This window comes from Parapedobacter pyrenivorans (genome assembly GCF_014636865.1).
GTDB classification, from domain to species: domain Bacteria; phylum Bacteroidota; class Bacteroidia; order Sphingobacteriales; family Sphingobacteriaceae; genus Parapedobacter; species Parapedobacter pyrenivorans.
The window spans coordinates 173,014-230,684 of record NZ_BMER01000001.1 but is presented as its reverse complement, the minus strand read 5'-3'; the positions used below and the strand labels follow the sequence as shown (position 1 = coordinate 230,684).

Here is a 57,671-nt window from a genome sequence, read left to right as displayed (position 1 = left end):
TGGGGCCGTCGATTATGCCGGGTGGTTCGAAAGCCGCGTGGCCTGCTGTGAAACCGATTTTCCAGTCGATAGCCGCTAAAGTGGCCGACGGGACACCGTGTTGCGACTGGGTGGGAGATGGCGGAGCCGGTCATTTCGTGAAGATGGTGCACAACGGAATAGAATACGGCGACATGCAGCTGATCAATGAAACCTACCACATCATGAAGGAAGTGCTGGGTATGACCCCCGATGAAATGCACGAGGTGTTCAAAGAATGGAACGAAGGGGAGTTGGATAGCTATCTGATTGAGATCACGCGAGATATTCTGGCGTTTAAAGATGAAGATGGACTGCCCCTGGTAGATAAAATATTGGATACCGCAGGTCAGAAGGGAACGGGTAAGTGGACCGGGACGGTAGCGCTCGATTTGGGCGTGCCGCTAACATTGATTGCGGAGTCCGTGTTCGCTCGCTGCCTTTCGGCTTTGAAAGAGGAGCGCGTAGCTGCATCGAAAGTATTGCACGGACCTACCCCTGCGTTTGAGGGTGATCGGCAGGCCTTTATCAACGACCTACGCGATGCACTGTATGCCGCAAAAGTCATTTCTTATGCCCAAGGCTACCAAATGATGGCGGTTGCGGCGAAGGAATATGGGTGGAAGCTGAATTATGGCAGTATCGCGCTGATGTGGCGCGAGGGTTGTATTATCCGATCGGCATTCCTCGGAAAGATCAAGGAAGCATTTGACAAAAACGCTGATCTGCAAAACTTGATTTTGGATGACTTCTTCAGGGAGAAAATCCAAGTTGCGCAAAACGGTTGGCGGAAGGTCGTGGCATCGGCTATTAGCAATGGTATACCCATACCTTGCCTGAGTGCCGGATTGATTTATTACGATGGCTATCGCTGCGAACGGTTGCCGGCAAATCTATTGCAGGCGCAGCGCGACTATTTCGGTGCCCATACCTACGAAAGGCTAGATAAGCCGCGTGGGGAATTTTTCCATACGAATTGGACGGGTAGAGGTGGAGAAACGTCTTCCACGACCTACGATGTATAAAAAAAGCGGCTTTAGCCGCTTTTTTTAATCTTCAACTATTTCGCTATTGTAGCTCTCGGGTTCTACAATTTCTTCCTTGAAATAGCGTTTTTGATAAATCAGGATAAGTGCTACGCCAACTGTAATGGCGGAGTCTGCAATGTTAAATACCGGTCTGAAAAACAAGAAGTCCTCACCACCCCAAATCGGAAACCAGGCAGGGAAGTTACCTTTGATAATGGGGAAATACAACATATCCACCACCTTGCCGTGGAGCAGGCTGGAGTAACCCCCTTCCACCGGAAAAAGTCTGGCTTTTTCAAACCAGGTACTTTCACTGAAAATTAGCCCGTAAAAAGTGGAGTCGATGATATTGCCCATTGCCCCCGCAAAGATCAGCGCCACGTTGAGGATAAAGCCCCGATGGTATTTGTGCTTGATCATGTAATGCAATCCATATGCTATACCGATTACGGCCGCGATACGGAATAAAGAGAGCGCCAGCTTACCAGCTTCGCCGCCGAATTCCAAGCCAAAGGCCATGCCGTTATTTTCGGTAAAATGGATGATGAACCAATCACCGAGGATGTTGTACTCTTGCCCCAGTGTCATATTAAGCTTGATCCATAGCTTAACGAGTTGGTCTATCAGGAGGACCGATGCAATCAGAATAAGAGGTTTGGTATAACCTTTCATGGTTTGAGCTATCGCCTATCGGCTATCAGCCATCGGCACCCAACTGCACTAACAGCTGATTCCCGATACTTAATAGCTGACAGCTGGTCTAATATTGTTTCAATTTGGCTTCCATGCTCAACGTCGTATGCGGTACGGCACGGAGACGCTCCTTTTGGATGAGTTTGCCAGTTTCGCGGCAAATGCCGTAAGTCTTGTTCTCGATACGCACCAAGGCCGCTTCCAAATTGTCAATAAATTTCTTTTGGCGTGCGGCTAATTGATTGGTCTGTTCTTTTTCCAACGTAGCGGATCCATCCTCCAGCGTCTTGAAAGTGCCTGCCGTATCGTCAGTGCCATTGCCGTTGCTACTGTTCAACGTCTTGGTCAAGGCCGATAATTCTTCTTTAGCTACGCGTAGCTTTTCCAGGATGATTTCCTTGAACTCTTGCAGTTCCGCGTCGCTATAACGTGTTTTTTCGCTGTTATTTGCCATAATTTTACACTTTTTCAATTAAAACATTCAATTCCCTTTCCGCTATCTCTATGGTGTCACCCATCGTAAGGTTGCCTTCAAATATCAAAGAGTCTGCCAATATCTCTGTGCGAATATAAGATAAATTACCCTTGGCCGCTTCGGTAATATCCGGGATATCACTCAAACTAACCTTTATGCGGTCTGTCACCTCAAATCCACGCTCTTTGCGGATATTCTGGATGCGATTTACCAACTCTCGGGAGATTCCTTCCTTTTTCAAAGCCGGGGTGATATTAATATCAAGTGCCACGGTAAGTTTACCCAGATTGGCCACCTGCCAACCGGCTACATCCTCGGCGACGATTTCCACATCAGTTAGTGACACTATGTATTGCATATTCGGTATGGTAATCGTTCCCTCGCCTTCGAGGGTCGCGATGTCTTGCGGAGTAAATGCTTGGATGGCCGTGGCCACAGCTTTCATATCCTTACCTACCTTAGGCCCCAAGGTTTTGAAGTTGGGCTTTATTTTCTTGGTCACGAAGCCGGCGGTATCGGTGATGAACTCGATTTCTTTGATATTCGTTTCTGAAAGGATAAGCTCCCTTACCTTTTCCACCTTATGACGGAAATCGGCGTTTAATACGGGCAAAAGAATTTTGTTGAGCGGCTGCCGCACGTTAATGCCTGTTTTCTTACGAAGCGACAATGTGAGGGAGGAGATGTCTTGTGCTAAGGCCATCCGTTCTTCCAGTTCCTTGTCCATCAAATCTTCATGATAAACGGGGAAATCCGCCAAGTGCACCGATTCAGCCTGCTCCTTATGCGTGACGCCATTCAGATCCAAATATAGCCGGTCGCTGAAAAACGGAGCAATCGGCGACATGAGTTTGCTGATGGTATTGAGGCAGGTGTAAAGTGTTTGATACGCCGATATCTTGTCTTCCGTGTACTCGCCTTTCCAGAAGCGTCTGCGGCAGAGCCGCACATACCAATTACTCAGGTGCTCGTCTACAAACAGTTGGATGGCACGGGCAGCCTTGGTGGGTTCAAAGTCAGCATAATAGCTGTCTACTTCCTGAGTAAGGCTGTTGAGCAGTGAGATAATCCAGCGGTCTATTTCGGGGCGACCTCCGATGGGTAAATCGGGCTCTTGATAAGCGAATTTATCGATATTGGCATACAATGCGAAAAACGCATAGGTGTTGTACAAGGTGCCGAAAAATTTCCGCCGTACCTCATCCAATCCTTCCTCGTTGAATTTCAGGTTGTCCCAAGGCGCGGCATTGCTGATTAGGTACCAGCGGGTGGCGTCCGCACTGTAGGTTTCGATGGTAGCAAACGGATCCACGGCATTGCCGAGCCTTTTTGACATCTTATTGCCGTTTTTATCCAACACCAGCCCGTTGGATATTACGTTTTTGAAGGCGACCGATCCCCTGAGCATGGTAGAAATCGCATGCAGGGTGAAAAACCATCCCCTTGTCTGGTCTACGCCCTCGGCGATAAAATCTGCAGGATAGGCCCCTTCGAAGCCTGCCTTGAAGGGCGATTCATCACCTGCGGTCAATTTTTCATAGTCCAATCCCCATTGCGCAAAAGGCATGGCTCCGCTGTCGAACCACACATCGATGAGGTCGGGCTCACGATAAAGCCGTTGCCCGGCGTCAGACACCAGTACGACATCGTCGACGTAGGGGCGGTGCAGATCCAACTGGTCCGTCCCGAATTTGCTCAGGTATTCCTGAAGCCTGGCTTTTTCGGTGTCGTCAAGTACATCAGAGGCCAGGCTGCTTTCGATTCTATTCTTCAGCTCATCGATGGATCCGATGCAGATTTCTTCGTTTTCGTCCTCACTGCGCCAAATGGGCAGGGGGGTGCCCCAGTAGCGCGAACGGGAGAGGTTCCAGTCCACGAGATTTTCCAGCCAGTTCCCAAAACGGCCGGTACCGGTGGATTCAGGCTTCCAATTGATGGTTTTATTGAGGGCTACCAATTCATCCTTTACCGCAGTCGTGCGGATAAACCAACTGTCCAGTGGGTAGTAAAGTACGGGTTTATCCGTGCGCCAGCAATGCGGGTAGCTATGCTCATACTTCTTCACCTCAAAAGCCTTGTTATCTTCTTTCAACCTGATGGCAATCAAGACGTCGGTGGGCTTGAATCCTTCGGCGGTACGTTCTTCGTCGCTGTAATATTCTTCCTTAACGAAGCGACCACCAAATTCGCCGATTTCTTTTACAAACCGCCCTCGCTTATCGACGATTGGAACATCCTTGCCGTTTTCGTCTTTCACGAAAACACCTGGTACATCGTTTTCCTTACTCACACGGAAGTCGTCCGCCCCGAACGTAGCTGATGAATGGACGATGCCCGTGCCATCTTCTGTGGTCACGAAATCTCCGGCAATTACCCGGAAAGCCCGCTGTTCCAATAGCTCGTTGCTGACATAGGGGAGCAGTTGATGATACTTCAGATTCAGCAGTTCGGCCCCGGTAAACTCAGCACTGATTTCCCAAGGAATGATTTTGTCGCCTTGACGATAGTTTTTCAAGGGTATTTGCTGACCCTCAGGTTTAAAAAAGCGATTCAACAACTCTTTTGCCAGCACGACACTTACGGGCTCGAATGTATATTGGTTGAACGTACGGATCTTTATATAGCGGATATCTTTGCCGACGACCAATGCACTATTGGCGGGCAATGTCCAAGGGGTGGTTGTCCAGGCAAGGAAGGCGGTGTCCTCGTTTTCGTCTTCAAACAATGCGGGGAGGGCAGGGTGGACTTGATCCTTTTTAATGCGGAACTCGGCGACGATCGTTGTATCCTTGATGGGTTTGTACGTGCCAGGTTGGTTGAGCTCGTGCGAGCTGAGCCCCGTTCCAGCAGCCGGGGAGTACGGTTGGATCGTATATCCCTTGTACAGCAGGCCTTTCTTGTATAATTCCTTCAAAATCCACCACAACGTCTCGATATATTCATTCTCGTAGGTGATGTACGGGTTTTCCAGATCCACCCAATACCCCATTTTCTCGGTGAGGTCGTTCCACACATCGGTATACTTCATGACCTCCCTGCGGCATGCCGCGTTGTAGTCGGCCACTGAAATGGTCTTTCCGATATCCTCCTTTGTGATGCCGAGCGTTTTTTCTACAGCGAGTTCAATCGGTAGGCCATGTGTGTCCCATCCGCCCTTACGTTTTACCTGATAGCCCTTTAGGGTTTTATAACGGCAGAAAATATCTTTGATGGCGCGGGCCATCACGTGATGGATGCCGGGCATACCATTCGCCGAAGGCGGACCTTCGTAAAAGGTATAGGGCTTATTTGCCGGGCGATGAGTGATACTTTTGTCAAAGATGTTTTTCGCCTGCCAATGAGCCAATACTTCCTTGCCGATCTGGGATAAATTGAGCTGCTTGTATTCCTTGTACATCAATTATTTGTGTTCAAAAATGAGGATGCAAAGATAGGGAATTAGAACGAAATGAGAAAGGAGGGGATTTGATTCAGGTGGCTTGCTCCTCCACTGGTCTTCAACCACCTGAATCATTGGGGTGTAGGGTATGGTGACTTAGGTGAGCTGTGTTCCATCCTTACTCTTTGTATAGGACATCCTTACCGGTTGTTTACCTCGTTGGTAAGCGATAGGTAAGCAAATGGTAAACAATAGGTAAGGAAATGGTAAACAATAGGTAAGGAAATGGTAAACAATAGGTAAGCAAATGGTAAGTAATAGGTAAGGGAAAGGTAATCTAAGGGTAAGTCAGGTCTATGGAAATGGTAGACAACTGGTATCCGTAGGGTAACCAGCTCGACCGGAGACAGCCGAGGGATAGTTCGTTAGGCTGAGGGTTATGCTGAAAATGACGTCCCGCATCCGCAGGTACTGCTGGCGTTGGGGTTATTGAAAACAAATCCACGCGCATCCAATCCGTCCTTGAAATCGATCTCCATACCGGCGAGGTATAACCCATGGGCTTTATTCATGAATATCCGGATCCCTTCGATGTCATATTCGGTGTCACCTTCTTTTTTCTGGTCGAACCCCAGAATGTAGTTCATCCCAGCACATCCACCGCCTTCGACACCTACACGCAATCCGAAATCAGCCGTTATTTCCTGTTGGGCCCGCAATTTTTTGAGCTCCTGAATCGCCCCGGGTGTTAATGTTAATGGCGCCGCGGCTGAAAGTGTTGCTGTACTCATCTTATTCTGATTAAATCGTTCAAACCGTACAAAAATACATAAATATTCCCCATTTTTGCTGGGAATTCGGATTTTTACGTTCCATAAACAAATGATATAGATGGACATTGCCTCGTTCTTAGTAGATATTCTTAAATACATTTTGGCGGGATGTGTGATTGTGGGTGCAGCGAATTGGATGTTCTGGACGAGATACAACAGCCACGTTTTTCGGCTAAAAACGCTTGAAGCGAGGCAGGCTGCAAAAAAGGAAGTGTTGCCGCTGCGTCTGCAGGCTTACGAACGTGTGATACTGTTGATTGAACGTGTCAACCCAGCCAACATGTTGTTGCGTCTGCTTGAACCCGGTTTAAGTGCCAAGGATTTCCAGCAAGTGCTTATCGATGAGATTCGCGCCGAATACCAGCATAATATTACGCAACAATTGTATGTGAGCGATGTCGCTTGGTCTATTACCGAGCGGATAAAGGACAACACGGTCGCACTCATCCGTAATGCAGGAGAAGGTCTGCCTGCTACCGCGAGTGCAAAAGAGCTTAGCGCGGTTATCTTTGCGCATATTGCCGAGTTGGATGAAAATCCCTACAGTCTTGCGCTAAAATCCGTCAAAAATGAGTTAGGTGGTTGAATATTGAAAGCAAGTTTATATCTTTGCGCAACTTTTTAACATTCAATTCTTTGTATCATAATGAGAAGAGACGAAACCATATTTAATTTAATCAATCAAGAGCTCCAGCGCCAGGAAGAGGGCATCGAACTCATCGCATCGGAAAACTTTGTAAGTAAGCAAGTAATGGAGGCCGCAGGGTCAGTGCTTACCAATAAATATGCCGAAGGCTTGCCCGGCAAGCGCTATTATGGTGGTTGCGAAGTAGTTGATGAGGTCGAAACGATCGCTATCGAGCGAGCTAAACAGCTCTTTAATGCCGAATGGGTGAATGTGCAACCGCATTCCGGCGCACAGGCCAATGCGGCTGTGTTTTTAGCACTGCTGCAACCGGGCGACAAGATTTTGGGTTTCGATCTCTCCCACGGTGGGCACCTTACCCACGGTTCTCCTGTCAATTTTTCGGGAAAGCTTTATCAACCGCTGTTTTACGGCGTGGATAAGGAGACAGGTCTGATTAACTACAAGCAGCTGGAGGAGGTTGCGCTGCAAGAAAAGCCAAAGGTGATTATTTGTGGTGCGTCTGCTTATTCCCGCGACTGGGATTATGCCTTTATCCGTAAAGTGGCTGATGAAATCGGTGCACTGGTAGTTGCGGATATTTCGCATCCTGCAGGACTTATTGCACGTGGATTACTTAGCGACCCACTGCCGCATTGCCATGTAGTGACGACCACTACGCACAAAACACTGCGTGGCCCTCGGGGCGGGCTCATTATGGTGGGTAAGGACTTTGAAAACCCATGGGGCATCAAAACTCCAAAAGGAGAGGTGCGCAGTATCACGTCGTTATTGGACTTAGCTGTTTTCCCTGGCACGCAGGGTGGACCTTTGGAGCACATCATCGCCGCCAAAGCCATCGCATTTGGAGAGGCGCTGAGTGGTGACTATATGGAGTACATCATCCAGGTCAAGAAAAATGCAGCAACGATGGCCCAAGCGTTTGTAAATAAAGATTATAATATCATATCCGGGGGGACTGACAATCACTTGATGCTGATCGATCTCCGTAACAAGGGCATTAGCGGTAAGGCGGCCGAAGCGGCCTTAGGCAAAGCAGGCATTACCATCAACAAGAATATGGTTCCATTCGACGATAAATCACCCTTCGTGACATCGGGCATTCGCTTGGGTACGGCTGCCATCACTACGCGCGGACTTAAGGAGGATAATATGCTGGAGATCGCAGAAATGATTGATGTAGCGCTGCTGAAGCATGACGACGATATCGCGTTGGATAAAATACACAATAAAGTGAAAGCGTTGATGGCGGAATATCCATTGTATAGATAGATCCGGAATTAAAATGAAGTGTAGGCCTTATTCCGTAACCCGGGATAAGGCCTGTTTTGTTACAATATATGCCTGCCTTTAGTGCGAAAAGACGAAATTCAAACAAAAGCTTTGAAATGCTGAAAATTTTGTCTTTTTTTGACCTTAGTTAACAGAACCATTGATAGGAGAGCTGCTATAGGAGATACGACTACAAGAGAAAAATTACTTATTTGTTGAAAATAGTAAAAGGCGAAAGTAGCGTATTATGAAGCTTGAACAACGAACGGACCAGGAGCTTATCCGTCTTTATGTGTCTGGTGATGAGGCGGGTTTGGAAATTTTGATAGATCGGTATAAGTCTAAACTATATACATCCATCTATTTATTGGTGAAAAACGAGTGCCTCGCGGAAGATATATTCCAAGACACTTTTATTAAGGTAATCAACACGCTTAGAAGCGGACGCTATAACGAGGAAGGTAAATTTTTGCCTTGGGTGATGCGGATTGCGCATAATCTGGTGATTGACTATTACCGCAAGGAACGCCGCACACCGGTGGTTGTAAACAGTGAGGGCTTCGATATTTTTGATGTCTTGCATTTTGCCGACGAAAGCGCGGAGACCCGGATGATCCGCGAGCAAACCCATAAAGACCTTCGGAAAATGATACAACGGCTTCCTGATGACCAAAAGGAGGTACTCATCATGCGTCATTATGGCGAAATGAGCTTTAAGGAAATCGCTGATGTCACCGAGGTAAGTATCAACACCGCGCTCGGCAGGATGCGTTATGCACTCAATAACCTCCGCAAGATGATGTACGGCAATGAAGAGGCCCTGAAAATGGGATAGGGAATCAGGCAAAAAGTTTCCCTTGGGAGAACCGGGGTGACATGTCCAGGAAATTGAATTTAGCGACCACGGCGTAGGTATGTGTGCCCATCATTCGCTTTAGCAACGTCATATTTTTGGCGCGGAATACACCGTTGTATTTGGTGCGTCTCCAAATCGGCCATATCGCCTCGTTTTGGGGCGGCGTGAGCTTTCTTGCAATGGTGATATGTGGTTTGGTTACAAAATACGGTGGATGTCCCTTTATTCCGTTCACCAAAGGCCGGAGTTCTCGCCGGCGCTTTGAAACCAAGCCAAGGATGGGGGCAGTTGATTTTACATCGACGAAGAGCGTATGGCCGAAACTGCCAAATCCTTGTAATTCGACGTCGAAAGGCGCTACGGTCGATGCCAATAGCTGGAGTTCCTTGATGATATGTTTTTCATAGCTGTCATACTGAATAAATCGCATTAAGGTCATGTGGCTTTTGGAAACAATCGCATTCGGATAACGGTGGTTTTTCAAAAAATACTGCTTAAAGCCTTGCAAGTGCTTTTGTACTTGATCAATTGGTTCGATAATTAGCAGGTACTCACATAAATGGAGGCCAAAGCGTTGTGGAACGAATACATCCATGATTTCTAATATTTTTAGTAAAAATACAATGATTTATCGGTTTTTCAAATAAATCATCCTCTTTTTTACTAAAAATATTAACATGTTGGCTTTTCCCACCGTATGGTATCGTTTTGAATGTTAATCGGTGAGAATCCCATTTTTTCCGCAAAACGGTTGGCCCTGTTATTTTGGGTGGCCGTGGTGCATGCCAACGACCTGGTTTCATAGTGTTCGATGGAGTGTTGGACAACTAATTGGAGCGCTGCCTGCATGATGCCCTGCCCCCAGCACGCTGGCAGTAACGTGCCGCCGAATTCGATGACGCCATGTTCTTTTTCCCAATGGTGCAAGGCGCAATCGCCGATAATAACGGTGGGGTTGCGGACCAGCCGGATTGTCCATATCAACTCACAGGCTGCTACGATGCGCAAAGCGAAACTTTCGGCAGTGTCCTCAGGCAGGACGGGGTACTGGCTTCCGTGGTCATGCGATTCGCAAGAGCGATATAGCCGAAAGAACGGGTCTGCATCTGCCTGTGTCAATACCTTCAATACGACCTGATCGTTTGATAGTGTAGGTGTATCATCAGTATGGTCGGCTGCCGCGGTGTGCAAACGCCTTATTCGGCCGCTGCTGAATAACAATGAAGTATGATTGATCATGTGGAGCGTTCATCCTTTTTCGTAGGCTTCGATTAATGGGGCGATGTCCAGTTTTTTCATATGATACATCACTTGTAACACCCGGCTTACTTTAGCGGGATCCGGATCGAGCACCATATCGTTCAGCACGGTGGGTACAACCTGCCATGATACCCCGAATTTGTCCTTGAGCCAGCCACATACCTGGGCCTTTTCGTCGCCGCCGTCGCCGAGTTTTTCCCAATAGTAGTCTACTTCGTCTTGGGTGTCGCAATTCACCGCAAAAGAAATTGCTTCATTGAATTGGAACATTGGTCCACCGTTCAAGGCGACGAATTCCTGCCCTTCGATGACGAATTCGATCGTCATCACAGACCCTTCCGCCTTCTGGTGAAATTCATATCCATCTCGGGTGTAACGGGTAGTCCGGCCGATTTTGGAATTGTTGAAGATCGAGGTGTAAAGCTTCACTGCGGCCTCGGCCTCATTATCGAACCACAGGGTTGGGGTGATTTTCGATGTTGAAATGCGTTTTTCCATGATGGTTGTTTTTTACAGTAATGGAGTTATTTTTTTGTCTTGAAGTTTGCGGCTCCGTTGACCTGAGTTGCTGTGCGGTTTTCTTCCACGCGTTTTTTAATGAGTTTGATAAGCAGCGCGTCGGGAAAAGGGTCGTCCCACGGAAACTGGATGGCGCCCTTGGTCTGTTTATAATGGGCGAGCTCATCCCTGAATGTTTCTTTGATCGAATTACTGGCCGGATATAAACCCCAATGATTTTTCCATGCCGCAAAGTACAGTAATATACCGTGATAGCGATAGGCAGGCATCTGGTAACTGATCGTCTCTTCGGCATCGGGAACCGTGCGCTTGATGGTGGTGCGTACGCGTTCCAAAATCGACCTTTGTTTGGCGTCTGCGACGGAAGCCAGGTATTCGTCCACGTTGTTGAAGCTGGTTTTCTTGGCGCTTTCCATGAATTACCTTTTTATCGATGATATGCTGTTCATCCGTGTTCACGGTGATACGCCCGAGTATAGACGACGGAGAACAATACAAACATCGGCAGTAAGTGCGTGTTTGAAAATGGGCAGGTATGACAATCTAGGGGGGGATATGCGACAAGGCAATCTAGTTGCCTGGCCTGAATGTGTGAAGCGCTCCGCGTTATATCACAGTAATATTTTTTTGGATAAAATGGGTAAACAACGGATCTGTTGGGTCCCGCTCGGTAATCAGGTAATTGACCTGGCTGGCAGCGCAGATATTTAGCCATTTGACGGTATTCAGCTTTTCGGAGATGCTAATCACCGCAACTTTTTTTGCTGAACTGATCAGTCCCTTTTTGACCTGTACAACCTCCCAATCCGCGTCAGTCAATCCTTCTTCAGAAGAAAAGGCATTGGCACCCAGGATGCAGAGGTCAGCTTTCAGGCCAGCTAGTTGATTAACCACACTTGCGCCGATATAAAGATTTGCGTTTTTTATCAGCTTTCCCCCGATACCGATAACATTTAGATTTTCATGCTGAGCAAGCGTAATGGCAACTTGTGGGCTAATGGTAATGATCGTAAGTTTTAGTGAAGAAGGTATCATTTTGGCGAGCTCAAGCATCGTAGTGCCCCCCTCGGTAATGATCACCATGTTGTTTTTGAGTAATGTAATGGCTTTGGACGCTATTTTCCTTTTTGACTCAACGGCGTAAGTTACATGCTCGTTATTGAAAGGGGCTACAAAAGATTTACTGATGGCTCCGCCATGTACTTTGATGATTTTTCCTTCTTGCGCAAGTTCATGCAGATCCCTGCGGATGGTGTCATCTGAAACGTTTAGTTGTTCACTGAGCTCCACCGAGAAAACCTTATTATGTAGGTCGATTTCTCTAAGAATAGCCTCTTGTCGTTTACTTTTTCTCATGCTTGCTTGGTTAAGTAATAGTACATGAAACCGCAGAAATGCCGCTTGCGCCAATTCATGGTTTCCTGCAAAGGTATATATTATTTGTTAGATTATGCGGTGTTGGGTACGGGGTATGTTAGCTGAAAAGGTAGTCTTTTGCCCGAACAGCGCGTTTTATTGGGTTTTACTAAAAGATAACAAAAATAGCTCGTGCCTTCGGTTTATATAGAAGTATGCGGTTATTGGCTGATAGTCCGCAAATGGGTTTGGTTACGCCGGTTGTTGATAAGGCCTGGTGGAAAATTCAGGTTGCCTCGTTTCAAGGGCGGCGGCCGGAAGAGCGATATGCTTCGGTTTCTGATTTTTGCGTGTTTTCTGTATTTTATTCGCATTAATCACTTATTTTTTTCTTTTTATGAGATAATAGCGTTATTATTGCGTTTTTATGTCGGTATTTGGGCAATAAGCGCTTCGGTTTCGCATACGGGAGAAACACTCACGCCCTGACATCGGAATTGATTTCAGTTGATGAAATAAAATGATAGTATATATGGACACGCAGAAGAATAATGGACGGCGGGACTTTCTCAGAACAGGTGCATTGCTTGGTGCGACCGTGATGGCGTCTCCGTTATCAACGTTTAGTAGTAATTCCTCCAGCAGCAGTAAGCCTGCTATTTTAGGCGGTCGGTCGATTTGGTCCGATAAGCAATGGCCTCAATGGCCACGTTGGAATCCTGAAACGGATGAGCGCCGATTGCTCGAAGTAGTGCGCAGCGGAGTGTGGTCGCGTGGACGGACAACTGCAGAGTTCGAGCAGAAATGGGCCGCTATGGTCGGTACGGACCGGTCGCTGGCGGTTGTGAACGGAACAAATGCGCTCGCAACGGCGATCAATAGTTTCGGAATCGGTCCCGGCGATGAAGTTTTGGTGCCTCCATATACCTTTATCGCCACCGTATCTGCTATCCTATTTAATGGGGCCATGCCCGTTTTTGTGGATGTAGACCCGGCCACATTCCAGATAGATCCCCGGAAAATGGCTGCCAAGATTACCAGCAAGACCAAGGCCATCCTGCCCGTGCACATCCTGGGATTACCGGCAGATATGGATGCCATCATGGCCATTGCGAAGCAGCATAAGCTTCTGGTGATTGAAGATGCTTGTCAAGCCCATTTGGCGGAATACGGTGGTCGCAAAGTGGGGAGTATCGGCCATGCTGGATGTTTCAGTTTCCAGAATTCCAAGAACCTCCCGATAGGCGAAGGCGGAGCGATTACAAGCAACGATCAATTATTCATGGACCGGTGTAGTTCGTATCACAGTTACGGATTACCGGCAGGAAGCTTTAATCCGTTGGATACCGGGATGTTAGGAAGCAAGCTTCGGTTTACGGAATACCAGGCTGCCATCGGTTTAGTGATGCTGGAGCGGCTGCAGGAGGAAACGGATGTCCGGCATAGTAATGCGACGTACCTTGCTGCGATGATAAGCGAAATTCCCGGTATTACCCCGTATCAGTTATATCCGAAGGTAGATAAAGGTGCGTTTCACCTTTTCCCATTCCGCTACGACCCGAGTGGCTTTTCAGGGCTGTCAAGGGATAGCTTTCTGACGGCGCTCCGTGCTGAGGGGGTGCCCTGCTCGGGGGGGTATGTGCCGCTGAACACGCAACCGTTTATCCAAGCATCGTTCAATTCACCCTTGTTTCAGCAGCTATATCCTGGTAAGGATGTTGATTTTCAGTCTTTCACGGAAAAAAATCAATGTCCGTTGAATGATAAACTGTGTGAGGAGGCGGTTTGGTTAACGCAGAATATGCTGCTCGGCCCTCGAACGGACATGGACGAAATAGCAATGGCTATCGGTCGGATACACCACAATGCCGCCGATATTGTCAAATCACTACCTACTAATTAGATTTTCAACCCATGCGGCGTCTCTTTTGTTTGCTGATTTGTTTTCTAGGATTGATGCTGCAGCATCTCTTTGCAGCAGGACCGTCGGCGCAGAAAGGCTGGAAGGCCGGCGTGGCCAAATTGACCATCACCCCACGGGAGCCCATGTGGATGGCAGGTTATTCCGCGCGTACGAAGCCGGCCGAAGGAAAGGAACATGAATTGTGGGCCAAAGCCCTTGTGCTGGAAGATATCAAAGGAAAGCAAGTCGTGATGGTTGCAACGGACGTATTGGGTTTTACCAAGGACTTGGCATCGGCTGTAAAACAGGTGCTCCGCACACGTTACGGCCTTTCGGATTTGGATATCTTATTAAATAGTTCACACACCCATTCCGGCCCGGTATTGAGCGATGCATTAGTGGATGGCTATTCTTTTAGTGAAACGGAGCACGCGAAAGTTGATCGCTATACGCAATGGTTGGCCGGGCGCATTATACAGGTTGTCGCCGATGCGTTCAAGGATCTAAAAGAAGCCCACCTTTATTCCGGTATCGGGGTTACCCGGTTTCAGGTAAACCGGCGCAATAATAGTGCTGCCGAATTGCATCGGCTTTCCGAACTCCGGGGGCCAAGCGATCATGCAGTGCCAATCATCAAGGTGGTAAACAAAAGAGGAAGGATAGTGGCGTTACTTTTTGGGTATTCCTGTCATCCGACAACGCTTGACGGATACGAATGGTCCGGAGATTTCCCCGGTTATGCGCAATTGGAGATCGAGAAAAGCTATAAAGGGGCTGTTGCGTTATTTTTTCAGGGGGCGGGTGGTGACCAGAATCCATTGCCGAGGCACACCACCGCCCTGGCGAAGCAATACGGGAAGGAATTGGCCGCGGCGGTTGAAAGTGTGGTAGCAGATAACCAGATGAACGTCCTTCAACCGGTATTGCGGACAGCTTATCGTGAAATAGATCTTCCTTTTTCGCCCCCGCCGTCGGTTGACGACTTACAGGGCGTGATCCGGAACGATGGGAACAAGAGTTACTATTCCAGATGGGCACACTGCTTGATCGCTCAAATTCAACAAGGGAAACCATTGAAAACATCCTATTCCTATCCCGTACAGGTTTGGAGGTTAGGTGAACAGTTGGTTGTGAGTCTTGCCGGCGAAGTCGTTGTGGACTACGCAGTGGGTATCAAGAATAAGTACGGTTGGGACACGTTTGTTTTTGGGTACAATAATGACGTGATGGGGTATATCCCATCGGCACGGATCATAGGGGAAGGCGGATACGAAGGAGATACCTCGCAAAGAGCTTATGGTCTACCCGCCAAATGGGATCCGGCGATTGAGTCATTGATTTATGACGCATGCGACCAATTGGTACGATCACTTGAGTAGGGTGTAGTCATTTGATGTCCTTCAGTAACCGGGCCAATTTTTCGCGCTGTAAAACCGCTTGATTTGACGCGGATTGGGGGTAGTCGTAAAAGCCTTTGTTTGTTTTCAATCCCAGGTTATTGTTATTGACAAGTTGATTTATGGAAAGCGGAACACTGGTTGTATTGTCCAGATCCGGCAAAATATTCGTCAGCACTTTCTCCCATACATCCAGGCCGCCTAAGTCAGTAATCTCGAATGGTCCATTCAGTGCCCACCGCAGTCCGATGCTCTGTTTTACAACGGTGTCGATATCGCTCACTTCCGCAACTCCCTGTTGCAGCAAGTTGCAGGCCTCTCTCAGCAATGCGGCTTGGAGCCTGTTGGCGATGAATCCGTTGATGTCGCGTTTCAGCAAAACAGGAACCTTTCCACAAGTCTTCAGTAGGCTAATCAGGTCGTTTACGATAGCATCGGCCATCGCTGCTGGTTTTACCAGTTCGACAAGAGGAATAAGGTCTGCCGGATTAAAGAAATGGATCAACATCATGCGCTGAGAAAACGGAAGACCCTCCGATAAAACATGCAAAGGGAAAGACGATGTATTGGATGCGATAATGGCATGTTGCTTTACATGCGGTGCGATAGTTAAAAAAACTTCCCGTTTTATATTGAAGATTTCCGGCACCGATTCAACAATTAAATCAGATTCCGAAACCGCCGTTTCCAAGCGCTTCGTTAACTTTAAATTTTCGTGGAGCCCTCGTTTACTGATCATATCGTCTATGACGCGATTGTCGGCATCGTAAAGTGTGGTCGGTATTCCATTTTCTGAAAATAAATAGGCAATGGTTTGTCCCATCGTTCCTGCACCTAAAACGGTGATTCTTTTTATTTTAAAAACGGTATCCATCTCTTCTAAATTAGTTTATAACACTGCGCAACGGCCAATAACAAGGTTGCGCGTTACGGCTGTATGGTTTGTGCAAATATAATGCAAAATATTAATTTTAGGTTTATTATTATGCTTTTCGTTGTGATATGCGTGTTTTAACGGCGGGAAGTTAACCGTATGTAAACTCTATTTTTGCTGTTTAAATGCGTTTAATAAAATATTATTTGCGTTTAATACGTCAGTTATGAATAAAATATTGCAAAATATGCATGTTTTTCTTGCATATATGAATTTGTTTTTTGTTATTTGCTGTAAATATGCTGATTTGCCATTTTGTTTGCGTATTTAATTCGGATTTTAATAATTGTAAACCCAGAAGTTTTTAACAAGAGAACTTTAGCTAAATGATTATGGACAGTAAATTGAAAAGGCGTGATTTTCTACATCGTGTAGGTATGGTAGGGTCTGGTATTGCGTTAAGCGGTATTCCCAAGTTTTCACTCGGTTCCTGGCACGACGGTAAGCCGGCCGTGTTAGGCGGACAGAAAGCTTATACCGGGAGTGTCATCTCTTGGCCTATTTATGACAACCGGGAAGGACAAGCTTTGCAAAGCGTACTTAATAGTAGCCAATGGGGAAGACTGACAGGAAGCGTGACTGCCCAGTTCGAGCGGGAATATGCTGAATTGTTGGGGGTCGGCCACGCATTGGGCGTATCCAGCGGCACATCGGCACTTACTGCCATCATGGGTGCGCTAGATGTGGGGCCAGGTGATGAAGTGATTATCCCGGTGTATACGTTTATCGCTACTTACAATGTTGTGGTGCTTAATCACGCCTTGCCGATTTTTGTAGATACGGATTTGGAATCCTCTCAGATTGATGCAACCAAGGTAGATGCAGCGATTACGGGGAATACGCGGGCAATGATGCCGGTTCATCTCGGCGGTACACCTGTTGATCTCGATAAGTTTGCGGAAATCAGCCAGCGTACGGGCATCCCGATTGTGGAGGATGCATGCCAGGCCCACATGGCGGAGTTTCGGGGGAAGAAGGTGGGGAACCATGGCTTGGCTGGCGCGTTCAGTTTTCAATCGTCCAAAAACCTCAACTGCGGTGAAGGGGGCGCGGTGGTAACCAATGATGCCAACTTTTTCAGGGCGTGCACTTCATTCCATCATCAGGTACAGGAAGGGATTGATAAGTCATATCGCGATCGCGTTGGCACCCGGTCTACCAACCTGAGAATTACCGAATTCCAGAGCAGTCTATTGCTCGCGCAGATGACGCGATTGGAAGACCAGGTGCGCCGTAGGCAGGAGAATGCGCTGTACCTCGATAGCATGTTGAAGGATATCCCCGGTATCGTGCCGGCGAAACTATATGAGGGGACTACCCGGAGTGCTTATCATATTTACATGTTCAGATACCTTAAGGAGCATTTTGACGGGCTGAGCCGCGACCAGTTTATCAAGGCATTGGCGGCCGAGGGCCTTGCCTGCTCACCTGGATATGGCCCGATGAACAAGAGTGAATATGTACAGGCGTTAGCCACGAATAAGCATTACTTGAAAATCTACGGTAAACGCCGGATGAAGCAATGGCTGGAACGTAACGAATGCCCGCAGAATGATATCCTGACCGGTGAACAAGCAGCGTGGTTTATGCAGAATATGTTGCTGGGAACACGTAGAGATATGGAACAGATTGCGGAAGCCGTTAAGCGGATACAGCAATACGCATCGGAAATTAAGAAGGCAATATAATTTAAGATTGATAAGCGATAGCAATGAATATTAGAGTCACTGAAAGTCCGTCACATTACCGAAACCTGGAGCAGCAGGATATTGACACATTGATCAGTTGGATTAACCAAGAGGATCAGAAGGTCGCATTGAAAATCAAGGAGGCCTTACCGCAACTTAGTAAGCTTATTGGAGTTATCGTTGAAAAACTCAAGACCGGAGGAAGGTTGTTTTACGTGGGCGCAGGGAGCGGGGGACGCTTATCGGTATTGGACGTCATTGAGCTGCCCAATACGTTTGGCATACCCAAGGGCAAGGTAAATGTCATATTAGCCGGTGGCGTGGAACACTTGGTGGAAGCGAAGGAGGAACGGGAAGATGATACCAAGGAAGGTTGGGCCAATTTGAGGGAAGCAGGAATAAGCCCTGCAGATGTCGTTGTAGGAATTGCAGCGAGCGGGACGACACCATTTGTTCTGGAAGCATTGAAAGCGTGCCGTAATCACGGAATCACGACGGGCTGTATCGTAAGCAATCCGGAATCTCCGATTGCCGAACAGGCAGATTATCCCGTAGAGGTTGTGACAGGACCCGAATTTATTACCGGAAGCACGCGTATGAAAAGTGGGTCTGCGCAAAAAATGATTTTTGACATGATCAGTACCACCACAATGATTTGCTTGGGGAGAGTGGAAGACAATAGCATGGTGAATATGGCATTGATTAATGATAAGGCGGTAGACAGGGCGGTTCGGATGCTTGTCGATAAATCCAATATAGCCGATTACGGGGAAGCAAAGCGGATTTTGCTGCAAAATGGAAGCGTAAGAAAAGCGTTGGATGCGCTAGCTTCAAGTGAAACATCGTCGGTCGATTTTACTCCTGAATTATGAAAGTGATTTCCAGTATATCCATTTATGTTCTTTTAGCCCTGGGGATTTTTCCGTTGGCCTTGACTGCCCAGCATTTCGATTTCAGTGTAGGTAGCGGACAGGTAAGTTTGGAACCTCAACGCAATGTGCTTTCGTTGTCACTGGCAGGGTACGGCGGACCTAGAGATGGGCGATTTACACTCAAGTGGGAAGATTCAGGTCGTCTAGCTACGGGTATTGATGATGTCGTATTTATTGACTCAAAACCGTTCGTACTGAGGAGTGGAGACGTTTGGAGAATAGATAACCCCGCGGAAGGGAATAAGCTGAAGCAGCTTACATTTGATAGCGATATTACGCTTTTGGCTGCAGAAGGAAAGCGACTGTATACTGTAAATAACCGTGGCGAGATACTGACTGCGACGCTGGGAAAGAAGCTAAAATGGAGGAAGATCGGTTTAATGGCAGACGTCGATCGCCCTGTCGCCCTGGTTATTTTTGGAAAAGATATCATTGCAGCGGATGATCAAGGTGGAATATGGAGGTCAGCGCAAGCTGGTGGAAACTCATCTTGGGCGCGGATCGGAAACCTAGCCGGTGTTATTGATTTGGTTGTACATTCGGGCCGGTTATACGGGCTTACGGATAATAATGAGCTGGCTTATTTTGAGCCGAGTGGTAACTGGTTGCGGATTGCAATTAAAAACGATAAAAACTACCGGCACGACATCCATAAAGTGGCCGTTAGCAATGACGTACTACACGGGTTCGACGCATCCGGCTCGTATTACCGGGGTACGCATTACTCAGACGGTAACCTGAAGGCTGGGGCTGTTTTTATCAAAAAAGGTAAAGAACGGGCAATTCTGATAGGCTTGGATGTCTGTGGTTTTGATGCCGATTTTGTAACGGGTGTTAAAAGTGAGTTGTTCCTAAAATATCATATACCCGCTTCGGCGATCTTGATCAACGCGTCGCATACGCATTACGCACCGGTAACGCAGCGATGGACGACATGGGGAGAACATTGCCAACGGCCGGATAGCCTATACCTGTATACGACGGTAAAAGAGGGGATTCTGAATTCGGTGCGGTTGGCTATAAAAGGTGCGAAAGACGCGAACCTGTTTTTCGGACGAGGCACTGCGGATATCGGCCGCAACCGGAATCTGCCGGGTGATAACCTGCCGTATGATAAAGATTTGGATGTGATTAGGATCGACTATAAGAACCAACAGGCCTCGGATGTGCTGTTTCTTGCAGGGTGCCATCCAGTGTTCAATGCCAAGGAAGAGGAATTCTATAAAATCAGTGCGAACTATCCAGGAACTGCGAGAGAGCTTCTCGCTCATCATTCAGCAATCAGGAATCCTTTTTTCTTGCAAGGATGTGGCGGTGATATCAATCCAGTCGACGCAGACCATAACGTGACTGGAAAAAAGGTTGCCGACGCGGTGATCGAAGTGTTGGAAAAGGATCGCATGACAAGGGTCCATGGCGATATCACTTGTTTTTTGGACACCGTGAGTTTTCCGACCCGACCGTGGGCTAAACAAGACCTCCTAGCGTTGAAAGCGGAAAAGGAAAAGCTGGTAGGGGATATCTATGCGGAGGAGCGTGTACGTTGGGCAAATCTCATGTTGTCGTATTATGCCAACGGGAACATGCCAAGCGAGATGCCGGTGTTTATCCAGACTATCAATATTGGCAATTGGAAACTGGTTGGAGTATCTCGGGAGACGACGACCGAATATAGCCTGGCGATTAAAAAGCTGTGGCCCGACCAACTGGTAACCATAGCCGGATATTGCAATGATGTATCCAGTTACCTTCCCACCAGTAGGCACATAAAAGCGAAGATCTACGAAGGCGACGATTCGTTCTTCTGGTACAGCCAGCCAAGTAGCTTTCCTGAGCAGGTACATGAGGTAATCATCGATTCGATTAAATCGAAAAATAGGTAATAACGTGAATTGATTCGCAAAGCAGCTATGGACAACCAAGTAGCAATTGTTAATGGACGGATCTATACGGGTGAGGCGATTCTCGCTGATCAAGCGATACTGATTGAAGGTAATCGGATCGAGGCGATTTTGCACCCCAGCGAACTTCCGGAAAACGTAAGGATTGTGGATGCAGGAGGTGGTGTCGTCGCACCGGGATTGATTGATCTACAGATCTATGGTGCAGGCGGGCATTTGTTTGCTGCCGATACCCGTACGGATACGTTGCGGACCATCGGCGATAGCATCGTGGCCTCCGGAACAACAGGTTTTATGCTTACCCTGGCTACCAATACACCAGCGGTCTACCAAAGCGCGTTGAGCTGTGTGAAGCAGGAAGCGCATCCTGCACTGCTGGGCTTGCATTTCGAGGGGCCGTATCTCAATCCGGAAAAGCGCGGTGCCCACCCGCCAGCTTATCTCCGTAAGCCCGACTACCAAGAGATCGAACAGACGTTGCAATTTGCTGAAGGATGGTTGAAGATGATGACCATTGCTCCGGAATTGTTCGATGAGAAATGCATCAACTTGCTGCTGGATCACGGCGTATTGCTTTCAGCTGGACATAGCAACGCAACCGCGCAACAAGCAATGCAAAGTTTCACCAGCGGGGTGAAAGCAGTTACACACCTATTCAACGGAATGTCGCCGTTGCATCACAGGGAACCCGGTTTGCCCGGAGCCACCTTTCTTTCCAACCATGCACAAGCCGGAATAATTGCTGATGGCATTCATGTGGATTACCAGGTGTTGGAGATTTCAAAGCGGATACTCGGGGACCGGTTGTTTTTGATTACCGATGCCATCGCGGCGGCATCCAATGGGGTTTACGACTATATATTTAAGGGCGATCGCTTTACGCTCGCTGATGGCACGCTATCAGGTACATCGCTCAGCCAGCTTGAATCGGTAGCCAACTGCGTTAGGTTTGCCAATATACCATTAGATGAGGCGCTCAGGATGGCTTCGTTGTATCCGGCTCGCATGGCTGGCATCGACAATGCAGGCAAAATTGCTGCAGGATTCCTAGCCAATATCATCGTCTTTGATGCTGATTTTAACCTTCGGCACGTGTTTCATCTCGGTAGTGAACTGCCATCTCGGGAACGGCGTGTCGATTCGGGCTGATCATCACGTAACGAATGCATGATCGTTCGTCTTTAAACCGTCAGAACTTAACTATGCGTACCAATAACCAATTATAATTATGAAAAGAAAAGATACCATTGAAGTTTTTCCAGCATGGAAGCGAACGGGCTTTCTGTTTGGGGTAAGCCTGCTGGTTGTTAGCTGCTTTGCATCGCTCACGCAAGCTTCGGTTGCAGTAGAGCGAAACGTCGCTAACGACAACACACCGTCTGCGATGACCGGCAAGGCGGCGATCAAGATCGAAGGGGCGGAGTTGGCCCAGGAGACAACGGTATCCGGGCGGGTTACCGATAGTTTGGGAAGGCCGCTGTCGGGTGTCACCGTAAGTGTCAAGGGGCAATCCGGTGTCGGTGTATCGACCGATATCGACGGGTTGTATGTGTTGCGTGTGCCGAATACGCAGTCTACCATCGTTTTTTCGCTGATAGGCTTTGAGACACTGGAGATGCCCGTGGGCGAGCAACGGGAAATCAACGTTGCACTCTCTGAGTCTACCCGGCTTATCGATGAAGCGGTGGTGGTTGGATTTGCAACCCAAAAGCGATCGGACATGGTGGGATCCGTGGTTAGTGTGAAGCCGAGTGATTTACGAGTTCCGGCTAGCAACCTTACCACGGCATTGGCGGGGAGGATATCAGGGATGATTGCCTATCAGCGGACCGGGGAGCCCGGCATGGACAACGCTGACTTTTTTATCCGCGGCGTGACGTCTTTCGGGGTCGGTAAAGTGGACCCGTTAATCCTGATCGACGGTGTAGAATTGAGTACGACCGAGCTGGCTAGATTACGACCGGACGACATCGAGAGTTTTTCGGTGATGAAAGATGCCACGGCAACAGCTGTATACGGTGCCCGGGGGGCAAATGGCGTGATCTTGGTCACCACGAAGCAAGGTGTGGAAGGGAGAGCGCAAATCGAATTCCGTTCGGAAAGTTCATTGTCTATGCCTACGACGAACGTGCAATTCGCGGATCCGGTTACCTATATGGAGCAATATAACGATGCATTTACGGCGCGTAACCCGTTTGCAGAAGTAATGTATCCCAAACAGAAAATTGACGCGACCGCCGAGGGACGTAATCCGGTACTCTATCCTGCAAATGATTGGCGTGAGATCATGTTCAAAGAATCAACACTGAATCATCGGCACAACCTGAGTGTGAGGGGCGGGGGCAAGGTTGCCCGTTATTATGTAGCAGGCTCCTTTTCGCAGGATAACGGCATATTGCGTGTGGACAAGCGCAACAATTTTAATAGCAATGTAGATCTCAAGTCGTACACATTGCGGAGCAACGTGGATGTCGATATCACTAAATCAACGCAACTTATCATCAGATTGAGCGGTAATTTCGATAATTATACCGGACCAAGACAGGGGGGCGGAGACGTCTACAGTCAAGTCGTACGTGCCAGTCCGGTAGATTTTCCGGCATATTATCCCGTTGATGCTGAACATGAGCACGTGCAGCATATTATGTTCGGGGGACTAGAACGCCGGGCCTTTGTGAATCCTTATGCCCAGATGGTAAGCGGATACCGGGACTACGATCGGTCCCTGCTTTCTGCACAGATGGAACTCAAGCAGGATCTTTCGATGGTAACGGAGGGATTAGCATTCCGGACCATGTTCAATACCAATAGGATATCCCGTTTTGAGGTGCATAGAAGTTATAATCCCTTCTACTATCAGATCATGCCTTTTGATCCCAGGACCGAGGCCTATTCGATTGATGTATTCAATGAAAACACCGGGACGGAATACCTGGATTTTGCCAACGTAGCTGATGCTCGGGAACAGGTTTCAAATTTCTACATGGAGTCTGCCCTCAATTATAGCCGGGTTTTTAATGACCGGCACTCAGTCAGCGGGATGTTGGTGTCCATCATCCGCTCGAATCTGAGCGGAACACAAACCGAACTGCAGTTGTCATTGCCGTCCCGCAATTTTGGGGTTTCCGGACGTGCAACGTATGGGTATGACAGCCGCTATTTCGCGGAGTTCAACTTCGGGTACAACGGCTCGGAGCGGTTCCATAAAAGCAAACGTTTTGGTTTTTTCCCGTCAGCCGGAGTAGCTTGGAGTGTTTCCAATGAAAAATTCTGGGAGCCGTTGAAGCCCGTTGTTTCCAATCTCCGATTACGGGGTACGTATGGCGTGGTGGGCAATGATGCCATCGGGTCGGCAGCGGATCGCTTTTTCTACCTCTCTAATGTCGATATGAACACGACCAGTCTTTCATCTACATTTGGTCGGGATTGGGGATATTCCAGAAATGGAATCGTCATCAATCGCTACGCCAATGAGGATATCACCTGGGAAACCGCCTATAAGGCAAATCTCGCCCTGGAAATCGGATTATTCGACAAGGTGCAGATCCAGGCCGATTTGTTCAGGGAGCGGCGAGAGAACATACTGATGGACCGTGCCGATATACCGACGACCATGGGGCTCTCCGCTCCGATACGGGCAAACGTGGGTGAGGCAAAGGCAGAAGGTATGGATGTTTCCATCAACTATTCGCACGCGTTCAGCAATGGAGTTTGGTTGCAGGCAATGGGTAACTTTACCTATGCGACGGCCAAATTCAGCGTCTATGAAGAACCCGCTTATGAAACGGAATGGTGGAAATCCAGGGTCGGGTCGGCCATCAGCCAACCTTACGGTTATCTGGCAGAGCGCTTGTTTGTAGACGATAGCGAGGTGGCGAATACGCCTCCGCAGCTTTTCGGGTCGGTGGTGATGGCCGGTGATATCAAGTATAAAGACGTGAACGGCGATGGGCAAATAACAGCATTGGACATGGTTCCGCTGGGTTTTCCTACGACACCAGAAATCGTGTATGGTTTCGGATTCTCGCTGGGTTATAAGCGATTTGATGTGTCGGCATTCTTTCAGGGGTTGGCGAATGAATCATTTTGGATGGGAGGAAGTGTTTATTACCCGGAGACGGGCCAAACAATCACCGGACCGTATAACGTGCAGCCTTTTGTAGGAAACAAGCAAATTATCAAAGCGTTTTCCGACAGCCATTTTTCGTTGGAGAATCCGGATGTATATGCGTTGTATCCACGACTGAGTACCGAAAACCATGATAATAATATGCAATTAAGCTCTTGGTGGTTACAAAACGGCGCGTTTCTCCGGCTGAAACAGGCAGAGATCGGTTGGTCACTACCCGATCGATGGGTAAATAGCGTGGGGATGCAAAAACTCCGCCTGTATACCAACGGAACGAATCTGCTGACCATGAGCCACTTTAAGTTGTGGGATGTGGAAATGGGGGGTAACGGACTGGGCTATCCTGTTCAACGTGTATTTAATATTGGGATAAATGCCTCTTTTTAATCAGACAATCATGAAAAAGTTATCAGCTTATAAATTTGCTTTGGTATTGCTGCTTACGGGGACGACCTTATCCTGCGATAAGTACCTGGATTTGGTACCCGATAATGTAGCGACTATCGAACACGCCTTCCAAATGCGGAATACCGCCGAGCGGTATCTGTTCACCTGCTATTCTTTCGTTCCGAACTATACAGATTACAACAACTCTGTACTCTCTGCGGGGGATGAATGGCTATGGCCCAGTTTTCCAAACAACATCCCCTCCTGGCATGTAGCCCGGGGGTTACAGAATACGAATGCGCCGTTGATGAATTTCTGGCCCACCATGTACCGGGCACTCAGGGAATGTAACATTTTTCTGGACAACGTGGACCATGTACCTGATCTCCTGCCTCGCGAACGCGACAGTTGGATCGGCGAAGTTAAATTTCTGAAGGCCTATTATCATTTCTTTCTGTTGACGATGTATGGGCCCGTTCCCATTGTTCGCGAGAATATTCCGATATCGGCCACGCCTGAGGAAGTGCGGGTAACGCGCCAACCTGTCGATGAAGTCGTCGAATACATCGTGGAGCTACTGGACGAGGCATTGCTGTTACTCCCCGAGCAGGTACAGAACCAAAATTCCGAACTGGGCCGGATTACATTACCTATCGCCGCGGGATTGAAAGCAAAAGTACTGGTTTATGCAGCTAGTCCGTTATTTAACGGCAATTCGGATTTTGCGGGATATACCAATAAAGATGGGACACCACTGTTCAATACCGAGTATAGCCTGGAAAAATGGGAAAAAGCAGCGGAGGCGACCAAGGCCGCAATTGAATTATGCCATCGACTAGGCTACAGCCTGTACGAATTTCAGGAAACCAATCAAGCACGGAACCTCTCCGAAGAGACGAAGCTCAAAATGAACATACGCAACATGTTTACCGAGCGGTGGAATAGCGAAGTCATATGGGCGAATACGAATACACAGTCCGTTACGTTGCAACACTTGTCGACGCCCGCTGGGCTTGATCCCGATGCATTAAATAACTCCATACCGGTGGGTACCCTGGGTGTTCCGTTTAGGGTGACAAACTTATTTTACACAAAAAATGGGGTGCCCATCAATGAAGATTTGGATTGGAACTATACAAACAGGTTTAACCTCCGGGTTGGTAAAGAGGTCGAAAAGTATTTCATCAAAGAAGGGTATACGACAGCGGAGTATAATTTTGATAGGGAGCCACGTTTTTATGCCACGTTTGGTTTTGACGGCGGAATATGGTACGGCAACGGAAAATTCGATGACAATGATTCATGGTATATCCGGCAGAAAGTAGGACAGACGCAGGGGAAACGGGGAGCCTGGGTGCATCCACTCTCCGGCTACTTTACGAAAAAGTATGTCCATTACTCAAATATCATGACCGTCACCGGGAATGTATATACGGTACAACCCTATCCTTGGATCATGCTCAGGTTGGGAGATCTTTACCTGTTGCATGCCGAAGCGATGAACGAAGCTTACGGTCCGAGCGACGAAGTATACGAGTACCTGGATTACATACGGCAAAGAGCTGGTCTGAAAGGCGTTGTGGAATCATGGTCCAACCATTCGCGGCTTCCAACAAAATTTGCAACCCAAGCCGGCCTCAGGGAAATCATCCAGCAGGAGCGGGGGGTGGAAACAGCGCTTGAAGGGAGCCGGTTTTTCGACCTGAGGCGATGGAAGTCTGCGGTCGAGGTTTATAATTCGCCAGTTACGGGGTGGGACGTCGATCAGGAACTCGAACAGTCATATTATCGGGAGAAAATTCTGTTCAGGCAGGAGTTTACACTGAAAAATTATTTTTGGCCGATTAGTGAATATGATTTGATTGTTAATAAAAACCTGGTGCAAACCTTGGGTTGGTAATTCTTAGAATGATGAAACAGTTTCTTGCTTTTTCCATCGTGATATTATTGACAGTATCAGGGTGTAATGAATTGGAAAATACACCGCTGGTTACTACTGATGGTAAACCAAATCCGGTGCAGAATATTCAGGTCGAAAATCTCCCGGGCGGAGCCAGGATTTCGTATACGTTGCCTCCTGATAAGGATTTCTCGTATGTGGAAGCCGTATTTGCGTCGCATGAATCCGGGGAGAAACGGACGGTAAAGTCTTCGTTATATAAAAACTTCGTGGAGTTGGAGGGATTTGCCGTCGAGGGTGAATATCAGATCGATTTGTATTCTGTGAATCGGTCGGAAGTCAAATCAAATCCGGTAAGTGCGACCATCAAGCCGTTGACAGCACCAATCAGTACCGTCTTTGACTCCTTGCAGATACGGGAGGATTTCGGCGGGGTGAACGTTCAAGTCTTTAACGATCCGGAAAATGAGTACATCTTATACACGCTTCTCAAGGATGATCAAGGTGCATGGACCGTCTACGATCGCCTTTATACCAAAGCGAAATACCGTAATTACTCCGTACGGGGATTGGAACCGGAAGAGATGGAGTTCGCATTTGTGCTCGCTGACAAGTGGGAAAACCTATCTGATACATTGAAATTAATGCTTACACCCTATTACGAAGAGCAGTTCGAAAAAGATTGGCTAGCCTTGCATTTGCCTGGTGACGCCTGGGAAGGCGCATATGGACTGACGCTGGATAAATTGTGGGACGGCTCTTTAGCCAATGTGGATTACTTTATCGGTAACATCCCTACTCCGCCACTGCCTAACCATTTCACCGTTGATTTAAGGAAGCCGCTAAAAATCAGCAGGATGAAGGTCAATCAATATACCTTTGGTTACCAGTATGGATTGGGGAACCCCAAAACGTTCGAGATCTGGGGTAGCAATGATCCACCGGCAGATGGTGGCTGGGACAATTGGACGCTGCTACTACAAGCGGAATCCATCAAGCCATCCGGCCTTCCGGGAACGGCCTTCACCAACGAAGATACGGCTTATGCTGTAGCCGGCGAAGAGTATGATTTTCCACTGGAAACCGATACCTACCGGTACATCCGATTTAAAACCATCAAAACATGGGGTGGCTCGGAGAATATATTGTTACATGAAATCACCCTTTGGGGCCAGAACCCCAATCGTTGATGATCATGAAATGGTAACTAATTAAGCTCAAGGTAATGAAACGTAAATCAACTAATAGGTTTGTCTTTATAGCACTGACAGCTGCTATGATGATTATCGCGGGATGTGGAAAATGGGACGATGTACATCAGCAATTTGTGGGGTCCGGAGAGATTACATACACGGGCAAAGCAGACTCCATCAGCACCAGGGGCGGTGTAAACCGGCTCGAATTAAGCTGGCTCTTTACATCAGATCCCAAGATCAGTAAATACAAGGTGTATTGGAATAATCGACGGGACTCCATCATTCGCGACTTTCAGCGCGCTACGGGTGTTGACACCGTTCGATTGATGCTTGACAACATGGCGGAAGGAACTTATCATTTTGAAATTTACACGTTTGATGCGGATGGAAATACATCGGTAAAAGCCGAAGCCATAGGCAGGGTGTATGGATCGCAGTATCAAAGCGAATTGCTATCTCGCGCCTTCCGTGCAAGCACCCGATTTGGCAATGATCGATTACTTAACTGGATTCCCGCCGATGAATCCCTCGTCCGCAACGAGTTAATATACACCGATGCAGACGGAACGTTGGTGGAGGTATGGATAGATAAGACAGCAGAAACAACGTTGCTGGAGAATATTCCATTAGCTGCCGACTTTAAGCTCCGATCCGTGTTTCTTCCTGAAGCCACGGCGTTGGATACATTTTACACGGATTTCGAAACGATTGCATATGGTTACACTTGGCTGAATTGGAACGACTACCGCTTCGTGTTCGGCAATCATGGCTCGTTGATGTTTGTGCACAATAACGGTAACCTTTACCGTTCAACGGCCAACACGTCGGGCGACGAAATGAATTACAACCTCCCGACCCAGATCGGTAATGGATGGACAATTTTCGAAACGGTATTTACCAACCGCAACACGCTGATCGGTTGGTACAAGAGTATTGCAGGTGTATTCAGGTATAATTTTGATCACGTAAACGTGGCTTTTACCGACCAGGCGCAGATTGGTGTTGGGGGTTGGGATGCCTTTGATGTATTGTTCCCATTTCAGGGAGATGTGATGGCAAGGCTTGCGGCTTCGCCGACACTTTATCGATACGGTGTGGATGCAGCTGAAAACTTCTCCGGAGTCGTCAACGAAATCGTCGGCAATGATCCGTGGGATCAGTATACCCTATTGGCGGCCAGCGGCTCGAATATTTTTGGAAAGACAGCAGATGGTAGACTATGGCGTATACCGGTTACCGGCAACACGGCCGGGACCAGGCAACTTGTGGCGGAGAATTGGAGCAACGTAGTAGCGGTTACCGTACAGGGAGATGATTTATTAGCCAAAACGGATCAGGGCGAGTTATGGCAACATCCGGTCAACCCGGCGGGTACACTCGGCCAACCGGTACAAATCAAGATTCCAAGCGGGGAAGCGCGCCTGTAAATTAATTAATATGATTCATATGTTTTACCATTATATGCTGGTGTCTCTATTTTTTATTTCTCGTATTCAAGTAAATCGGCCTTTTTGCATAAACAAAACATATTGACCATGTTGGGAAGAAGAGCATTCATTAGGAAGATGGCTGTTATCTCGACAGCGACAAGGATTTGCATCCCCGCGACCGGCCATCGGGCGTATAGTCGTTGGGTTGAGCGTGGTAAGCGAGTTGGAATCATCGGTTTGGATACCTCTCACAGCATTGCATTCACGGAATTGTTGAATGCTTCTGACCCAAATCCAGCATTTCAGGGGTATCGGGTGGTGGCGGCGTATCCATACGGGAGCCAAACGGTCAAAACGAGTGTTGAACGAATACCGGCAATTACCGAGCAGATGAAAAATATAGGAGTCGAAATCGTGGACTCGATTGCCAAATTACTGCGCAAAGTGGATGTGATTTTATTAGAGACTAATGATGGGCGACTCCACCTCCAACAGGCTAAGGAAGTGATTCAGTCGCGTCTGCCGTTATTTATTGATAAACCAATCGCTGCCTCTTATGCCGATGCTTGGGCGATTTTTGAGGAGTCGGATCGGCTAGACGTCCCCGTATTTTCTACTTCCTCGTTGCGATATGCACTCAATGTGGAACAAGTGATAAATGGAGAAATTGGGGATGTCCTTGGTGCAGAAACGTATAGCCCGGCGTTTATTGAGCCTTCCCATCCTGATTTATTCTGGTATGCAATCCATGGTGTCGAAATGTTATTTGCAGTAATGGGAAGAGGATGTGAATCTGTACAAAGGCTATACCTGCCAGACGCCGAAATCGTAGTGGGTAGGTGGACTGGTGGGAGATTGGGATCATTCAGGGGACTACGGAGTGGACCAGCGGTATTCGGCGGGCGAGCGTTCGGTGCAAATGGTGTCACAGAATTGGGAACAAGCGGCAGCTACGTGAAGTTATTAGAAAACGTTGCCCAATTTTTTACAACCGGAGTGTCACCCGTAGATCCGGATGAAACGTTGGAATTAGTGGCATTTATGGAGGCGGCACAACAAAGTCGTGCGAAGGGTGGTGATGCCGTGAGTCTGGCAGACATAAAGGGTTAAGGCAGATCGATAAATGAGATATTTATGGATGATGGCAAAGCCACAATTTGTTGAACATCAATAATTCTTGTCTGATAAATAATTGTAAGATTATGTTGCGTTATTTTTTCTATTGTTTGTTGGCATTGATGCTTTCGGATTTGTTTACAGTTGCTAAATCTGCCGAAACAGGTTGGAAGGTAGGGGTTGCTAAAGCGGTCATCACACCTGGAGAGACCATGTGGATGGCTGGGTTTTCGGCAAGGACGAAACCTGCCGAAGGAAAGCAACATGAATTGTGGGCTAAGGCTGTGGTACTTGAAGACGCCCAGGGCGCCCAAGCAGTTATGGTTGCGGCGGATATACTTGGGTTCACTCAAGAACTTTCGTCGTCCGTCAAACAGGAACTTCGCGAACGCTTTGGTGTTTCCGATGCCAATATCATGTTAAACAGTTCTCATACGCATTCGGGACCGGTCTTAACCGGTGCGTTGATCGATGCGTATTCCTTCGACGCGGCCGAGCAAGCAAAAGTCGATCGGTATACCCAATGGTTGGGCGAGTGTGTTGTCCAAGTGGTGGCTGATGCATTTATGGATTTGGAGGCGGCAACCCTTTATTCAGGCATCGGAGTAACCCGTTTCCAAGTAAATCGTCGCAAGAATAGTGCGGCGGATTTGCATAAGTTGACGGAAATCAAGGGGCCTAGTGATCATGCGGTCCCCGTTTTGAAGGTCGTTAAAAACGACCGGATAGCAGCCGTACTTTTCGCGTATTCATGCCATCCGACAACGCTTGATGGCTACGAATGGTCCGGTGATTTTCCGGGTTTTGCCCAACTGGAACTCGAACGTGTCTATGAAGGAGCGGTAGCATTATTTTTCCAGGGCACAGGAGGAGACCAGAACCCCTTGCCCCGGGGGTCTACGGCATTGGCCAGACAGTATGGCAAGGAGCTGGCGGCAGCTGTGGAAGCCGTTGTTGAAACTGATGAGATGAAACTGTTGCAGCCAACTCTGCAGACAACGTACTGCGAAATCGCACTGCCGTTTTCACCTTCGCCTTCTATTTCCGACCTACAGGCGGTCGTAACGAGCGATGGAAACCACGGCTATTACTCCCGGTGGGCGAACCGATTAATAGGTCGTATCCAAGGGGGTGAGACTTTGGATACGTCGTATCCTTATCCCGTGCAGCTTTGGAAGCTTGGTGAACAACTGATTTTCGGTTTGGCCGGAGAGGTAGTTGTGGACTACGCTGTGGGCCTGAAGGAGAAATATGGTTGGGATGCTTTTGTGTTCGGCTATAATAATGATGTAATGGGGTATATACCGACTGCACGAATCATCGATGAAGGAGGATACGAGGGCGATTCGGCACAACGGGCTTACGGCTTACCTGCAAAATGGGATCCAGCTATCGAATCCCTGATTTATGAAGCGTGTGACCAACTGGAGCGATCGCTTAAATAGCACTTCGTGATGGTTATCGTCATGGACAAACTCTTATGCATGTTTAATGCAATATTGCTGGTTCCAGACTGTGTTTTTGATGTTTGTGAACATATGGGTAGGCTTAAAATTTTGGAATTATTACTAACAACAAGATGATGGATGACAAATTGAAACGACGCGAATTTTTGAAGAATGCAGGAATGATTGGGTCCGGTATGGTACTGGCCGGCCTGCCTACGTTGTCATTCAGTGCATTAGGCGATGGCAAACCAGCAGTACTGGGGGGCACGAAAGCCTATACTGGCTCAGCAATCTCTTGGCCCATTTACGACAATCGAGAGGGGAAGGCGTTGCTGGATGTGCTGCAGAGTAGCCGTTGGGGTAGGTTGACCGGAAGTGTCACCCAACAGTTCGAGCGGGAGTACGCTAACTTGTTGGGTGTGAATCACGCGTTAGGCGTTTCAAGTGGCACGGCCGCGCTGACAGCTATTATGGGCGCATTGGATGTGGGGCCTGGTGATGAAGTGATTATTCCAGTATATACATTTATCGCTACCTATAATGTCGTTGTGTTGAATCATGCCTTACCGATTTTTGTCGATACCGATCTGGAGTCGTCGCAGATAGATGCCACAAAAGTAGATGCTGCTATAACAAGAAATACCCGAGCAATGATGCCTGTACATCTTGGCGGCACACCTGTTGATTTGGATAAGTTTAAGGAGATCAGCCAACGAACGGGGGTACCGATCGTGGAAGACGCATGCCAGGCGCATATGGCGGAATGGCGCGGGAGTAAAGTAGGTAATCATGGGCTGGCTGGTGCATTCAGCTTTCAATCATCGAAGAACCTCAATAGTGGTGAAGGTGGGGCCGTGGTAACGAACGATCCCAATTTTTTTCGAGCTTGTACATCATTCCATCATCAAGTGCAGGAAGGCATAGACAAATCTTACCGCGATCGCGTGGGCACACGGTCGACTAATTTGCGGATTACGGAATTCCAAAGCAGTTTGTTGTTGGCACAGATGACACGCTTGGAAGACCAAGCTCGACGGAGACATGAAAATGCTATGTATTTGGATAGTATGCTCAAAGATATTCCGGGCATTGTACCGGCAAAGCTCTACGAAGGAACAACGATGAGTGCCTACCACATTTTTATGTTTAGGTACCTCAAAGAACATTTCGATGGATTGGATCGTGAGCAATTCATTGGAGCCCTAGCCGCCGAAGGACTAGTCTGCGGACGCGGATACGGCCCAATGAACAAAAGTGAATATGTACAAGCGCTGGCTTCAAATAAACACTATCTGAAAATTTATGGCAAACGTCGGATGAAACAATGGTTAGAAAGTAGCGAATGTCCTCAAAACGATATACTGGTCAGTGAACAGGCTGTTTGGCTCATGCAAAATACGCTGCTTGGCATGCGGCGAGACATGGAACAGATTGCAGAGGCGATTAAACGGATACACAAATACGCATCGGAAATCAAGCAAGCGATATAGTTAAAAATTAGAATAAGCGGTTGAAAAGGTGCTACACTTTTCATGCTTAAATAGGTAAACATATGGACGGCAACTATATGAAATCGTACTTGGAACAACAGATCACGCGGGAGGGTTTTGTCGCATTTCTAACTGTCGACGGGAAGCATATGTACGTGGCAACAGAACAAGATGTGGTTCATCTCGGTGACGAACTATTTGGTTGAGTAGACCTATTATTAACTAGTATTAAATCAATAACCACTAATTTTAATGAAAACGAAGCGATTTAATTTACAATCGGTGATGTCAAAACAGGTATTCATATTAACACTTGTTGGCTTCTGCGTACCTTATTTGCTGAGGGGGCAGGAAGAATTCATGTGGCCCGAAGGAAAACAATTTGCGGTAAGCATATCGTTTGACGATTCCCGTCCGACAGTTTTAAAATATGGCATCCCGTTGCTTAACCGTTATGGTGTGGGTGCGACATTTTACGTGCATCCGCATATGATTGAAGCGAGTTTGGACGAATGGAAAGCAGCATTATCGAGCGGCCACGAGATTGGAAATCACACTTCCCTGCATCCCTGTACTGAAAACTTCTGGTGGATACGGCAGGAGCCCTACAAACCACTGGAAGAATACACACTCAAAAGCATGGAAGACGAGTTATTATCGACTAATCGGCAGATCGAACAGTTGCTGGGCGTAACGCCGATAAGTTTTGCTTATCCGTGTGGGCAAACACAAATTGGGAGGGGTGAAGGGAAGAAAAGTTATGCTTCGGTAGTGGCAAAGCTCTTTACCACAGGGCGGGGCTGGCTCGATGAAGCTCCCGTAGATCCGCTTTATTGTGATTTGGCGGAAATAACTGGGATAAGTATGGATGATATCGATTTTGAAGCGATACTCCCCATGATAAACGAGGCCCGGCAAAGAGGCTTATGGCTTGTGTTAGCAGGCCATGACACACAGCCGGAACATACGTCGCAGACCACGCGATTGAAGTTTTTGGAGGATTTATGCGAATATGTCAGCGCGCATGGGGAAATATGGATGGCTCCCGTTGGAGAGGTTGCGACCTATGTGGAAAAGGTTCGGACCGATGGTCGACTGTTGCACAATAAACCATTGGCAGTTATCGGAGATACCCAAGGATGCATAAACCTGAAAGCCGCATTGGGTAGGGCCTACGGACCCCAAATTGAATACATTACGGATCGGAAAGCTTTTGGGAATTGGACGGATAAGGACACCGTTGTTTGGAGTGTTCGTGTTCCGACACCGACCACCTATCAGATTGAAGTGGAATGGTCGGTGGCTGATCATGAAGTCGGTAAGGACATGAAATTGATTGTGGATGGAGAGGAACAAGTGATCTTGCTTGGAAAATCCGATGGAAACGGTAAGTTTCGTAATGCAGTTGTGGGGACAATAACGATTAGAGCCGGGGAACATAATTTGATGATTATGCCTACCAATGCAGATAACCGTTCACTGACTATACGAGCTATTCGTCTAGTACCCCAAAAAGGTTAAAATTCAGTTGAGCATCGAAGCAAAATGAAATTCCGCATGTTACGTAACCTTTATTTTTTATTGCTGTTCTTGCCGATGGCGGCAGGAAGCTGCCGAAAGGCCAAAATAGCTCCACCCGGGTTTGAGCTGGCTCCGGGCTTCCAAATCGAATTGGTGGCAAGCGAGCCACTGATTGTCGATCCGGTTGCCATGGTAATCGATGAATACGGCCGCTTGTATGTGGTGGAAATGCCAGGCAACCCATATGACGAATCCGGGGTAGGGAATGTGAAACTACTTGCCGATACAAACGGAGACGGGCGCATGGACAAACACACGGTTTTTGCGGATTCGCTGCGAATGCCCAGCGGTATTACCCGGTGGAAGAAGGGTTTGCTGGTCACCGATCCTCCGCATGTACTTTACCTAGCGGATACTGATGGCGACGGACGGGCGGATGTCCGGGACACCGTACTCGCGGGGTTCGACGACACGAATTTAGAATATAACGTAAATACCCCTATCGTCGGGCTGGATAACTGGGTTTACCTGAGCAATGGGTATGGTAGTCGGCTGGGGGATATCCACTTTCCAGCCCACCCGGACGGCCCGCGTCTGCAAGGGCACGCTGCAAGGAATATCGTGCGCTTTAAACCAGACGCGCGCGAATTGGAAATGTGTTCAGGCGTCACACAGTTTGGACAGACTTTCGACGAGTGGGGGCGCCATTTTCTGGTCAATAATTCAAATCATATCTACCAAGAGGTCTTGGCGGCTCGTTACCTGCTACGCAATCCGGAGATGTCGGTTTCGGGCGGTATAGAATCCCTTTCCGACCACGGTGATGCCGCTGAAGTATTCCCCATTGTTGAGAATCCCGATCATCAGTTGTTAACCGATGTGGGAGTATTTACCTCGGCTTGCGGCATCACTGCATACGTGGGGGGCGCCTTCCCTTCCGGCTTTAACGAAGGGATGGTATTTGTGGCAGAACCGGTCCATAGCCTGATCCATGTTGACCACTTAGTAGATAACGGTGCGAGTTTCCAGGCGGGTCGGGTTCATGAAGAAAAGGAGTTTTTGGCATCCACAGACCCCTGGTTCAGGCCGGTGAATATGTACGTGGGACCTGATGGTGCACTTTATGTTGTAGATTACTACCGGCAGATTATCGAAGGCCCCCAGTGGCTTTCAGAGGAGGTTCGCGAGTCCGGAGACTTGTATAATGGTTCAGATAAAGGCCGTATTTACCGGATCACCGCTAGCGGTACCAAGCCATTAGATTGGTCGAAGAACCTCCAGCTAGGCGACGCTTCGGCGGAGGAGCTGGTGAAGATGCTGGCCCACCCGAATGGTTGGTGGAGGCAGAATGCGCAGCGTCTGCTGGTGGACAGAAATAGGGAAGGGATTGGTGAAGTCGCTGTTCGGAATCTGGTAGCGCTAACCCAAAGTGAAACGGCGTCTTTGGGCCGGCTACATGCGTTATGGACGCTCGAAGGGTTGGGCCAACTAGATACCGAGCATATTGTGAAAGCACTACAGGATCCCGTTGCGCAGATTCGGGAACATGCTATCCGCTTGGCGGAACTTCACTTAGATCAGCATCCTGAGCTCGTCCGGGTTTTGTTGGAACTGCGGGATGATACCGATCCCAAAGTGAGGTTCCAGCTCCTTTGCACATTAGGTTTTCTTGATACACCCCAAGCCGGGGAGGCCAGGCAGCAACTCCTACTTGGTGATGTTGAGGACAAGTGGATACAAATCGCCGCACTTTCAGCGCCAGCGGCCCCAAAAGATGTGTTGTTGCAGACGTTTCTAGCACGTTTCGTGCCTGCCTATGCCTCGTTGGTGGAGCGGTTGAGCACGATGATCGCGGCAGACGGGAATCCCGAAGCCACATTCCATCTGATTGAAAGAGCCACCGCATTGTCCACTGGCGATGGTGCAGATTGGCAGGTTCCGGTGCTGGAAGGGCTTGCAGCAGGGCTCCAAAATGCCTCCCAACCTCCAATACAGGGGTCGGGTCAGAACCTATTGATCCGAGCTTTTTTAGCCCATCCCGCAGATAACGTCCGTTTGGCTTCCTTGCGCGTGTTACAGCAGACCGGCATTCCGTTGGATGCCCAAACGGTGAGGGCGCTGGATCAAGCTGTATCCATGGCTGGTGATAAAAGTCTGGCAGACGAACGTCGGGTGGGGGCCATCCAGTTTTTGGCGCTGGGAAATCTCGCCGCTTATGAAGTATTATTACAAAACCTGGTCGTTTCCACGGAACCGTTGTCCGTCCAGCGCGCCGCCTTACAGTTGTTGGGCGGTATACCCGGCACTGGCGTGAGCCGGTACATCTTAGACCAATGGGAAACGCTGACACCCGGCTTGCGGGGAACTGCGATCGCCACATTCATGGTTTATCCCTTCGATGAAAGCCGGATCAACCTGTTGCTTGATGCCATTGAAGCAGGGAAAGTGCAGCGTACCAACTTGGAATGGTACCAGATCGTTAGGCTCATGCGTGATACCCCTGATGAAGTAAAAAAACGGGCCCGGGCACTACTTGCCGAAAACGAAGGCCAGCGCAGGGAAATAATCCAACGGTACCAGGCAGTCCTCAACTTGGAGGGCGACCCCAAAAAGGGACAAGCCGTGTTTCAGCGATCTTGCGCTACCTGCCATAAATTGGGTGAAAACGGGGAGGGGATTGTGTACGGCCCGGATCTGTCAACCGTTAGGAATTGGCCGGTAGCAAACTTGTTGGAGAAGATTCTGGATCCTGGCCGGTCTATTGCTCAAGGATACGAACTGTGGATGCTGACCCTCAAGAGCGGAGACGTGAAGCAAGGGATCATGGTAGCCGAAAACACATCGGGTTTCACGCTACGTTATCCGGGGGGTATGGAGGAAGTTATAGGTCGCGCAGACGTGGACAAAGCCGAAGCACTGAGCGTTTCGGCTATGCCACCCGGTCTGGAAGCGCAGATCACCGAGCAGGAAATGGCTGACCTCTTAAGTTATATCCGGCGTGGAGGATAGTCACAGGATATGATACAAATAGATTTGAAAATATTAATTGACATGTAACCCAATGAAATGTAAACAGATCGTTATTGCTAAACAATTCCTGTTTTTTAAGTTGCTGATTGCTATATGTGTCAATGCGGCGTTTGCGCAGGAGCCCGGATTTTCTTGGCCCGAAGGTAAAAAAATGGCCGTTAGCCTGAGTGTTGACGATGCCCGGGCCGGCAACCCGCCGCTCGGCACCGTTGCCCAATATGTAAAGGAAAAGCGGGTGGGGCTAGCGGATACGCTCCATTTCCCACAGCTGATCAGGCAGGAGGAAGCGGAGCCGTTGGTGTTGGATGCCCGGCGCGGGGTTGGGATTGGCCCCGAAATCCAGTACATGCCAGAGTGGAAAGCTTTCGGGTGGTTCCATGCGAAAGACAGTGTAGCGTGGGATATTGAGGTGAATCAGGCCGGAAACTACGAAGTAACGTTAGAATGGTCGGTATCTGATGAAGAAGCCGGGAAAGAATTTATCCTGGAAACAAGACGGCAACAGCTGAAAGGCGTCGTTGGCAAATCCGGTTCGTGGGAAACGTTTAAGAAAGCAGTCATTGGCCATATTCAGCTCGATAAAGGGTATCAACGGGTCGTTTTCAGACCTGTGTCACCTGAATTTGAAGAGGGAACAGCGTTGTTGGATTTAAGAGCAGTTACATTTGAATTAGATCGCTAATAACATACCTGCATCATGTTTAAAGACATCAAATCTAAAATGGGTACGGGGCTCGTTGTCGTACTGCTGCTATTGCTCTTACGGTTACAAGCACAGGGCCAACCATTTTCTGCTGAAATAATGGCCTTTGCCAAACGCGACAGCCTTTCTTTCCCCAAGAAAGGGGGAATCCTCTTCGTGGGGAGCTCATCGATTGGAGGTTGGGTGGATATGGAGGATCGCCTGCAGGACTATGCAATAATCCGTCGGGGTTTCGGAGGAAGTACTTATTCGGATATATTACGGTACCTGCACGAAATTGTGTTGCCTTACCGGCCCTCAAAACTGTTTCTCTACGCTGGCGAAAATGACTTAGTGCAGGGGAAAGCCGTAGGGTCTATTATAACGACCTTGGCCAAAATCCATGAGGTCGTCAAAAAGGAGCTACCGTATACCGACCTGTACATTATTTCGGCCAAACCAAGTATTAAGCTACAGTCTTATCAGGCGGAAATTTCCGAATTGAATCGCCGTATACAGGCTTTTGCACTGGCGCAATCAAGCACAGTATCCTACGTGGATATCTATAACGCCATGCTCGATCCAGACGGCAATTTGAAGCCCGGACTGTTTATTTCGGACAACCTCCATTTGAATGCTACAGGCTATGATATCTGGGAGCATGTAATCAGACAATTCTTATAATCAAATTATGAAGTTTTTTCGTCAGCTATTCATTTGTTTATCCTTGTTTTTTTCCCTGGTCAGTGAGGCAGGTCACGATGACCGGTTGAAGATCGTTTTTTTTGGTGATTCGATAACAGCACTATGGCCGACTGTGGATAGCGTCTTTGCTCAGCGTGTGCCGGAATTATTAGCAAATCAGGGAATTAATTGTGAACCAATCATCGCGGGGGTAGGTGGCAGTCATTCGGGTACACTGGCGGACAATGATTTTGCTAAGGTCGCTCATGCCCGAGATCGTTTTGAAACAGATGTGCTCAATCGGCATCCCGATGTGGTGGTCATTGGGTTCGGTACAAACGACGCTTACATTGATGGCGATGATCCCAATGGTCAATCAAGGATTGCTCTGGAAAAATTTGAAGCCAATTTAAAGTTTATGATTACAGCTTTACAGGATAGGGGGATACTGGTCATATTACGGACACCGTGTCCGTTTGCATTTCCTGAGGAGCGGATGTACCAAGACCGTAGGTTATACGACTATGTGAAAATGGTGAGGGGATTGTCAGAACAGTATAATACCGGTTTATCCGATAACTACAAATTATTCAAGGACTATGCAAGCAAGCACAATGCATATGCAAATCTGTTTCCGGACGGTGTACACCCTAACGATGAAGGCCACGCACTGATTGCGAAAAGCGTTGCCGAAGAAATCTTGCGTCACATAAACATCAATACCATAGATTAAGCTGTATCCATGTCGAATTATCCCAACGGAAACCAAGGGGTTTCCATTCCAATGTCCAATACCTATCCACTGATCATCATCGGGACCTTATTCTTTATTTTCGGATTTGTTACCTGGTTGAGCTCCGTGCTGATGCCTTACCTTCAGATCGCTTGTGAATTAACTGTTTTCCAATCTTATTTGGTCGCTTTTGCGTTCTATATTTCTTATTTCGTGATGGCGATTCCATCTGCTTGGCTGCTGAAAATCATAGGCTTCAAAAAGGGAATGTCTTTGGGGTTGCTCTTAGTCTCTGGGGGGTCACTTCTTTTTATACCGGCAGCGATTTACCGGGAATATATTGTTTTCCTTGTCGGCCTTTTCTTTCAGGGTGCTGGTCTGACACTGCTACAAACTGCATCCAATCCCTACATCACCATTCTGGGGCCGATTGAAAGCGCCGCAAAGCGTATGTGCATGATGGGTGTGTGCAACGGGGTAGCCGGGATTTTAGCGCCGGCGATACTAGGGGCTGTTATTTTAAGTAATGTTGACGCTATCGATGAGCAGGTGAAGATCTTAGCCGATCCGGAAAAGGCGGCGGTTTTGGATGCTTTAGCAAGGAAAGTGATTGTTCCATACCTGATCATCACTGGTGTACTGGTGCTCCTCGCTATCATGATTTACCGATCACCCTTACCCGAGATCGATGAAGAGGCAGGGGAGGAGGAATCGCAATCTGGCGAATTTATTGTTGGGGAACGAACGAGTATTCTTCACTATCCACATTTGGTTTTCGGCGTGCTTGCCTTGTTTGTCTACACAGGAGTGGAAGTGGTGGCCGCCAATTCGATTATCGGTTACGGTACTTACTTGGACATCCCGATGGCTACTGCCAAATTTTTTACTTCATTTACCTTGATCGGGATGTTGACGGGATTTCTGGTTGGCATTGTGTGTATACCGAAATACATTAGTCAGCGGACAGGACTGAAAATTTCCGCCACGTTGGGTGTTTTGTTCGGACTAAGCGCTATCTTCACCGAAGGCGTTCTGTCCGTAGTATTCGTGGCGTTGATGGGGTTGTCTAATTCACTAATCGGCGCAGCGATATGGCCGTTAGCATTGCGGGGGTTGGGAAGGTTTACGAAAATCGGTTCTGGACTTTTGGTGATGGCTATATCAGGGGCAGCTTTGATTCCACTGCTATACGGATGGCTTACCGACCACATGAACGCCCAGCAGGCCTATTGGGTGGTTGTACCTTGCTACCTGATCATTGGTTGGTACGCGTTATTTGGTTTTAAGATTGGATTAACGGAAAAAAAAGAGCTTTCAAGATGATTATCGTTGCAGACAGTGGATCGACAAAAACCGACTGGTGTATTTTGTCGCGAGCAGGCACCCATACGCGCTTCAGTACCGCAGGCATCAATCCATTTTTTATGGAAGAATCGCATTTATTGCCTACTATCCGTACGCTTATTGCTCCTCATGTTGACGAGACACAGGTAACTAACGTGTCTTTTTACGGTGCCGGATGCCAAGGAGGCAAAATTGCGGTGATGGAGAGCGTGTTTAAACAAATCTTCCCATCAGCGGTATCCATACAGGTGCATGTAGACCTGCTGGCAGCAGCTAGGGCATTGCTTGGTGACAGCCCGGGCTTCGCTGCGATACTTGGTACAGGAACCAACACCTGTCTTTACGATGGAAATGATATCAGCTATCATATCGACTCATTGGGATTCTTGCTGGGTGATGAGGGCAGTGGTTCGGCGATCGGAAAGCGGATTTTAGTCGATTTTCTCCGAAACAGGCTGTCTCCGGAGCTTCATTCCGCTTTTATTCGGGAATACGGAGGAAACGCTGAGGACATCATGGATCTGTTATATAAGTCCTCACAGCCGAACCGATTTTGTGCCGGGTTTGCTAGGTTTCTGGATATACCGGATATGGATGAGGTTTATCGACATGATGTGGTCGGGAGTTCTTTTCGGGCTTTCTTTTCTCGTTTGGTCGCCTTATACCCCGATTACCAAACCTATACCTTTAATTGTGTCGGATCGATTGCACATCGATTTATAACTATACTGAAAGAGGAAGCCGCATATCATGGTATGACCATGGGGAGGATACTGCCTTCGGTTATCGAGGAACTGGCAGGTTATCATAGCCGTGAGTTATAAGCGTTTTACCGCGTAGCGGCTTATCGTTGTTTGTTTTTATCATTAATAATTTCAATTTTATTATGGACAGAATGATGTATTTTATGGCAGCAGGTTTAATGGGTGTTTTTATGATCGCTTGCGGTTCGGGTAACCGAACCGCCGACCAACACGTGAATGATGTTGGTGCTGAGTCGACGGGAGAATGGATTTCCTTATTTGATGGGACTTCGCTAAACGGGTGGCATGGGTTTAATAAACCCGGCACGGTAGACAATTGGGTGGTAGAGCAAGGCGTGCTCACTTGCTTAGGCAAAACAGGCGGTGGCGATATCGGTGGTGATATTGTAACTGACGAGGAGTTTGGGAATTTTGAGTTGGAATGGGAATGGAAAATTTCGGAACAAGGGAATTCAGGGCTGATGTACCACGTTGTAGAAGATAGCAAATACAATGCGCCTTATGAAACTGGTCCTGAATATCAACTGATCGATGACATCGGCTTTGGGGCAAAATTAGAAAAGTGGCAGGAGGCGGGTGCAAACTATGCGATGAACCCTGCAGATAATTCGAAGAAGAAGCTGAATCCAGTAGGTGAGTGGAACACGAGCAAGATCGTATATAAGGATGGAAATGTGGAACACTGGCTCAATGGAGCGTTAATCGTTGCTTTTTCAGAGGGAACCCCTGATTGGAATAAAGAAAAGAATGAAGGTAAATGGAAGGACTACCCAGATTATAAAATAACGAACAACGGCAGGATTGCGTTGCAAGACCATGGCGACCGCGCATGGTTTAGGAATATACGTATCAGGGAGTTGTAATTCGATCATACCGTTGATGTACAGCTGCTTTTACCCTGCAGGAAAAGTGACAATAGGTTCATTGTATCTACTGTTGCTGTTTGCTTGCGTATCCGAAACGTGGGCATCAGGAGGAACACATTTGCCCCCCCGTCATCAAACTCCGATTTGCGAGGGCGACAGCATGGTCATTTCGCATCCCCCAGCGACACCTGCCACTAAGTTTGCGGATATCTACGGAGACAATGACATTGCCATCACGAGCTTCGAGGCCCGGTGCTCTAGGCTGAAAGCGGCATATGTATGGGTACACGAAGAAAGTAGTGGACTTATTGCAGCCCAGATATCCAGTGAATCGCCATACGGAACAGTGGTTGCTACGGGATCGTTGGGGGGAAAATCACCGGGTAAGCATCAAATTGAGTTTGCAACGGATGTTTATTTGGAGAAGGGGCAAGTTTACTACCTCAAGTTATTTAAAGGCGAGCCGGCCACTGTTGCCGGATCATTAGCCAAGGCGGCAGAAAATCTAGACCAAATAGAAGGTTATAATACGTATGGTCCGCTTGCCTATGACTTAGCACATGAATTAGTCTTCGACCGATGGGAAGGCGATCCGCCGGCCAATGAAATGTTGGACGAACGGAAGAAGACGCCTAAGGCCTATGAAAATTCCGTAAATGATGCACTGAACTCACGCACAGACTTATTGGGGGAAGAAGTATTGCGATTGCCTGAGGGGCCTACATACGAAAATATAGCTGGTTACCTTACTCCTTTGAAACTCATCGGCACGGCCGTTACGGAGTCGGGCGTATATTATCTGCCGTTCGGCCGGCCTTTGAATAATGCCGGTTTTGGTCCGGTTGCCCTGCACGTTGGTGATGGTAGCCAGGTCATTTCACAGGTTGCGACCGGATCAAAAGTTACCTTCTTTGTCGGGACAGAAGGACGCGAACGGTTTGGCTTTGCCGAGGCCCGGCTTGCCCAGGAAAGCCTGGAAGATGGTTATCAACCGATATTGGTCAATAATTACACAGATTATTCGGGAGTGACGTATGTCCAGGAATCCTTTTCTGACTACACATTCGCTACAACAGAACTGGTTAGTTTCGTCAAATTGACTATACAAAAAAGAAACGCGGAGGTAAATGCCGTAAAGGTACGACTGCATTTCTCAGATAGAGATCTTACGCTTAATGGAAACGTGTTGAAGGTCGGTAACGAGGTACGGGCAATGCTGACCGAAGGCGGAAAACTGACTGGCGGAAATACAGTCGTCTATGACGTAGATTTGCGTCACGGTGATCAGGAGATTTACCTGGCCAGGCTGCTAAATCCGGCCCAGTGTGTGCCTTTTGACCCAACTGCCAGCTACTATAACGTGGAGAAAGCAGAACTGAAGGGGTTTTGGGACGGTGAACTGGCAAAAGGCGCGGTATTCGAAGTGCCCGAAGAGCGGGTGAATAATGCGCAAAAAGGACTGCTGATCCAGAACCTGTTTATGGGCTACCTCTATAGCATTGGTAATTCCTATCAAACCTGGTACCAGCCCGAAGGTAATGATGCTGCCCGTATACTGGGGGAATATGGTTTCTTGGAGCGTCAGAAGGCCATGCATGAGGTATTGCTTTCCGTGCCTTTTCGCAGGTACCGAACCTGGGAAATGGGTGAATTGTTATCGCATTCCGCTCAATACTATCACCTGTCGAAAGATACCGCATTTATCCGGCGCCATGAGCAGAAATTTATCGGTTTTATGGAAGATTTTCAGGCACAAATGGAGGCTTCTGCAAATGGGGTATTGAGTGCCGAAGCGTTTTCCGGGGACATCCCTGAAAAATTGGTTTATCTCCATCATCAGGCGGTTGCGTGGCGCGGTATGCGGGATATGGCCGCTATCCTGCTATCACTTAGCCAATCGGCTGTTGGCAGCCGTTTCGTGACATTGGCGGATAGCCTCCGAAACCGATTGCTCCGTGCGGTAAATGAAAGTAAGACGTTATTATCCGATGGTAGTATTTTTTTGCCGACGGAACTGTTTACAAAAGCGAAGCCAGCGCCATATGCGATGATTACGGCGTCCAAATACGGTTCTTATTGGAATTTATGTTTCCCTTATGTAGCCGCATCGGGTTTTTTAGATCGTGAGCTGGTCTCGGGATACTATCAATATTTGAAGAACTGTGGCGCGTTTTTTTTAGGCATGGTCCGTTTCAACTATTACCCGGTAGCCATAGGCGATTATCGGAAGGATGGGTTGCCCGGCTATAAGACAACTGGTGTGGATAATGTATACGGGCTGAATATCAGTCGTGTGATAGCCATGATGGATGATCCAGACCGATTGGTGCTCTCTTTGTATGCGAAGTTGGCGCACGGTATGACGCGAAATACATTTATTTCGGGAGAAGGGGATACCGTGGGGCCGTATCCTGGAGAGTATTATAGAACGTCTTATCTAAGCCCCTCAAGTTTCAACAACAGTTGGTTTTTGCTGATGCTGCGCTTGATGTTGGTTTACGAAACAGAAGGAGAAATGGGAGCCCCAGTGGAACTTCACTTGGCTCATTCAACGCCGCGCGGTTGGTTAGCCCAAGGGAAGCATATTAAGGTTGAAAAGGCACCTACACTATTTGGAGAACTGGATTATTTGATCACCTCGGATATCGATAATGGGAAAATCAATGTCGCGGTAACCATGCCCAGTCAGGTCGATGTAGCGGAACGAGTTTTTATTCGCCTGCGTACACCCGGCAAACGACGAATTGAAAAGGTCGAACTCAATGGTAAGGTACACCGCGCCTTTGATGCAGATCAAGAAACCATCGATCTTACCGGCAAGAGGGGAACTCTCCAGCTAACGGCTTTTTATAAATGAGTATAAATTTATTGATAGTACTTATCGGTTTCCTTCCGTTTTTTCTGGGATTATCCGAGCGATCTTTCGTCGATAAGCGGTTTAATGAAAAGGTTGAGATTTCGCAGCGGCCTTGTGAGGAATTTCAATGGACATTGTTGTCGGATAGCATTTTTCCGCAATGGCGGGATGGGATCGCTGCGATTGCACGCGGCGATGAGTTATTTCTTATCGGGGGCTGGAATCCGAGGGCTTTTGCACCGCCATTTCATGCTACAACCAATGAAATATGGAAGAGTGGGGATGGTGGAAGGAATTGGACATTGTTTTCGAAAGCTGCGTTCGCACCCCGGCATACGTTTGTATGTATAGATTCGGACGATGGATATGTCTATGTCATCGGTGGAGATCAATATAACAGTGAAGCTGAACGGGCGGAAGTCTGGAGGTCGAAAGATCTGATGAATTGGCAATTGATTTCTGATAAATCCCCTTTCGGCAATAGGATGCTGATGGCAGGCGTCGAGTACAAGGGGCGTTTCTTCGTTGGCGGCGGACAAGGTCTGCCTGATTTCAAGTCGGGAAAAACAGATATTTACGTGTCCGAAGATAAGGGGGTTACCTGGCGGTGCCTTGCCGACTCCCTCAAACATATGGGCAAGAATCTTGTTGGGACGATGAGCGTTTTTAACGATCGTATTTATCAGGTGTCGGGAGGTTGGTATGGAGATGGAGAGCTGTCTGATTTCGACTATAGCCGGGAGGTATACAGTACCGAAGATGGAATCAATTGGAGTAAGGCGCAACCCATTCCCATTGACGGCGTGCAATATCCCAATACAATCATATTCGATGACAAGCTTTGGCTTATCGGAGGCAATTCGGTGATTTCCGGATCAATAACAGATGCTTATAATAAGAATGATGTTTGTTATATGGGAGGAGATGGGAAATGGCTGGCTTTAGCGAAAAAAGCCAATGGTCCTAAGACCCATGCCTCTTCACTGGTTGTTTATAATCAGTCGCTACTCCTATTGGCTGGAAACCAATTGAATGGCGTATATGAACTGAGCAAACGACCGGATGGCTGTGATACTGAATAGATACGGCCTTAATTTATTATAAAGTTCATTTCCCTTTCTGGGGTAGATTCTCGCCCCGAGTTCTTATTGGCATGAAAAGAATGACGTTGAAGGGGTTTTGCTTGCCCCCTCGATTGTTGACGCTATTCCTTGTTTGGTAGGCTTAGTCCTTCGTTTGGTTGCAAAGTTTTGCCAAATGTATTTTCATGATGTAGTTTCGCCTTGTCGATTTTGACAGCTAACTAAATTCTGATGCCATGAAAAGATTCAGTAATGAACTGCTCGACAAGTTTCTGAAACTTGAAAAAGAAACACTTTGCAGCGCCGACCACCGCGCCCTACGGGAAGGTGATGGTTTTTGGGGTGATGGGGATACCATCAGCGGCATGACCATCAGCACCACCACCACAACCACTAAAATGGCTTTAAAATAAGAAACGCTATCCGAACACTGAAATAGCAATGATACTGGACAAGCAACGGCGTTTAGGAATTCCAAATGGATCAATCCATTACAGGGTTTTTGGATGCCTCATTGTGGAGAACGAACCTTTTTCGATCGAAATGATTAAGGATCTTGTCGCGTCTAGGAAAGACCTCAAACTTTTGGGTGTGGTAACGGAAATGGAACAGCTTGCTAAAGTGGTCCAGTCCTTAAAGCCGGATATTATTTTTCTTGATCTGATTATCCCACTAGGTAATTGTGGAGATTTTCACTTCGGGATGCTTCCACAAGAATCCAGCATCGTTGTTGTTTCTGCTATTCCGCTAAGCCATTACCAAAAAAGGGACTTGTTAACCAATCCACGGGAACTCTGCAAGCCTGTTTCATTTGAAAGGTTTAATAGGTGTCTCGATGATGTGATTAGGGAACGTTTGGGACAGCAGCATGACTCCCGGAATTGAAGGTATGGACATCTACCTATTAAGGACCCCGAGGTTGCCTTTGGCAACCTTGGGGGAACTTAATCAATGTTTCCATCAGGAATTGCTTGATGCTTATTTTCTCAAGCTGTTCTCCGATCCGGAATTGGTAGATGCTATTTGCATAGCAAGCGAAGAATTGGGCAGGCAGCTCGTGGAGTGGCTGAAATCGCCGTTATACCCGTTGTCTCCGAAAGTTCGATTGTCTTTGTTTAAGTATGTCTTGCGGATGTCTGCCAGGTCAACACCATTTGGTAAGTTCTCCGGAATTTCATTGGGGGAGTTTTCTGAATACTCGCGAATTGAGCTTTCGGGCCAACAATCACCCCACGTGCGATTCGATATGGGCTTTTCGGGCCACATCGCCAAAACCGCGATGTCACAAAGTTCCATTAGGCATTCGTTGGAATACACCGTGAATAACAGTCTATTTGAACAAGGGGAGCAATACAGGTTCATAGAACGGAAGGAAGGGGCAGGCAGGAGGTCCTACCAGTGGACGAAGGTTACAAAAAACCCGATTCTGCAATCTGTACTGGAAATTGCCAAAGCACCCATCCGGTTTAATGAGCTCGTGGCCCACGTATCGGAAATGGGAGTTCCGGCGGCTGCAGCCTCGGAATACCTGGATCTGCTAGTAAAGGAACAATTGTTGGTTTCTGAATTAGAAGCATCTGTAACGGGTGAAAACCATTACAATTATCTATTGAAGAGATTGGGCGGATTGTGCCCTGAAAACGATATGGTTGCACACCTGAGGCACTTAAAGGGATATGCTAAGCAAGCAATGGCCGGGCTTATCCCCGCAAGCGCCCTAAAATCAGCGTTGGGACCATTGGAAAATGGGTGGAGCGGAAAAGATATAGTGCAGGTTGACTTGCGCATCGGTTCAACCCACAATGTATTGGGAAAACGGGCCCGTGATACCATTTTGCGCGAGGTTGCCGAATTACTTCCACTCAACGAACCCATTGTTCCAAAACAAATCCAAGACTTCTGTCGGCGATTTTTGGCGCGTTACGGGGAGCGCGAAATGCCTTTGATGGAGGTACTCGATCAGGATAGAGGTATCGGCTATGGAGATAAGGACGGACAGTATCTGGATTGCAACCCATTGATTAAGGGACTGGGGCTTTCGAGGAACAATAATAATACCGATTTGCATTCCCATTTGAGCCGGTCAATCTACGCCCGATATCGGGAATTGGGTGGGTTTTCACCCGATGTGCCGGAAATTGCTATTACAGATTTGATTGCAAGAGCGCCACTAAAGCCAGCCAATCGGGATCTCCCCCTTACCGGATTCGTGCTTGGCGAGATTTTGGCCCCAAATGGACATGAACTTGATTCCGGTAAGTTCCGCTTTAACGTAATGGCATGTGGCGGCCCATCCGCATTGCCATTGATGGCGAGGTTTTCACACCTTGATCCGGCTTTGGAATGCAGACTACGGGAAATCGCTTCTTGGGAAGAAGCGAAAAGTAAAAATGCCGTGATGGCTGAAATTGTGCACCTACCGGAAGATCGTATCGGAAACATTATGCAGCGGCCACAGCTAAGACGGTATGAAATCCCCTTACTTGCTAATTGCACGGTTCCGGATCAATCACAGATTCCTTTGACTGACCTGTATGTTTCCGTGAAAGACGGAATGGTATGGCTTCGTTCCGGTTCACTTGATAAATATGTGATACCAAGGCTCAGTTGTGCCCATAACTTCCGTTATGGTGTTACCGCTTACCAATTTCTTTGTGATCTACAGTTCCAGTCCAATTCACTTGATATTTCTTGGGAATGGGGAGCATTGGACGGGTTGCCTTTTCTGCCCAGGGTTATTTACAAGCACCTGATACTTTCCCGCGCGGAATGGAACATCCCAAAGGGTTCTGTTGATGATTTGGCAAAGGTTGGCGAGAGCACGATGGTAGCGGGACTGCGCGCAAGATTCGGATTGCCTGGAATGGTTGTTTTGGCTGATGCGGACAATGAACTTGTCCTTGATCTAACAAATCCCTTTGCACAGCAGATATTGCTGGAGCGGCTGAAAAAGGGGAACGCCAAACTTCTTGAATGCTTGCATGAAAATGGCAGTCCGGTTTCAGATATGGAGAATCGTGCTTATGCAAACGAGGTTATTCTGCCATTTTATACGGATTCGGTAATCCGGGATTGCCCCCCATCCGGAAATATGGATATAAAGGGGGATTTGATTCGTTCGTTTCCGCCGGGTAGCGAATGGCTGTACACAAAAATATACTGCGGGGAACGTGATGCTGATCGTATTTTGATGGAACATCTACCGCATATTATTAAAGGTTTCAAGGGTAGGGGTCTGATAGCGAAATGGCACTTTATTCGTTATCGTGATCCAGAGGCACATATCCGTTTGCGATTCCTTACTAAGGGAGCCATACCAGCCCTGGATTATGCCGGTCTGATGTTAGCAATAAGTGAATCTTTTTCTCCTTTGATCGCATCGGGGATCGTGCACCGGTTGACCTTCGATACGTATGAGCGGGAAATTGAACGGTATGGTGAACGTACAATGGAAAGCTGCGAGGAAATCTTCGGGATTGATAGTAACCATGTATTGCAAATGCTTCCCTTATTTCTCCGGCCGGGAGGCGAACAGACCCGATGGATTTGTGCAGCTGCTGGAATTGATGACATGCTCGATGCATTCGGTGCAACCACTTCGGAGAAACTCACAATGGTAGACAATTGGCGTGATGCTTTTGCGCACGAATTTAAGGTTGACCGGAAAATTAAAGCGAAAATCGATAACCGGTATAGAAAATTTAGGTCAATTCTTGAAGTAAACCTGCTTGACCATCGTAAAACCAGCGGTACGATAAACAATTATAGGATAGAGCGAGTTGCCGCACTGGAAAATGTATTTTCAGACCTTGGCAAGTGGCGCGGGGGGAAGACGGGCTCCATCCTAGCCAGCCTTTGCCATATGTACCTGAATAAGGTCTTCTTTGTTAATCAACGAGAGAATGAAATGGTAATCTACCATTTCCTCGGAAAGTTTTACCACGCTCAAATTTGTCGGGCTGAAGTGGAGTGCACGGTCTAAAGGATTCCTGTTTATCTTGAACCACGGATCACTCCAATCCAAAACGCCTGAATAATTCAGGGCGGTATTGCGGTCCGACGGGTATGTTCTGAAGTCCTCCTTTCATAATGATTTTACTCGTTGTAACCTCCCGGACGAAATCTAAATTGACAATATAGGATTTTTGTACCCTGAGGAACTTTTCCGATGGAAGGATTTGTTCCATTTGGATGAGTGATTTTCTGAATAGGATATTTTTTTCCGCCGTGTAAACAGTGACGTATTCTTTGCTCCCTTCGACGAAAAAGATTTCGCTGAATCGGATGATGATGTTTTTATAGCCATCCCTTACAGATACAAAATCCATGATGGTTGGATGTGATTGACCATTGTTCAGGCGGTTTTGGGCCTTGGTGGCCGCTTTTAGGAACCGGGCATAGTCGTAGGGTTTAACGACGTAGTCCACGACATTAAGCTCATAGCTTTCTGCAGCAAACTCCGTATTAGCGGTCACAAATATGAATAAAGGCGGATTGCTGAGGTTTTTCAAGAATGCCACCCCGGTAATATCGGGCATGGCAATATCCGATATCACCAGGTCAATGTTTTCATTTTTTAAATATTCCCAAGCGCTTAGGGCGTTTTCGAAGCTGCCTTTTAATTCAAGGAAAGGTGTTTTTACGATACAAGCTTCCAAATGAACCTTGGCGTAAAATTCATCTTCAAGTGCTATGCAGGTTATGTTCATAGGGATTTTAAATTCAATGTCAGTGATACGTGGAAACTGTCACTGTTATCTTGGATATTGAGTTTATGTGTTTCTGGATAGTGCAACTCAAGCCTTCTTCGGACATTTTCAAGTCCAGCACCGCCCTTTTCAGGTTCTGGGGAGAGCTTGTTCACGCCATTTTCTACGATGAATACCAAGACATCGTTTTCAATCGTTAAGGCAATGGATACCCAGGCATTCCGAAGACTCCTGTCCGGACCGTGTTTAAAAGCATTTTCAACATACGGGATTAAAAGCAGTGGCAGTATCTGGTAGGGTTCATCGGGCTCTTTGATGTTGCAGTGGAGCGGGAAATCTGTTTTGTATCGTATCCTCACGAGCTGGATGTAGTCTTGGATGAATTTAGTTTCCTGATTCAATGGTATCGTGCTCTGTTTTGATTTATAGAGGATATAGCGCATCATATCGGCAAGCTGCATAATTGCGGTGGGTGCATGGGGCTCACCTAATCGCACCATTTGATAGATATTGGTCAACGTATTGAACAGGAAGTGCGGGGATATCTGTGTTTTCAGGAAATTCAGTTCCATGGCAAGTTTATCCCGTTCTAGTTTGGTTGTCAGGTAGGATTGTTCGATCATTCTTTTCATCAGCCTGGGCCAAAGCGGAAAAGAGATAACGTATATGTAGTCCAAAATAAAAATGGGTAGGCTTCCGGGGCTTAGGAGCGAAAGCAACCCGCCGTCAAGCACAAGCGCAAGGTACCTTTGCCAATATTCAGGGGCTTCCGGTAAAAAGTTGACGTCAATCCAACAGGCAACATACGTCAGCGTCAGCCACCATAGATAGGTGAAGATGATCCAAAGTAAGGTGGGGATGTATTTCCGTTTGAGTAACCAATGGTTGACCACGAAGGAGGTGGTGAAATAGAACAGGGTAGAGGTAGCAAATAGGTCTTTAAACACATATAGCCAGGAATGGGAGCCAGCCAGCCTGACATAATTCAAGTAATAAAGGAGCGTCAGGAAGAACCAAAACATGACATGGCAAATGACACGCACCTTTGGCGTGTACCATCCAAACCAGTTAAAGTCACGTACCATTTAGATCTTGGCCTCAATTCTATCAAATGTAAAAGTAGATAATGAAGGCGGTTTATCCTATTTAAAATGATTAAACGTTTTCTTTTGCTTCAAGTTGTTAAAGCTTCATAAACGGGTTCTGGAGGCGTTCCATTTCCTGGAAAAGAAAAAACCCCTCTAATCATCTTAGAGAGGTTTTTTTCGAGCGGTCCGGACGGGACTCGAACCCGCGACCCCATGCGTGACAGGCATGTATTCTAACCAGCTGAACTACCGAACCTGCTTCCCTTTCGGGTCTGCAAATATAGCTTGTTTTATCTATTTGCAAACAAAAATTTTAAAATAATTATACTGTGGTTCCATCTTTCATTTTCTCCGCGTTTTCTGCAAATTGGAGCGCATCGATAATCTCTTGAATATCACCATCCATGATGGCTGGGAGGTTATACATGGTTAGCCCAATGCGGTGTTCGGTTACGCGCCCCTGCGGATAATTGTAGGTCCGGATTTTGGCAGATCGGTCGCCGGTAGAGACCATGGTTTTGCGCTTTGCCGCGATATCGCCATGTTTTTTCTGTACTTCAAGTTCATAAAGCTTGGACCGTAGCATTTCCATGGCAAGCTCGCGGTTGGCTAATTGTGAGCGTTCCACCTGGCATACCACCACGATACCTGTTGGTTTGTGGGTGAGCTGGACTTTGGTCTCCACTTTATTGACGTTTTGCCCGCCGGCCCCGCCCGAACGTGAAGTTTGCAATTCTACATCTGCCGGATTGATCTCCACGTCTACTTCCTCTGCTTCGGGCAGTACGGCTACCGATGCCGCGGAAGTGTGTACACGGCCTTGGGTTTCGGTGTCGGGAACGCGCTGCACACGGTGTACGCCCGACTCGTATTTCAATTGGCCGTAAACGTCCTCACCCGTTACTTTCAGAATAACTTCCTTATAACCGCCCGCTGTTCCTTCGGTAACATCCATCACTTCAGCCCGCCATCCTTTTTCTTCAAAATAGCGGCTATACATTCGATATAAATCCCCGGCAAATAAAGCTGCTTCGTCCCCGCCCGTACCGCCCCGGATTTCGAGGATGGCATTTTTAGAATCTTCAGGGTCTTTCGGAATGAGCATCAGGCGTATTTCCTCTTCTTTCGTGTCTTTCTGTTCCAACAAGATATCCAATTCTTCCTTGGCCATCTCACGTAGTTCCTGGTCTTTTTCATGGGTTAGGATACCCTTGTTGGTTTCGATGTTACTCACCATATTTTTATAAAGGTGATACTGCTCCACGATTTTTCCCAGGTCCTTGTATTCCTTATTGAGCTGGGCATACCGTTTCATATCATTGATGGCATCGGGGCTGCTCAGCTCGCGTTCCACTTCCTCCCAGCGGTCTTTTATGGCTTTTAATTTTTCTAACATGACGATCTATTTGTGATTTCGCTGGTATGTTTTCGTACGTGGATGCAGAAACACGACGCAGCAAACCGTGGACAAAAGTACGTTTTTTTGCGACAATCCCCGTCAGTGTGATGCAACCACTTTAAGCCCGATAATGGATCCGATGAGTGTGGTAATGAAGACAAGCCGCCACAGGGTGGCTGGCTCATTAAAGAATAAAATACCCATCAGTACCGTGCCGACAGCTCCGATGCCCGTCCACACGGCGTACGCCGTGCCCAACGGCAGGGTCTGCGTGGCCTTAATCAGTAAGACCATGCTTGCGGTAAGACACACCGCGAAGCTGCCATACCACCAGTAGGACGTGAGGCCCGTTGTCTCTTTTGCTTTGCCCAGACTTGTTGTAAAGCCGACTTCGAAAAGGCCGGCTATAATAAGGATAATCCAGTTCATGCCAACTATTACTTAACTTATGCGGTGCAAATATCTACATTTAGTTAGGAGTAAGATTTTACAAATGATAAAAAAGTAAGTTACCTTACCTCCGCCCGAATCCGGCTTAACGTCACTTGGCTGATGCCAAGGTAAGATGCGATGGTGCCCAATGGCACGCGTTGGAGTAAGCTTGGTTGCTTTTGGATGAGCTCTTGGTATCGTTCTGAAGCAGTTTTGAAAAGCTTTGACATCAATTGTTCTTCAGCCTTAATCAATTCCAGTTCAGCTAGCTTACGCCCCCAATTGGCGATGTGGATGTCGGAATTATATAATTCATAGAGGCTTGCGGTCTTCAAATGGTATAATTTACAGGGTTCGAGCAGTTCAATATGTTCGTAGCCAGGCTGGTGCTGGATGTAACTTTTCAAGGAAATCAGCGCGTCACCCTCGCTGTTGAAACACAAGGTAACTTTATTCGCTTCGTGGTAGTAGTATGCATGAGCGATGCCTTTCGCGAGGAAATACATGTCATGTTCGACCTTGCCTCCACGGAAAAGTAAATGCCCTTTCGGGAATTCAACGGACCGAACGATGTCGGTAATCTTCCGGAGCGAATTGACGGGAATATCGAGCGAACGCGTGATGATTTTGTCGATATCCCAGGTCGTGTTAGCCCGCTGTGGTATCATGCTGTCCATTCCTTTAACTCCAATGTTTCACCATCGAATACTGCATAGGTGTTGTAATTTATCCATTCACCCAGATTGATATACCTGCTGCCTTTGGGCAACGCCATGTCAATGGGGAGGTGGCGGTGGCCAAAGATGAAATAATCGTAATGGTGGTGCATGAGTACTTCCTTCGCATAGGTGACCAGCCATTCGTTAGCCTCCCCTTGAAAAGTCTCTTGGCCATGGGAGGCGATACGGCTATGGGCCGACCACCGCTGGGCGATTCCGATTCCCAGATTGGGATGCAACCGGGCAAACAACCACTGGCACAGCCGGCTTCTGAATACATTTTTGAGCAGCTTGTATTTGCTATCACCCGGACCCAGCCCGTCGCCATGGTGCAGGTAGAAGGTTTTTCCGCTACGTTCAATGATCAGTTCATTTTCGATGATTGTGGCGCCAAGCTCGTTTTTTAGGTAGCCGAACATCCACATATCGTGGTTGCCCTTGAAAAGCGTGAGCTTGATGCCGATATCGGCCAATTCTGCCAGCTTACCCAAAAATCGGATGTATCCTCTCGGCACCACAGTAGCATATTCGAACCAAAAGTCGAAAACGTCGCCCATCAGGTATAGCTCTGTTGCGTCCGACTTGATGTTGTCGAGCCACCGGACAATACGCGCTTCGCGTTCACGGATTGACGAATGGGGTTGGGCGCCCAGATGGAAATCCGAAGCGAAATAAATTTTGTCGCGTATGGCCATGCGGCCAAACTTAGCTAATTTTCTTTTACATGCAACATCATATATACATGTAAAAGAAAATTATAGGACGCTCTGCGGCCATTGAGACTTTGGTATAGCGAAAAAATAGGGAAATTCTTATTAGCTTTGCTCTATTGGGGTTTATTACGTATAAACCAATGTACACATAAACCGTTGCAACATGAACAAAAATTTCAAAACCATCGTATTGGCTACACTCGTCACAGCCTGTCAAAATGAAAAGGCTATTAATCCTGCAGAAGAAATAACGTTATTACCTTATCCGTCCACGGAAAAGGGAAATGTGGCGGATAGCCATTTTGGTACTACCGTGCCTGACCCTTATCGCTGGCTTGAGAATGATACTGCCGCTGACACCAAGGCCTGGGTGACTGAACAGAACAAGGTGACTAATGCTTATCTCGACCAGATCCCTTTCCGTGATGCAATTTACGCCCGATTGGAAAAGCTCTGGAACTACGAAAGGTTTTCCGCGCCGTTTAAAGAGGGAGATTATACCTATTTTTATAAAAACGATGGCCTGCAGAATCAAAGCGTGCTGTACCGCCAGAAAGGTGAAGATGGGACGACAGAGATCTTTCTTGATCCCAATAAATTTTCAGAAGATGGTACCACATCACTGGCCGGTATAGCATTTAGTCGAGACGGTAGTCTGGTAGCCTACCAGATTTCCGAAGGAGGCTCCGATTGGCGTAAGGTAATTGTGATCCGTACAGAAGATAAATCCATTGTCGGCGATACCTTGTTGGACGTCAAATTCAGTGATCTGGCGTGGCGCGGGAATGCGGGATTTTATTACAGTAGCTACGACAAGCCAGTGGAAGGGAGTACGCTTTCGGGAGTAACGGATGAACACAAA

48 protein-coding genes and 1 tRNA gene (2 of these 49 only partly in view) are annotated in these 57,671 nt (G+C 47.7%); 32 read left to right on the top strand and 17 right to left on the bottom strand.

The window, feature by feature from the left end; all coding sequences use genetic code 11:
* A protein-coding gene (gene gnd / locus IEV98_RS00920; protein ID WP_188504066.1) for a decarboxylating NADP(+)-dependent phosphogluconate dehydrogenase crosses the window boundary here: on the top strand, window positions 1–1,043 show its 3' portion. The gene continues 412 nt to the left of window position 1, outside the view; 1,043 of the gene's 1,455 nt are visible here — the last part of the coding sequence; its start codon lies beyond the left edge, outside the window; its stop codon occupies window positions 1,041–1,043.
* Window positions 1,044–1,067: 24 nt separating this feature from the next.
* Here gnd and IEV98_RS00915 read toward each other — a convergent pair whose 3' ends face one another.
* The 4 genes from IEV98_RS00915 to IEV98_RS00900 form a co-directional block, all read right to left on the bottom strand.
* Complete coding sequence (locus IEV98_RS00915) at window positions 1,068–1,718, bottom strand: lipoprotein signal peptidase (RefSeq protein ID WP_188504065.1); 651 nt, start codon at window positions 1,716–1,718, stop codon at window positions 1,068–1,070.
* Between the two features lie 88 nt (window positions 1,719–1,806).
* Entirely contained in the window at window positions 1,807–2,193 is a 387-nt protein-coding gene (locus IEV98_RS00910; RefSeq protein WP_188504064.1) for a TraR/DksA family transcriptional regulator, read from the bottom strand.
* Between the two features lie 4 nt (window positions 2,194–2,197).
* On the bottom strand, window positions 2,198–5,611 hold the full coding sequence (ileS, locus tag IEV98_RS00905; protein ID WP_188504063.1) for an isoleucine--tRNA ligase: 3,414 nt from the start codon (window positions 5,609–5,611) through the stop codon (window positions 2,198–2,200).
* Window positions 5,612–6,030: 419 nt separating this feature from the next.
* Entirely contained in the window at window positions 6,031–6,384 is a 354-nt protein-coding gene (locus IEV98_RS00900) for a HesB/IscA family protein (RefSeq protein ID WP_188504062.1), read from the bottom strand.
* A 100-nt stretch (window positions 6,385–6,484) separates the two neighbouring features.
* On the opposite strand from IEV98_RS00900, the gene IEV98_RS00895 reads away from it, so the two are divergent.
* The 3 genes from IEV98_RS00895 to IEV98_RS00885 all read left to right on the top strand — a co-directional run bounded on the left by IEV98_RS00895 (window position 6,485) and on the right by IEV98_RS00885 (window position 9,179).
* Window positions 6,485–7,012 (top strand): DUF7935 family protein, encoded by a 528-nt coding sequence (locus IEV98_RS00895; RefSeq protein WP_188504061.1) that lies wholly within the window; start codon window positions 6,485–6,487, stop codon window positions 7,010–7,012.
* A 60-nt stretch (window positions 7,013–7,072) separates the two neighbouring features.
* Window positions 7,073–8,344: a serine hydroxymethyltransferase gene (gene glyA / locus IEV98_RS00890; protein ID WP_188504060.1), complete on the top strand. Its 1,272-nt coding sequence runs from the start codon at window positions 7,073–7,075 to the stop codon at window positions 8,342–8,344.
* Window positions 8,345–8,591: 247 nt separating this feature from the next.
* A complete protein-coding gene (locus tag IEV98_RS00885) occupies window positions 8,592–9,179 on the top strand; it encodes an RNA polymerase sigma factor (RefSeq protein WP_188504059.1) in 588 nt (195 codons plus the stop codon).
* A 4-nt stretch (window positions 9,180–9,183) separates the two neighbouring features.
* Here IEV98_RS00885 and IEV98_RS00880 read toward each other — a convergent pair whose 3' ends face one another.
* The 5 genes from IEV98_RS00880 to IEV98_RS00860 form a co-directional block, all read right to left on the bottom strand.
* Window positions 9,184–9,795 (bottom strand): 2'-5' RNA ligase family protein, encoded by a 612-nt coding sequence (locus tag IEV98_RS00880; protein WP_188504058.1) that lies wholly within the window; start codon window positions 9,793–9,795, stop codon window positions 9,184–9,186.
* 77 nt (window positions 9,796–9,872) lie between these two features.
* On the bottom strand, window positions 9,873–10,439 hold the full coding sequence (locus IEV98_RS00875) for a GNAT family N-acetyltransferase (RefSeq protein ID WP_188504057.1): 567 nt from the start codon (window positions 10,437–10,439) through the stop codon (window positions 9,873–9,875).
* Window positions 10,440–10,448: 9 nt separating this feature from the next.
* On the bottom strand, window positions 10,449–10,958 hold the full coding sequence (locus IEV98_RS00870) for a VOC family protein (RefSeq protein WP_188504056.1): 510 nt from the start codon (window positions 10,956–10,958) through the stop codon (window positions 10,449–10,451).
* A gap of 26 nt (window positions 10,959–10,984) precedes the next feature.
* The gene (locus IEV98_RS00865; RefSeq protein ID WP_188504055.1) at window positions 10,985–11,395 is read right to left on the bottom strand and encodes an iron chaperone; all 411 of its coding nucleotides are present in this window, start codon (window positions 11,393–11,395) and stop codon (window positions 10,985–10,987) included.
* Between the two features lie 190 nt (window positions 11,396–11,585).
* On the bottom strand, window positions 11,586–12,335 hold the full coding sequence (locus IEV98_RS00860; RefSeq protein ID WP_188504054.1) for a DeoR/GlpR family DNA-binding transcription regulator: 750 nt from the start codon (window positions 12,333–12,335) through the stop codon (window positions 11,586–11,588).
* 532 nt (window positions 12,336–12,867) lie between these two features.
* Here IEV98_RS00860 and IEV98_RS00855 point away from each other — a divergent pair.
* Window positions 12,868–14,238 carry a DegT/DnrJ/EryC1/StrS family aminotransferase gene (locus IEV98_RS00855; protein ID WP_188504053.1) on the top strand — a complete coding sequence of 457 codons (1,371 nt, stop codon included), beginning with the start codon at window positions 12,868–12,870 and terminating at the stop codon, window positions 14,236–14,238.
* Window positions 14,239–14,249: 11 nt separating this feature from the next.
* Entirely contained in the window at window positions 14,250–15,617 is a 1,368-nt protein-coding gene (locus IEV98_RS00850; protein ID WP_188504052.1) for a neutral/alkaline non-lysosomal ceramidase N-terminal domain-containing protein, read from the top strand.
* Between the two features lie 7 nt (window positions 15,618–15,624).
* Here IEV98_RS00850 and IEV98_RS00845 read toward each other — a convergent pair whose 3' ends face one another.
* On the bottom strand, window positions 15,625–16,509 hold the full coding sequence (locus IEV98_RS00845) for a 3-hydroxyacyl-CoA dehydrogenase family protein (protein WP_188504051.1): 885 nt from the start codon (window positions 16,507–16,509) through the stop codon (window positions 15,625–15,627).
* A gap of 392 nt (window positions 16,510–16,901) precedes the next feature.
* Between IEV98_RS00845 and IEV98_RS00840 the strand changes: the two genes are divergently transcribed.
* The 25 genes from IEV98_RS00840 to IEV98_RS00720 all read left to right on the top strand — a co-directional run bounded on the left by IEV98_RS00840 (window position 16,902) and on the right by IEV98_RS00720 (window position 51,731).
* Window positions 16,902–18,257 (top strand): DegT/DnrJ/EryC1/StrS family aminotransferase, encoded by a 1,356-nt coding sequence (locus IEV98_RS00840; protein ID WP_188504050.1) that lies wholly within the window; start codon window positions 16,902–16,904, stop codon window positions 18,255–18,257.
* A 23-nt stretch (window positions 18,258–18,280) separates the two neighbouring features.
* Window positions 18,281–19,129, top strand: a complete 849-nt coding sequence (locus IEV98_RS00835; RefSeq protein ID WP_188504049.1) for an N-acetylmuramic acid 6-phosphate etherase — start codon at window positions 18,281–18,283, stop codon at window positions 19,127–19,129.
* A complete protein-coding gene (locus tag IEV98_RS00830; protein WP_188504048.1) occupies window positions 19,126–21,072 on the top strand; it encodes a hypothetical protein in 1,947 nt (648 codons plus the stop codon). Before IEV98_RS00835 ends, IEV98_RS00830 begins: the two co-directional genes overlap by 4 nt.
* 27 nt (window positions 21,073–21,099) lie before the next feature.
* Window positions 21,100–22,239 carry an N-acetylglucosamine-6-phosphate deacetylase gene (gene nagA / locus IEV98_RS00825; RefSeq protein ID WP_188504047.1) on the top strand — a complete coding sequence of 380 codons (1,140 nt, stop codon included), beginning with the start codon at window positions 21,100–21,102 and terminating at the stop codon, window positions 22,237–22,239.
* Between the two features lie 79 nt (window positions 22,240–22,318).
* Entirely contained in the window at window positions 22,319–25,606 is a 3,288-nt protein-coding gene (locus IEV98_RS00820) for a SusC/RagA family TonB-linked outer membrane protein (protein ID WP_188504046.1), read from the top strand.
* 10 nt (window positions 25,607–25,616) lie between these two features.
* Window positions 25,617–27,506, top strand: coding sequence for a RagB/SusD family nutrient uptake outer membrane protein (locus IEV98_RS00815; protein ID WP_188504045.1), 1,890 nt, complete (start codon window positions 25,617–25,619; stop codon window positions 27,504–27,506).
* 8 nt (window positions 27,507–27,514) lie between these two features.
* Window positions 27,515–28,696 carry a DUF5000 domain-containing lipoprotein gene (locus IEV98_RS00810; protein WP_188504044.1) on the top strand — a complete coding sequence of 394 codons (1,182 nt, stop codon included), beginning with the start codon at window positions 27,515–27,517 and terminating at the stop codon, window positions 28,694–28,696.
* A 35-nt stretch (window positions 28,697–28,731) separates the two neighbouring features.
* On the top strand, window positions 28,732–30,129 hold the full coding sequence (locus IEV98_RS00805; protein ID WP_188504043.1) for a DUF4998 domain-containing protein: 1,398 nt from the start codon (window positions 28,732–28,734) through the stop codon (window positions 30,127–30,129).
* A 108-nt stretch (window positions 30,130–30,237) separates the two neighbouring features.
* A complete protein-coding gene (locus IEV98_RS00800; RefSeq protein ID WP_188504042.1) occupies window positions 30,238–31,242 on the top strand; it encodes a Gfo/Idh/MocA family protein in 1,005 nt (334 codons plus the stop codon).
* A 92-nt stretch (window positions 31,243–31,334) separates the two neighbouring features.
* Entirely contained in the window at window positions 31,335–32,693 is a 1,359-nt protein-coding gene (locus IEV98_RS00795) for a neutral/alkaline non-lysosomal ceramidase N-terminal domain-containing protein (RefSeq protein WP_188504041.1), read from the top strand.
* A 134-nt stretch (window positions 32,694–32,827) separates the two neighbouring features.
* Window positions 32,828–34,186, top strand: coding sequence for a DegT/DnrJ/EryC1/StrS family aminotransferase (locus IEV98_RS00790; protein WP_229738495.1), 1,359 nt, complete (start codon window positions 32,828–32,830; stop codon window positions 34,184–34,186).
* 62 nt (window positions 34,187–34,248) lie between these two features.
* Window positions 34,249–34,392 (top strand): hypothetical protein, encoded by a 144-nt coding sequence (locus IEV98_RS00785; protein ID WP_188504040.1) that lies wholly within the window; start codon window positions 34,249–34,251, stop codon window positions 34,390–34,392.
* Window positions 34,393–34,438: 46 nt separating this feature from the next.
* On the top strand, window positions 34,439–35,707 hold the full coding sequence (locus IEV98_RS00780; protein ID WP_188504039.1) for a polysaccharide deacetylase family protein: 1,269 nt from the start codon (window positions 34,439–34,441) through the stop codon (window positions 35,705–35,707).
* A gap of 36 nt (window positions 35,708–35,743) precedes the next feature.
* Window positions 35,744–38,716: a PVC-type heme-binding CxxCH protein gene (locus IEV98_RS00775; protein WP_188504038.1), complete on the top strand. Its 2,973-nt coding sequence runs from the start codon at window positions 35,744–35,746 to the stop codon at window positions 38,714–38,716.
* A 52-nt stretch (window positions 38,717–38,768) separates the two neighbouring features.
* Window positions 38,769–39,419, top strand: a complete 651-nt coding sequence (locus IEV98_RS00770; protein ID WP_188504037.1) for a carbohydrate-binding protein — start codon at window positions 38,769–38,771, stop codon at window positions 39,417–39,419.
* 15 nt (window positions 39,420–39,434) lie between these two features.
* Window positions 39,435–40,103, top strand: coding sequence for a GDSL-type esterase/lipase family protein (locus tag IEV98_RS00765; RefSeq protein WP_188504036.1), 669 nt, complete (start codon window positions 39,435–39,437; stop codon window positions 40,101–40,103).
* A 7-nt stretch (window positions 40,104–40,110) separates the two neighbouring features.
* Window positions 40,111–40,836 (top strand): SGNH/GDSL hydrolase family protein, encoded by a 726-nt coding sequence (locus IEV98_RS00760; RefSeq protein WP_188504035.1) that lies wholly within the window; start codon window positions 40,111–40,113, stop codon window positions 40,834–40,836.
* Between the two features lie 9 nt (window positions 40,837–40,845).
* Window positions 40,846–42,159 carry a sugar MFS transporter gene (locus IEV98_RS00755; RefSeq protein WP_188504034.1) on the top strand — a complete coding sequence of 438 codons (1,314 nt, stop codon included), beginning with the start codon at window positions 40,846–40,848 and terminating at the stop codon, window positions 42,157–42,159.
* The gene (locus tag IEV98_RS00750) at window positions 42,156–43,004 is read left to right on the top strand and encodes an N-acetylglucosamine kinase (protein ID WP_188504033.1); all 849 of its coding nucleotides are present in this window, start codon (window positions 42,156–42,158) and stop codon (window positions 43,002–43,004) included. Before IEV98_RS00755 ends, IEV98_RS00750 begins: the two co-directional genes overlap by 4 nt.
* A 62-nt stretch (window positions 43,005–43,066) precedes the next feature.
* Window positions 43,067–43,807 carry a 3-keto-disaccharide hydrolase gene (locus tag IEV98_RS00745; protein ID WP_188504032.1) on the top strand — a complete coding sequence of 247 codons (741 nt, stop codon included), beginning with the start codon at window positions 43,067–43,069 and terminating at the stop codon, window positions 43,805–43,807.
* Between the two features lie 16 nt (window positions 43,808–43,823).
* Window positions 43,824–46,667 (top strand): hypothetical protein, encoded by a 2,844-nt coding sequence (locus tag IEV98_RS00740; protein WP_188504031.1) that lies wholly within the window; start codon window positions 43,824–43,826, stop codon window positions 46,665–46,667.
* A complete protein-coding gene (locus IEV98_RS00735) occupies window positions 46,664–47,749 on the top strand; it encodes a Kelch repeat-containing protein (protein WP_188504030.1) in 1,086 nt (361 codons plus the stop codon). The genes IEV98_RS00740 and IEV98_RS00735 overlap by 4 nt, the downstream gene beginning before the upstream one ends.
* Window positions 47,750–47,985: 236 nt before the next feature.
* Window positions 47,986–48,162 (top strand): hypothetical protein, encoded by a 177-nt coding sequence (locus IEV98_RS00730; protein WP_188504029.1) that lies wholly within the window; start codon window positions 47,986–47,988, stop codon window positions 48,160–48,162.
* Window positions 48,163–48,190: 28 nt separating this feature from the next.
* Window positions 48,191–48,634, top strand: coding sequence for a response regulator (locus IEV98_RS00725; RefSeq protein WP_188504028.1), 444 nt, complete (start codon window positions 48,191–48,193; stop codon window positions 48,632–48,634).
* The gene (locus tag IEV98_RS00720; protein WP_188504027.1) at window positions 48,618–51,731 is read left to right on the top strand and encodes a lantibiotic dehydratase; all 3,114 of its coding nucleotides are present in this window, start codon (window positions 48,618–48,620) and stop codon (window positions 51,729–51,731) included. Before IEV98_RS00725 ends, IEV98_RS00720 begins: the two co-directional genes overlap by 17 nt.
* Before the next feature lie 28 nt (window positions 51,732–51,759).
* On the opposite strand, the gene IEV98_RS00715 is transcribed toward IEV98_RS00720, so the two are convergent.
* The 7 genes from IEV98_RS00715 to IEV98_RS00685 all read right to left on the bottom strand — a co-directional run bounded on the left by IEV98_RS00715 (window position 51,760) and on the right by IEV98_RS00685 (window position 56,791).
* Window positions 51,760–52,458, bottom strand: coding sequence for a LytR/AlgR family response regulator transcription factor (locus tag IEV98_RS00715; RefSeq protein WP_188504026.1), 699 nt, complete (start codon window positions 52,456–52,458; stop codon window positions 51,760–51,762).
* A complete protein-coding gene (locus tag IEV98_RS00710; protein ID WP_188504025.1) occupies window positions 52,455–53,543 on the bottom strand; it encodes a sensor histidine kinase in 1,089 nt (362 codons plus the stop codon). The genes IEV98_RS00715 and IEV98_RS00710 overlap by 4 nt, the downstream gene beginning before the upstream one ends.
* A gap of 185 nt (window positions 53,544–53,728) precedes the next feature.
* Window positions 53,729–53,802: transfer RNA gene (locus IEV98_RS00705), tRNA-Asp, on the bottom strand.
* A gap of 66 nt (window positions 53,803–53,868) precedes the next feature.
* The gene (gene prfA, locus IEV98_RS00700; RefSeq protein WP_188504024.1) at window positions 53,869–54,942 is read right to left on the bottom strand and encodes a peptide chain release factor 1; all 1,074 of its coding nucleotides are present in this window, start codon (window positions 54,940–54,942) and stop codon (window positions 53,869–53,871) included.
* A 102-nt stretch (window positions 54,943–55,044) separates the two neighbouring features.
* Window positions 55,045–55,374 (bottom strand): DMT family transporter, encoded by a 330-nt coding sequence (locus IEV98_RS00695; protein ID WP_188504023.1) that lies wholly within the window; start codon window positions 55,372–55,374, stop codon window positions 55,045–55,047.
* 80 nt (window positions 55,375–55,454) lie between these two features.
* Window positions 55,455–56,054 carry a Crp/Fnr family transcriptional regulator gene (locus tag IEV98_RS00690; protein WP_229738494.1) on the bottom strand — a complete coding sequence of 200 codons (600 nt, stop codon included), beginning with the start codon at window positions 56,052–56,054 and terminating at the stop codon, window positions 55,455–55,457.
* A complete protein-coding gene (locus tag IEV98_RS00685; protein ID WP_188504022.1) occupies window positions 56,042–56,791 on the bottom strand; it encodes a UDP-2,3-diacylglucosamine diphosphatase in 750 nt (249 codons plus the stop codon). Before IEV98_RS00685 ends, IEV98_RS00690 begins: the two co-directional genes overlap by 13 nt.
* Before the next feature lie 181 nt (window positions 56,792–56,972).
* Between IEV98_RS00685 and IEV98_RS00680 the strand changes: the two genes are divergently transcribed.
* Window positions 56,973–57,671 carry the start of a prolyl oligopeptidase family serine peptidase gene (locus IEV98_RS00680; protein WP_188504021.1) on the top strand. The gene runs 1,443 nt beyond the window's last position, so the window shows 699 of its 2,142 coding nt (coding positions 1–699); its start codon is at window positions 56,973–56,975; its stop codon lies off the right edge, out of view.

Coding starts and splice junctions, on each gene's coding strand:
- IEV98_RS00710 (WP_188504025.1), bottom strand. CDS start 53,543: ATGGTACGTGACTTTAACTGGTTTGGATGGTACACGCCAAAGGTGCGT.
- IEV98_RS00880 (WP_188504058.1), bottom strand. CDS start 9,795: ATGGATGTATTCGTTCCACAACGCTTTGGCCTCCATTTATGTGAGTAC.
- IEV98_RS00805 (WP_188504043.1), top strand. CDS start 28,732: ATGAAACGTAAATCAACTAATAGGTTTGTCTTTATAGCACTGACAGCT.
- glyA (WP_188504060.1), top strand. CDS start 7,073: ATGAGAAGAGACGAAACCATATTTAATTTAATCAATCAAGAGCTCCAG.
- nagA (WP_188504047.1), top strand. CDS start 21,100: ATGGACAACCAAGTAGCAATTGTTAATGGACGGATCTATACGGGTGAG.
- IEV98_RS00715 (WP_188504026.1), bottom strand. CDS start 52,458: ATGAACATAACCTGCATAGCACTTGAAGATGAATTTTACGCCAAGGTT.
- IEV98_RS00875 (WP_188504057.1), bottom strand. CDS start 10,439: ATGATCAATCATACTTCATTGTTATTCAGCAGCGGCCGAATAAGGCGT.
- IEV98_RS00810 (WP_188504044.1), top strand. CDS start 27,515: ATGATGAAACAGTTTCTTGCTTTTTCCATCGTGATATTATTGACAGTA.
- IEV98_RS00865 (WP_188504055.1), bottom strand. CDS start 11,395: ATGGAAAGCGCCAAGAAAACCAGCTTCAACAACGTGGACGAATACCTG.
- IEV98_RS00860 (WP_188504054.1), bottom strand. CDS start 12,335: ATGAGAAAAAGTAAACGACAAGAGGCTATTCTTAGAGAAATCGACCTA.
- IEV98_RS00870 (WP_188504056.1), bottom strand. CDS start 10,958: ATGGAAAAACGCATTTCAACATCGAAAATCACCCCAACCCTGTGGTTC.
- IEV98_RS00790 (WP_229738495.1), top strand. CDS start 32,828: ATGATGGATGACAAATTGAAACGACGCGAATTTTTGAAGAATGCAGGA.
- IEV98_RS00915 (WP_188504065.1), bottom strand. CDS start 1,718: ATGAAAGGTTATACCAAACCTCTTATTCTGATTGCATCGGTCCTCCTG.
- IEV98_RS00770 (WP_188504037.1), top strand. CDS start 38,769: ATGAAATGTAAACAGATCGTTATTGCTAAACAATTCCTGTTTTTTAAG.
- IEV98_RS00845 (WP_188504051.1), bottom strand. CDS start 16,509: ATGGATACCGTTTTTAAAATAAAAAGAATCACCGTTTTAGGTGCAGGA.
- IEV98_RS00855 (WP_188504053.1), top strand. CDS start 12,868: ATGGACACGCAGAAGAATAATGGACGGCGGGACTTTCTCAGAACAGGT.
- IEV98_RS00800 (WP_188504042.1), top strand. CDS start 30,238: ATGTTGGGAAGAAGAGCATTCATTAGGAAGATGGCTGTTATCTCGACA.
- prfA (WP_188504024.1), bottom strand. CDS start 54,942: ATGTTAGAAAAATTAAAAGCCATAAAAGACCGCTGGGAGGAAGTGGAA.
- IEV98_RS00735 (WP_188504030.1), top strand. CDS start 46,664: ATGAGTATAAATTTATTGATAGTACTTATCGGTTTCCTTCCGTTTTTT.
- ileS (WP_188504063.1), bottom strand. CDS start 5,611: ATGTACAAGGAATACAAGCAGCTCAATTTATCCCAGATCGGCAAGGAA.
- IEV98_RS00760 (WP_188504035.1), top strand. CDS start 40,111: ATGAAGTTTTTTCGTCAGCTATTCATTTGTTTATCCTTGTTTTTTTCC.
- IEV98_RS00750 (WP_188504033.1), top strand. CDS start 42,156: ATGATTATCGTTGCAGACAGTGGATCGACAAAAACCGACTGGTGTATT.
- IEV98_RS00895 (WP_188504061.1), top strand. CDS start 6,485: ATGGACATTGCCTCGTTCTTAGTAGATATTCTTAAATACATTTTGGCG.
- IEV98_RS00695 (WP_188504023.1), bottom strand. CDS start 55,374: ATGAACTGGATTATCCTTATTATAGCCGGCCTTTTCGAAGTCGGCTTT.
- IEV98_RS00840 (WP_188504050.1), top strand. CDS start 16,902: ATGGACAGTAAATTGAAAAGGCGTGATTTTCTACATCGTGTAGGTATG.
- IEV98_RS00780 (WP_188504039.1), top strand. CDS start 34,439: ATGAAAACGAAGCGATTTAATTTACAATCGGTGATGTCAAAACAGGTA.
- IEV98_RS00685 (WP_188504022.1), bottom strand. CDS start 56,791: ATGGCCATACGCGACAAAATTTATTTCGCTTCGGATTTCCATCTGGGC.
- IEV98_RS00755 (WP_188504034.1), top strand. CDS start 40,846: ATGTCGAATTATCCCAACGGAAACCAAGGGGTTTCCATTCCAATGTCC.
- IEV98_RS00690 (WP_229738494.1), bottom strand. CDS start 56,054: ATGGACAGCATGATACCACAGCGGGCTAACACGACCTGGGATATCGAC.
- IEV98_RS00765 (WP_188504036.1), top strand. CDS start 39,435: ATGTTTAAAGACATCAAATCTAAAATGGGTACGGGGCTCGTTGTCGTA.
- IEV98_RS00900 (WP_188504062.1), bottom strand. CDS start 6,384: ATGAGTACAGCAACACTTTCAGCCGCGGCGCCATTAACATTAACACCC.
- IEV98_RS00815 (WP_188504045.1), top strand. CDS start 25,617: ATGAAAAAGTTATCAGCTTATAAATTTGCTTTGGTATTGCTGCTTACG.
- IEV98_RS00885 (WP_188504059.1), top strand. CDS start 8,592: ATGAAGCTTGAACAACGAACGGACCAGGAGCTTATCCGTCTTTATGTG.
- IEV98_RS00785 (WP_188504040.1), top strand. CDS start 34,249: ATGGACGGCAACTATATGAAATCGTACTTGGAACAACAGATCACGCGG.
- IEV98_RS00830 (WP_188504048.1), top strand. CDS start 19,126: ATGAAAGTGATTTCCAGTATATCCATTTATGTTCTTTTAGCCCTGGGG.
- IEV98_RS00730 (WP_188504029.1), top strand. CDS start 47,986: ATGAAAAGATTCAGTAATGAACTGCTCGACAAGTTTCTGAAACTTGAA.
- IEV98_RS00775 (WP_188504038.1), top strand. CDS start 35,744: ATGTTACGTAACCTTTATTTTTTATTGCTGTTCTTGCCGATGGCGGCA.
- IEV98_RS00720 (WP_188504027.1), top strand. CDS start 48,618: ATGACTCCCGGAATTGAAGGTATGGACATCTACCTATTAAGGACCCCG.
- IEV98_RS00910 (WP_188504064.1), bottom strand. CDS start 2,193: ATGGCAAATAACAGCGAAAAAACACGTTATAGCGACGCGGAACTGCAA.
- IEV98_RS00850 (WP_188504052.1), top strand. CDS start 14,250: ATGCGGCGTCTCTTTTGTTTGCTGATTTGTTTTCTAGGATTGATGCTG.
- IEV98_RS00795 (WP_188504041.1), top strand. CDS start 31,335: ATGTTGCGTTATTTTTTCTATTGTTTGTTGGCATTGATGCTTTCGGAT.
- IEV98_RS00835 (WP_188504049.1), top strand. CDS start 18,281: ATGAATATTAGAGTCACTGAAAGTCCGTCACATTACCGAAACCTGGAG.
- IEV98_RS00725 (WP_188504028.1), top strand. CDS start 48,191: ATGATACTGGACAAGCAACGGCGTTTAGGAATTCCAAATGGATCAATC.
- IEV98_RS00740 (WP_188504031.1), top strand. CDS start 43,824: ATGTACAGCTGCTTTTACCCTGCAGGAAAAGTGACAATAGGTTCATTG.
- IEV98_RS00820 (WP_188504046.1), top strand. CDS start 22,319: ATGAAAAGAAAAGATACCATTGAAGTTTTTCCAGCATGGAAGCGAACG.
- IEV98_RS00745 (WP_188504032.1), top strand. CDS start 43,067: ATGGACAGAATGATGTATTTTATGGCAGCAGGTTTAATGGGTGTTTTT.